The sequence below is a fragment of the Stenotrophomonas sp. NPDC078853 genome, assembly GCF_044901215.1.
GTDB lineage: Bacteria > Pseudomonadota > Gammaproteobacteria > Xanthomonadales > Xanthomonadaceae > Stenotrophomonas > Stenotrophomonas lacuserhaii.
The window spans coordinates 1-57413 of record NZ_JBJDOQ010000023.1 but is presented as its reverse complement, the minus strand read 5'-3'; the positions used below and the strand labels follow the sequence as shown (position 1 = coordinate 57413).

Sequence of the window (57413 nt, the reverse complement as noted above, 5' to 3'; positions counted from 1 at the left end):
GTGCTGCCGGCGGACTGGTTTGCCGATCTGCTGCGCGGTGCCAGCGAGCGCGGCCTGCCGCAGCGGGCGCGGATGCTGGTGTCCGGCTATTTCGGCAGCGTCGACAACGGCGCGGCGTTCGCGGATTGGCTCGATCAGACCCTGCTGACGTGCCCGCAACTGCGTTACTGCCTGGATCCGGTGATCGGCGATACCCACACCGGTCCCTACGTCGAACCCGGCCTGGAAAAAGTGTTTGCCGAGCGCCTGTTGCCGCACGCCTGGCTGGTCACGCCCAATGCGTTCGAACTGGGCCGCCTGACCGGCATGCCCGCGCTGGCGCAGGACGACGCCATTGCCGCCGCCCGCGTGCTGCTGGGCCGGGGGCCGACGTGGGTGTTGGCGCACAGCGTTTCCGGGGACGGGGGCGAACTGGTGACGCTGGCGGTGAGCGCGTCCGGCATCTGGCGCTGGACCTCGCCGCTGTTGCCGGTGGACGTGGCCGGCACCGGCGATGTGCTGATGGCCTTGATCGTGGCGTTCCTGCTGCGCGGCGAGGACATGCAGCAGGCGATAAGCCGCGCCGTGTCGGGCACCCATGCGGCACTGGAAGCGACGCTGGCCAACGGCCACGAAGAGTTCGACGTGCATGCCGCCGCACCCGCAGCGCTGGCGCAGCCGCACCGGTTCGCCGTGGAGCAGCTGGAATGAGCGCGTCGCCACAGGTGATCGGCATCGTCGGCAGCGCGGGCGCCTACGGCCGCTGGCTGACCCGGTTCTTCGAAGAACACATGCAGCTGCAGGTGATCGGCCATGATCCTGCCGACGCCGCCTCGCACACGCCAGGGCAGTTGCTGGAACAGGCCGACGTGCTGTTGTTCTCGGCGCCGATCCGGCATACGCCCGCGCTGATTGCCGAGTACGTGCAGGCATCGGCGGGTCGCGAAGCGGGTCGATTGTGGCTGGACGTCACCTCGGTGAAAGAGGCCCCGGTGCAGGCGATGCTGGCCTCGCAGGCGGACGTCGTGGGCCTGCATCCAATGACCGCGCCGCCCAAATCGCCGACGTTGAAGGGCAGGGTGATGGTGGTCTGCGAAGCCCGCGTGCAGCGCTGGCAGCCGTGGCTCAATGAACTGTGCGCGGCCCTGCAGGCCGAGTGCGTGCGTGCCACCCCGGCCCACCACGACAAGGTGATGGCGCTGGTGCAGGCGATGGTGCATGCGGGGCACCTGGCGCAGGCCGGCGTGTTGCGCGGCTACGCGGCCGAACTTGGCGATCTTTCCGCGCTGCTGCCGTATCGCTCCGCGTCCTTCGAGCTGGATACGGCGATCATCTCGCGGATACTGTCGTTGAACCCGGCGATCTACGAGGATATCCAGTTCGGTAATCCGCACGTGGCGCCGATGCTGGAGCGCTTGATCGGCCAGCTGCAGCAGTTGCAGGTGCAGGTGCATCAGGGCGACGACGCGGCACGCGCGGGGTTTCGCCAGCAGATGTTGCAGGCCAATCGTGATGCGTTCGGCGAACAGGTGCTTGCCGATGGCAACTACACCTTTGAACGCGTGGGTTACCTGCTGGCCGACCTGACCGAACGCCAGTCGTTGTCGGTACACCTGCCCGAAGATCGTGCCGGATCGCTGCGCGCGTTGCTGCACGTGTTCGAGCAGCACCAGGTCAGCCTGGCCTCGATCCATTCTTCGCGCACGCCCGGTGGCGAAGTCCATTTCCGAATCGGTTTCGTGCCCGGCAGCAGCGACATGGCGATCGCCGCGGCGGCGGCCGAAGTGGACGACAGCGGGATCGGCCGGGTACTGGCACGCTGACGGTTTCATCCACAGGCGGTGTGGATGGTTGTCGCACAAACATGTGGATAACAGGCCGCAGCCCTTGCGGCCAAACGCTGTCAAGATGGGTGGCGAAAATTACGCCACCAGGTGTCGAGGTTTTCTGACAGGCGGGCATTGGTAGCGCCGACCCATGGTCGGCGGAATGTTCCCGGCGACGGCCCGCTGCGCTCGCCGACCATGGGTCGGCGCTACCGCTTTTCTTTTTTCATTGCGCGGCGAGCGGCCACCGGAACCTGTCAGGGCGACGGGCGGGCGGGGTTGGCAGGACGCTGAGCCGCATGGATGCGGCGACGCAGCCTACACGGACGTACTTGCGGCGTGTCCTGCCAACCCCGCCCACCCGTCGCCAAGCACGATGCCTGCTTCTGGCAGCCCGCCGCGAGGGGGTCACACCCGTTCGACCGCTCAGATGCTCAACCGGACATCGCCGCCGGGCGTCACGAACTCTCGCCCGCTGCGCACCAGCACACGCCCATCCTCCAGTTCGTAACGTGGCTCGGCGCGCTGGTCCTGCGCGGATGCATCTTCCGGCTTGAACTCGATGATGATGCGGCTTTCGCCATTGGAATCGGTCGCGGGAAACTGACGGAACGACATCGTCTACCTCCTTCACTCCACGGGTCTGCGGGGCAAGCGTGCGCCGCCGCTTGTTATCCGCGCGTGGTCAGTCGATGAACTGCAGGCGAGCCAGTTCCGCGTACAGGCCGCCTTCGGCCAGCAGCTGTTCGTGGGTGCCCTGGGCGATGATGCGGCCGTGGTCCATCACCACGATGCGGTCGGCCTTGAGGATGGTCGCCAGGCGATGCGCGATCACCAGCGTGGTGCGGCCTGCCATCAGGCGTTCGAGCGCCTGCTGCACGGCCCGTTCGCTCTGCGCGTCCAGCGCGCTGGTCGCTTCGTCCAGCAACAGGATAGGGGCATCCTTCAACAGGGCGCGGGCGATGGCGATGCGCTGCTGCTGGCCACCGGACAGGCGTGCGCCACGCTCGCCCAGCTCGCTGTCATACCCTTCCGGCAGCGCACGCAGGAACTCGTCGGCTTCGGCGGCGCGGGCAGCGGCTTCCACCTCGGCATCGCTGGCGTCCAGCCGTCCATAGCGGATGTTGTCGCGCGCGCTGGCGGCGAACAGGGTGGGCTGCTGCGGCACCAGCGCCAGCTGCGCGCGCAGCGCCGCTGGATCCATCGCGCGCAGGTCGATGCCGTCCACGCTCAACGCACCGGAGCGCGGATCGTGGAAACGCAGCAGCAGCTGCAGCACGGTGCTCTTGCCGGCACCGGAAGGGCCCACCAGCGCGACCGTTTCGCCGTGCCGCACGTGCAGGCTGAAATGCTCCAGCGCGGCAGTGTCAGGGCGCTGCGGGTAGTGGAACACCACGTCGTCGAAACGGATCTCGCCGCGCATTGGAACCGGCAACACCGCCGGCGAGGCCGGCGCGCGGATCTCAATGTCTTCCTGCAGCAGTTCACTGATGCGCCCCATGCCGCCGGACGCGCGCTGCAGTTCGTTCCACACTTCGGCCAGCGCCCCCACCGAGCCGCCACCGATCAGCGCGTACAGCACGAACTGGCCGAGCGTACCGGCAGACAGTCGACCGGCGATCACGTCGTGCGCGCCCAGCCAGAGCACGCCGACGATGGCGCCGAACACCAGCAGGATGGCACTGGCGGTGACCAGCGACTGCGCGCGGATGCGTCGCCGGGCAGCACCGATCGCGTCTTTCAGCGCATGGTCGAAGCGGCCGCGTTCGTAGGGCTCGCGTGCGTGTGACTGTACGGTGCGGACTGCGCCCAGGGTTTCAGCGGCCAGGCTGTTGGCGTCGGCGATGCGGTCCTGGCTGTCGCGCGAAATCCCGCGCAGGCGGCGCGCACCCAGCACGATCGGCAGTACCGCCAGCGGAATCCCGAGCAGTGCCCAGGCGGCCAGCCGCGGGCTGGTCACGAACAGCATCACCAGGCTGCCGACCACGGTGACGCTGCTGCGCAGGGCCACCGACATGGTGGAGCCGATCACGCTGCGCAGCAGTTCGCTGTCGGCGGTCAGGCGCGAGACCAGTTCACCACTGCGATTGCGGTCATGGAAGCCGGCGCCGAGCGTGATCAGGTGGCCGTACAGCTGCGCGCGCAGGTCGGCGACGACCTTTTCGCCGAGCAGCGAGACGAAGAAGAAACGCGCGGCGGTCGCCAGCGCCATCACCACCGCCACCCCCATCAGCAAGGCGAAGGCGCGGTTGATCTGGCCGCCTCCGGTGAAGCCATGGTCGATCATCTGCTTGACCGCCGGTGGCAGGCTGAGCGTGGCCGCCGAGGACACCGCCAACGCCACCAGCCAGGCACTGAACAACCCCACGTGGCGGCGCACGAAAGGCCACAGCGTACCCAGGCTGCCAAGGCGCTTGAGGGCGGGGCGGGACGCGTCGGTGTCAGTCATCAGGGGGGGGCTCGGAAGGAGAGTGCAGGCGTACCCGGTTACGGGTGGCGTCGCGCAGGCGCGTTTTCAATGCATCGCACTGGTCGGCCGGCAGTTCGAGCCGCATGCTGGCGCCATCGGCGGTGAAGGTTTCTTCCTGCTTGACCGCCAGGTGAGCGGCGAGGGCGGCGTGCAGTGCGCCCAGGTCCTCGAACGGCGCGTGGATCTGCAGGTGTGCCAGCGCCACCAGCGGCTCACGCGGCGCGGTCCGCAGGCACTCGGCGGCGGTACCGCCGTAGGCGCGCACCAGCCCGCCGGCGCCCAGCTTGATGCCGCCATACCAGCGGGTGACCACCACCATGACCCGGTCGAAACCCTGGCCGTCGATGGCCGCCAGGATCGGGCGACCGGCGGTGCCTGATGGCTCGCCGTCATCGCTGGAACGGTACTCATTGCCATGCCGGTAGGCCCAGCAGTTGTGCGTGGCATCGGCCACGGCGACCTGCCCCAGGAACTCCAGGGCGTGGCCGGCATCACGGATCGGCGCGGCGTGGGCCAGGAAACGACTGTGCTTGATCTCCAGGCAGTGGTCGACGGCAGCGGCGAGGGTATCGAGCATCCCTGCGATCTTACCGTGCGCACGCCACGCACGTGCCGACCAGGGTGCGGAGTCAATCGGCGAGCAGCGGCTGCAGGTCGCGCGGCAGCCGGGTTTCCGGATACTGGGCGAGATACCGCTCCAGGCTGGCCCGCGCCATATCCACGTCACCGGCGTCGCGACGATGGCGGATCTTCTGCAGCCACTGCCGCCGCGTGAGCCGTGCATCGGCCTCCACTTCCTGGTGCACCGCCGCTGCACTCAGTGGTGCCGATGCCGTCGCAGCAGCTACCTCGGCGGTGTCCTGCGCGGCGGTGTCCTTCGGCGTGCGTGCGGGCTTGGCGAACGCCTCCGCGGCAGGCGCGGGTGCGGCCATCACCGCCGCTGCAGGTGCGGCTGGCGGCGCCGGCCGCGATGGGGCCATGCGCGCCGATTCCGCTGCGCGTGCGCGGAACGCCTGCGGCACGGGCGCAGCGTCCACCTGGGTGGGCGCGGTTGCCTGCTCCGGTGCCTCCGGTGCCTGCGCCTGCACGGGCGGCCTCGGCGCTGGCTTCGGTTGCGCGCGCTGCGTGGCGGCATTGCCAGGCGTTGCAGGTGCTGTGTCTGCGATGGGTCGTGGCGCAGGTGGATCAGCTTCCGGGCGGGGAGCGGGCGTGGCCAGCTCCTGCAGCGATGGGGCCGGCGGCGGCTCCCGCTGCGGCTGCATCTGCCAGGCCAGGCCGACGGCGAAAACCACCGACGCGGCGATGCCCGCCACCGTCGGCCAACGCGCACGACGATGCTGCCGACGCTGGGCCTGCGCCGGTGCGTCGTCCGCGCCCACGGGCTCGGCATCCTGCCCGGCGGGCGCGGACTGCACCGATGCCCGCGCGGCGGCAAGCACGGCGGCATCCACGGCGGGCGGAGGTGCCTTGTCCAGCCGGCCACCCAGCAGCCGGGCCAGTTCGCGCTCTTCAGGGGTGAGGGGATCGCGGCTGTTCATGGGGCCAATCCTGCACGCAGTTTGTCCATCGCATAGCGCAGGCGCGACTTCACCGTTTCCCGGCCGACGCCGGTGACCTCGGCGATCTCCTCCAGGCTGAGTTCCTGCTCCAGTCGAAGCAGCAGCACCTCGCGTTGCTCCGCCGGCAGCGCATCCATCGCCTGCTGCACCCGGCGCCGTTGTTCGAAGCCGCTCAGTTCGGTTTCCGGGGTGTGGCCGTCGACCACCGCTTCCACCCGTGCTTCGGCGTCAGCCGGTGCGGGTGGCCGGTGGCGCGCCGCGCGCCAATGATCGTTCAGGCGGTTATGCGCGATGCGGAACAGCCAGGTGCTGAAGGCGGCGTCCGGTTGCCAACCGGCGCGGGCGGCGATCACCCGCTGCCACACGTCCTGGAACATTTCCTCGGCCAGGCCGGGGTCGCGCAGCTGGCGCAGCAGGAACCCGTGCAGGCGCCTGCGGTGGCGCTCGTACAGCGCCTGGAAGGCGGGCAGGTCGCCGCCGGCCCAGGCCAGCATCAAGGCTTCATCGGTTGGCAGGGCGGCGGTATCCACGGGGGACAGGGTAAGGCCTGCCCGCGGCGGCGCATAGCCGCTCATCAGGGGGCGCAGGGAGGTGGCCGGGGGAGCAGGAATGGGCATGTCCGGAGCGTCAACGCGCGCAGGGGCGGAACGGGGTTGCGGCGCGACAAATTCAGGTCGCGGAAAGCGCTATGCTCCGCGCACAGGGGAGGTGTCGGGAGTTCCCGCGCCATGGGGTCGTCATGTTGTCCAGTCAGATCGTTGCACCCACGATGGAAACACCGGGCAATGCGGTGGTGACCAGCGGCTTGCTGGAGGCCCTGTGTGGCCTGTTGCCGGGCCACGCCTGTCTGTGGGTGGACTGGGACGATCCGCTGCTAGGGCAGGGGAGCCAATGCCATCGGCCGCAGGCGATGCCGTCATTGCGCGCGGCCGGGCCGCAGCAGGCGCAGCACGAGCAATGGCAGCACGACGGTGCGCGCATCGGGCTGCGTGTCGAAGGCGCAGCGGTGCCCGCGGGCTGGTGGTCGGTCGCCCGCGAAGCGCTTCAACTGGGGCTGCAGCAGGCCCGCCAGGCCGGCCAGATCCACGCCCTTGAAGATGCCAAGCGGCTGCAGCAGGCGCTGTATGAGATCGCCGATCTGTCCGGGGCCGAGCTGGAAATGGCCGAGATGCTGCGGCATGTCCATCGCGTCCTCAACACGCTGATGTACGCGCACAACTGTTTCATCGTCGAATATGACGATATCCGGCAGACCATCCGCTTCCTGTACTTCGCCGACCAGATCGATGATTTCATCGCCGATCCTTCGCGTGCTTATGCCGAAAGCGAGCTACCCGGGAGCCTGACCTTCGCACTGTTGCAGCATGGGCACCCGCTCAGTGGCCCCTCGCGCCAGTTGCTGGCCAGCGTGGGCCAGGACGGGCAGCACTGGCGTGGGCCGGAAAGCCTGGATTGGCTGGGCGTGCCGATGCTGCGCGAAGGCCGCGTGTGCGGGGCGATCGTGGTGCAGAGCTACGACCAGCATGACCGCTATGGCGAGGCGGACCGCGCGCTGCTCGGCTTCGTCGCCCAGCACGTGCGCACGGCGATGGACCGGCGCCAGGCGCAGGTGCAGCTGGAGCGGCAGGTGGAACGACGCACGCTGGAGCTGCAGCGCGCCAACCGCAGCCTGCAGGATGAGGTCTTCGAACGTCGCCGTGCCGAAAAGCTGCAGGCCGCGCTGTATGGCATCGCCGAACTGGCGATGCAGGCCGAAAGCCTGTCGCAGTTCCATGCGCAGGTCCATGGCATCGTCGGCACCCTGCTGGATGCGCGCAATTTCTACATCGCCCTGGTCAACGAGGCGGGCGATGGGCTGGAATTCGTCTACTCGGTCGACGAATACACGGTCACGCGCGCGCCGCGCGCCTTCAGCCAGGGGCTGACCGAACACGTAGTGCGCGAGCGGCGACCGCTGCTGGCCGCACGCGCGGACATCGACGCGATGATCGAGGCCGGCAAGGTGCGCGAGTCGGGCGTGCGCTCGCAGTGCTGGCTTGGCGTGCCCCTGCTCCGCGATGACGAAGTGGTCGGGGTGATCGTGGTGCAGAGCTACAGCCCGGACGTGGCCTTCACCGCGCACGACCAGCGCCTGTTGACCTTCGTGGCGCAGAACATCGGCGCAGGACTGGCGCGGCAGCGCGACCAGGAGCGGCTGCGGCTGGCCCATGCCGGACTGGAACAACGCGTGGAGGAACGCACCCGCGAACTGGGCGAAGTGAATGAGAAGCTGCTGGGGCAGATCGCCGAACGGCTGCGCGCCGAGCAGCGGTTGACCCACCAGGCCATGCACGATGGCCTGACCGGCCTGCCCAATCGCATCCACCTGCTGGATCGCCTGGAAGATGCGCTGCTGCGCGCACGCAAGGGCGAGGGCGGGGAGTTCGCGGTGCTGTTCCTGGACCTGGACCGCTTCAAGCTGGTCAACGACAGCATTGGCCATGCCGCCGGTGACCAGATGCTGGTCGAGGTGGCCAAGCGCATCGTCTCGATGCTGGGTCCGGACAACGTGGTGGCACGGCTGGGCGGGGATGAGTTCGCCATCCTGCTGCAGTGCCCACACGGCTTGGCGCAGGCGTTGGAGTTCTCCCAGCGCATGCTGCTGGCGCTGCAGGAGTCGATGTGGGTGGCCGGGCGCGAGCTGTTCCCTTCGGGCAGCCTGGGCATCGCACTGTGGAATGCGCGTTACCAGCGCGGCGAAGAGCTGCTGCGGGATGCAGATGCGGCGATGTACCGCGCCAAGGCGCAGGGCCACGACCGCTGCGCGATCTTCGACGAGGACATGCGCGAGCAGGCGATGCGCAGCCTGGACCTGGAATCGGACCTGCGCCGGGCGATCATCAACCAGGACTTCCTGCCGTACTACCAGCCCATCGTGCGGCTCACCGATGGCGTGGTGGTAGGCCATGAGGCGCTGTTGCGCTGGCAGCACGAGACCCGCGGGATGCTGTTGCCGGGCGCGTTCCTGGACCTCGGCGAGGGCAGTGGCCTGATCGAGCAGGTGGACTGGCTGATCTACGAGCAGGTAATCGCCGGCCTGTCGCGCGGCGGCACCGGCTATGTATCGGTCAACGTATCACCGCGGCATTTCCGCTCGGCCGAGTTCAGCAACCGGTTGTTCGGTTTGATCGAAGCCTTCGACGCCGACCCGCACCGGCTGCGCCTGGAGATCACCGAAGTGGCCCTGCTCGATGAGGGTCCGCGCACCCTGCGCGTGCTGCAGGCGCTGCGCGAACGCGGCATCCTGGTGCAGCTGGATGATTTCGGCACGGGCTTCTCGGCGCTGTCCTACCTGCACCGATTCCCGATTTCCACGTTGAAGATCGATCAGAGCTTCATCGCCGGGCTCAACGGCCCGGAAGCGCAGAGCACGCTGGCGCTGGTGGAAGGCGTGGTGTCACTGGCGCGCACGCTCGGCATCAACACCATCGCCGAGGGCATAGAAACCGAAAGCCAGCGCCAGATCCTGCTGGACCTGGGCTGCGACTACGGCCAGGGCTACCTGCTGGGCCGTCCGGCACCGCGTTAGACCAGGGCGTTGCGGCGCTTCTCGTCGATCCACTTGGAGGCCTGCGCGGGCTCGTAGCTGCGCATCCAGTCCAGCATCGCCCCAATGTCCGAACCGTACCAGAGGTCGGCGCGCTGGGCTGGATGCAGGAAGCGCTCTTCGACCATGCGGTCGATCATCCCGATCAGCGGGGCGTAGAATCCGTCCACGTCCAGGAAGGCGCACGGCTTGTTGCCGATGCCGAGCTGGCGCCAGGTCAGCATCTCGAAGATTTCTTCCATGGTGCCGAAGCCACCGGGCAGTGCGACGAAAGCGTCGGAGAGCTCGAACATGCGCGACTTGCGTTCGTGCATGGAACCGACCACTTCCAGCGTGGTCAGGCCGCGGTGCGCGACTTCCCAGTCCGCCAGCTGCTGCGGGATCACGCCGGTGACTTCGCCGCCTGCTTCCAGCGCGGCATTGGCCACCGTGCCCATCAGGCCGACGTTGCCGCCGCCGTAGACCAGGCGCAGGCCGTCACGGGCGATGCGGTCACCCAGCGCGATCGCGCGTTCGGTATAGATCGGCTTGCTGCCTGCGTTGGAGCCGCAGTAAACACAGAGGGACTTCATCGGGATTCCTTGAAACGAAAGCGCCCCGCCGGGGGCGGGGTGCGGGTTGGGGGTTCGTGCGCATTTTACCTGCTGGTACCGGATGCTGCCCGGTGCCAGCGGAGGCGGGGTTCAGGCGGCCTGGGCCTGCTCGCGGCGCGGGCCTTCGCGCAGGGCACGGCCGACCATGCCGACCAGCAGTTCCAGCTCGCTGCTGTCCATGCCGAAGTGCGGGGTGAAGCGCAGCGAGCGCTCACCGCCGTGGATCACATTGACGCCCTGGCGGCGCAGCCATTCTTCGGTGGAACCGGCGCCGTAGCACTTGAACTGCGGAGCCAGTTCGCAGGAGAACAGCAGGCCGGTGCCCTGCACCTTGGTGATCAGCCCGCCCAGTTCGTCCTTGAGCTTTTCCAGCCGGCGCAGTGCCTCCCGGCCACGCTCGGCGATGTTGCCGCGCACTTCCGGGGTGAGCTGGGCCAGCGTGGCGCAGGCAACGTCCAGCGCACGCGGATTGCTGGTCATGGTGTTGCCGTAGATGCCCTTGCGATACAGCTGCGCGGTGCGTTCGTTCACTGCCAGCACCGACAGCGGGTACTGGGCGGCATTCAGCGCCTTTGAGTACGTTTCCATGTCCGGCGCATCCAGGCCTTCGAAGCCGGGGTAATCCACCACCGACAGCACACCGTGGGCGCGCAGGCCGGCCTGGATGGAGTCGATCAGCAGCAGACTGCCGTGGGAGCGGGTCAGTTCGCGGGCCAGCGCATAGAACGCCGGCGGTACCGAGCGGCCCGGATCGCCTTCGCCCATCACCGGCTCCAGGAACACCGCTTCGATGAACCAGTTGCTGCGCGTTGCCTCGTCGAACACCGCGCGCAGGGCGGCTTCGTCATACGGGGCGATGGCGATCACCGAGTCTTCGTTGCGATAGCTGGCCAGGTGCTGCTGGTAGGTGCGCCGGCTGGAATCGGAGTACAGGGCAGGGCGGTCGGTGCGGCCGTGGAAGCTGCCCTTGATCACCACCCGCTTGACCGCGGCACCGGCATGCGGGGCGCCCGGATCGGTCTGCAGTTTGCTGTTCACATCGGCGATGCGCGCGGCCAGGCCGACCGCTTCCGAACCGGAATTGAGGCACATGAAACGGGTGAACGGACAACCGCCACGGCGATGGCCGATCTCCGCCCGCAGCGCCTTGACGAAGCGCTGCTGGGACAGGCTCGGTGTCATGATGTTGGCCATCACCTGCGGCTGCGACATCGCCTCCAGCACCGCATCGGGGGTGTGGCCGAAGCCGAGCATGCCGTAGCCGCCGGCGTCGTACAGCACCGCGCCCTTGAGCGTGACCACCCACGGGCCGCGTGCGGTCAAGGCGACATACGGCGTCACCGCATCGTCGGCATAGAAGTTGATGAAGCCGTCCTGCATGGCGTCGATCTGGGCCTGTTCGTCCAGCGCCAGCAGCTCGCCCAGCTCACCCTGGAGGCGGGAAAATTCGGCTGCGGCGGCATCCGCCGCTGCCACCAGCGCGGGGTGGGAGGCGGCAAGACGCTCCAGCGTGGCGTCATCCAGGCCGGTGGTCAGGCGGGTGCCGGGCTGGGCGCGGAGGGGGGCGAGGCGTTCGATGAAGCTCATTGCAGATCTCCTGAAACGATAGGTCGCACGGCCCCGTAAAAGCACAACGCGCGGCAAGCGCGCGCGTCGGGTCATGGCTCGTGCATTCGGACTTCCGTTTCGATGCTAGCACGCGGTTTTTTGCGCGATAACCCCGTCCGTTCGCTGCTGCATGGCAGCATTTTCGCGGGCGTTTGCCGCCAACTACGTTGTCCATCGGTGGCCGGTCGTACAATGCGCGCCATTGCCGACCTGTTGCTGTGTGTTCCCTTGAAGAAGTCCGATTTCCATTACGACCTTCCCGCTGAACTGATTGCCCAGGCGCCGCTGCCGGAGCGCTCGGCCAGCCGCCTGCTGCTGGTGCCGCCGGCGCCAGGCGCACTGCAGGATGCGCATGTGCGCGACCTGTCCGCGCTGCTGCGCGAAGGTGATCTGCTGGTGTTCAACGATACCCGGGTGATCCCGGCGCGGCTGTTCGGCCAGAAAGCGACCGGCGGCCGGGTGGAGATCCTGATCGAACGCCTGCTGGGCGCGCAGCAGGCAAGGGCGCAGGTGGGGGCCAGCAAGACCCCCAAGCCGGGCAGCAGGATCGCCCTGGACGCCGGTGGCGAAGTAGAAGTGCTGGGCCGCGATGGCGAGTTCTACGTGCTGCAGTTCCATGTGCCCGAAGCGCTGGAGCAGTGGTTGCTGCATGCCGGGCGGCTGCCGTTGCCGCCGTATATCCAGCGCGAGCCTGGGCTGGACGATCGCGAGCGCTACCAGACCGTGTTTGCCCGCGAGATCGGTGCGGTTGCCGCGCCGACCGCCGGCCTGCATTTCGATGATGCGCTGCTGGCCGCGCTGCAGGCCAAGGGCGTGGGCTTTGGCCATGTCACCCTGCATGTGGGCGCAGGCACCTTCCAGCCGGTCCGCGCGGACGATCTGAAAGACCATGTGATGCACCGCGAATGGCTGAACGTCGGCGCCGAGCTGGTGCAGCAGGTGCGGCGCACGCGCGAGGCCGGTGGCCGGGTGATCGGGGTGGGGACCACGGTGGTGCGGGCGCTGGAAAGCGCGATGCGCGATGGCGAGCTGCTGCCGTTCGCCGGGGAGACCCAGATCTTCATCACCCCCGGCTACCGGATCCGCAGCGTGGATGCGATGGTGACCAATTTCCATCTGCCGGAGAGCACGCTGTTGATGATGATTTCCGCGTTCGCGGGCAAGGAGCGGGTGTTCGAAGCGTACCGGCATGCGATCGAGCAGCGCTACCGCTTCTTCAGCTACGGCGATGCGATGTTGTTGTTCCCGCAGGGCTGAGCGGTTTTCTGCTGGTCTGCGTGACTCCCTGATCCGGGCCGAGCCAGCGGATGGGGGCAGGCAGGACACGCCGTGAACCCATCCATGGGGGCTGCTTTCCGCCCATCCGGGGCTCCAAGCGTCCTGCCTGCCCCCATCCGCTGGCTCCTGACACGTTCATGCGCGCGGCCGGCAAGGAGCGCCCGTGCGGTGGGTGGGGGATGAAAAGCGGCCGGCCTGCGGCCGGCCACCGCGGCGGGCGCGGAATCCGGAAGGCGTGGGTGGGGCAGGTTGCACGGGACCCTGTGAGGCAGGAGCCGAACGGGAGCCCCCATGGACGGGTTCACGGCGTGTCCCGTGCAGCCTGCCCCGCCCGCGCCCCTGGCAGACATCCAGGGCGCCACGCCTTTCGCGGTAAACCGAAAAGTGCGAGACAATACAAAGCTATCTGTCCCGAACAACCGCACCATGTCCCGACTGCAGTTCCAGCTCCAGACCACTGATGGCCGTGCCCGCCGTGGCCGCCTGACCTTCCCGCGCGGAACCGTGGAAACCCCCGCGTTCATGCCGGTTGGTACCTATGGCTCGGTCAAGGGCATCTTCCCCGACCAGGTGCGCGCCCTGGGCGCGGAAATCATCCTGGGCAATACCTTCCACCTGTACCTGCGCCCGGGCCTGGATGTCATCGCCGACCACGGCGGCCTGCACGGCTTCGCGCGCTGGGATGGCCCGATCCTGACCGACTCCGGCGGATTCCAGGTGTTCTCGCTGGCACATCGCCGCAAGATCACCGAACAGGGCGTGACCTTCGCCTCGCCCACCGACGGCGCCCGGGTTTTCCTCGGTCCGGAGGAAAGCATGAAGATCCAGAAGGTGCTGGATTCGGACGTGGTGATGATCTTCGACGAATGCACGCCGTACCCGGCCACCGAAGACGTCGCGCGCCGCTCGATGGAGCTCAGCCTGCGCTGGGCCCAGCGTTCGCGCGATGCCCACGATGGCCTGGGCAACGATGCCGCGCTGTTCGGCATCGTCCAGGGCGGAGTGCATACCGACCTGCGCAGCCGCTCTGCCGAGGCCCTGCAGCAGATCGGTTTCGACGGCTACGCCATCGGCGGGCTGGCCGTGGGCGAACCCGAGCATGAACGCAACGCCATGCTGGACCACCTGGATCCGGTGCTGCCGGCAGACCGCCCGCGCTACCTGATGGGCGTGGGCCGGCCGGAAGACCTGGTGGAAGGCGTGGCCCGCGGCGTGGACATGTTCGACTGCGTGATGCCCACGCGCAACGCGCGCAACGGCCACTATTTCACCTCCTTCGGCACCGTCCGCATCCGCAACGCCCGCTACGAGCGCGACATGGACCCGATCGAACCGGGCTGCGGCTGCTTCGCCTGCAGCGGCGGTTATACCCGCTCCTACCTGCGCCACCTGGACCGCTGCAATGAAATGCTGGCGCCGATGCTGGGCACCCTCCACAACCTGTTCTATTACGAGAAGCTGATGGCCGACATGCGCGCCGCCATCGCCGCGGGAACCTTCGAGGCCTTCCGTGGGTCTTTCTACGCAGCCCGGGGGGCTGCCGTCCCGCCGCTTTGAGCGGCCGCCCCCTGCCGAAGGGCCCAAGGACGAATCCCTGGGCCCGTGGCATACTTCACGGCTGACACCGATCTGCGGTCGCGCCCGGCCACTCGTGGCACCGGAGCGCCGCCCAACCAAAGGACTCCACGATGAACCTGCTTGCTTTCCTGATTCCCGCCGCCCACGCCCAGGCTGCCGGCGGCCAACCGCAGGGCTTCACCATGACCACCCTGCTGTTCCCGGTCATCCTGATCGCCATCATGTACTTCCTGATGATCCGCCCGCAGATGAAGCGGCAGAAGGAACACAAGGCCATGCTGGAGAAGATCAAGCGCGGCGACGAAGTGCTGACCAACGGTGGCATCGCCGGCGTGGTCACCGACATCGGCGACAACTTCGTCACCCTGGAAGTGGCTGACAACGTGCGCATCCGCGTGCAGAAGGGCGCTGTCGGCAACGTGCTGCCGGCCGGTACCCTGAAGTCGGCTGTCTGATCCACTCCCTTTTCTGAAGCACAACCGCGGCGCCGGGGATGGCGCCGCGCGGGAACCTCGCAATGCTCGAATTTCCACGCTGGAAGTACTTCGTCATCCTGATCGTCCTTGCGATCAGTACGTTGTATGCGCTGCCCAACATCTACCAGAAGGATCCGGCCATCCAGATCACCGCCAACCGCGGCGGCCTGGTGGATTCAGCGCTGCGTGACCGCGTGCTGGCCGACCTCAAGCAGGCCGGTGTCACCCCGATGGCGGCCGAGGTGGAAGGCGACAGCCTGATCGTCCGCCTGTCCGACATCCAGGCGCAGACCGCCGCCAACGACGTGCTCAAGCAGAGCGTCGGCGAGGATTACGTGGTGGCGCTGAACCTGGCCTCCACCGTGCCGGACTGGCTGTCGAACCTGGGCGCGCGGCCGATGACGCTGGGCCTGGATCTGCAGGGCGGCGTGCATTTCGTGCTGCAGGTGGACCAGAAGGCCGCGCTGGACAAGCGCCTGGACAGCTACACCGAAGACGTGCGTACCACCCTGCGGGATGCGCGTATTCCGTACCAGTCGGTCGAGCGCCGCGCGGACAACACCATCGTCGCCAACCTGAGCCCGAGCGCAGGCGAGGGCGCTGGACTGCGTGCCCGTGATGCGCTGTTCAAGTCGCAGCCGACGCTGGGCTTTGAAGTCACCGGCAACCGGGTGATCGTCAGCCTGCCCGACGCCGAACTGGCCGCCATCGCCAACGGTGCCATCGAGCAGAACGTCAATACGCTGCGCAACCGCGTCAACCAGCTCGGCGTGGCCGAGCCGATCATCCAGCGCCAGGGTGCCGACCGCGTGGTCGTGCAGCTGCCTGGCGTGCAGGACACCGCCGAAGCCAAGCGCATGATCGGTGCCACCGCCACCCTGGAATACCGCGCGGTCATCGAAGGCAACGCGCAGGACGCCGTCGCCACCGGCCGCATTCCGCCCGAAGCCAAGGTCTACCAGCTGCGCGACAACCGCGGCCCGGTGTTGCTGGCCAAGCGCGTGATCGTCACCGGTGACCAGATGGTCGCAGCCCAGGCCACTACCGACCAGAACGGTTCGGCGGCGGTCAGCGTGACGCTGAACAATGTCGGCGGACAGCGCATGTTCGACTTCACCAGCGCCAACGTGAACAAGCCGATGGCGGTGGTCTACACCGAGCGCATCCCCAGCGTTGAAACCGTGGATGGCAAGGAAGTGCGCAGCTTCCGGGTCAAGGAAGAGGTCATTTCGGTGGCCAACATCAACGGCGTGTTCGGCAAGAACTTCCAGACCACCGGCCTGGAGAAGCGTGAGTCCGAAGACCTGGCCAAGCTGCTCAAATCCGGCTCGCTCGCCGCGCCGATGGACTTCGTGGAAGAGAAGATCGTCGGCCCCAGCCTGGGTGCGGAGAACGTGCAGCGCGGTGTCACCGCGGTGGGCTTCGCCTTCCTGTTCACGCTGGTGTTCTTCACCGTCTACTACCGCATGTTCGGCGTCATCACCTCGGTGGCGATGCTGTTCAACCTGCTGATCGTGGTCGCGGTGATGTCGCTGTTCGGTGCCACCATGACCCTGCCGGGCTTTGCCGGCCTGGCGTTGTCGATCGGCCTGTCGGTGGATGCGAACGTGCTGATCAACGAGCGTATCCGCGAAGAGCTGCGTGCGGGCATGCCCGCCAAGGCCGCCATCGTGGCCGGTTACGAAAAAGCATCGGGCACCATCCTCGACGCGAACCTGACCGGCATGCTGGCCGGCGTGGCGCTGTATGCGTTCGGTACCGGTCCGTTGAAGGGTTTCGCCGTGACCATGATCGTCGGCATCCTCGCCTCGATGTTCACCGCCATCACCGTTTCCCGCGCCCTTGCGGTGCTGTTGTACGGCAGCCGCAAGAAGCTCAAGACCCTGGCCATCTGACGGGAAAAGGATCGATACCATGAAATTGTTTCCGCTCCACCTGATCCCGAACGACACCAAGTTCGACTTCATGCGCACCCGATGGATCGCCATCGGCATCGCCGCGCTGGTGTTCATCGCCGCGCTGGGCAGCATCATCGGCAAGGGCTTCAACTACGCATTGGATTTCACCGGCGGGACCGTGGTGGAAGTGCGCTTTGACCGCCCGGCCGATGTAGACGCGGTGCGCGGGCACCTGGAGACCGCCGGATATGGTGGCGCCCAGGTCCAGAGCTTCGGCAGCGGCAGCGACCTGCTGATCCGCCTGCAGCCACAGGCCCAGGCCGAAGGCGAGAGCGTCGGCGATGCCAACAACCGCACGGCCGAGGCGGTGCGCTCGGCGGTATCGCTGGAAGGCAATGCAGCGACCGTGCTGTCTTCGGAGTTTGTCGGTCCGCAGGTCGGCAAGGAGCTGGCCCTGAACGGCCTGTACGCCGCGCTGTTCGTGCTGGTCGGCTTCCTGATCTACATCGGTTTCCGCTTCGAGTGGAAGTTCGCGGTGGTGGCCATCATTACCACCCTGTTCGACGTGCTGGTGGTGGCCGGCTACTTCTCCTTCAGCGGCCGCGAGTTCGACCTGACCGTGCTGGCCGGCCTGCTGTCGGTGATGGGCTTCTCCATCAACGACACCATCGTGGTGTTCGACCGAGTCCGCGAGAACTTCCGCAGCCTGCGCGTCGAGCCGCTGGAAGTCATGAACCGTTCGATCAACCAGACCCTGTCGCGCACCATCATCACCTCGCTGGTGTTCTTCCTGTCGGTGCTGGCGCTGTACATCTACGGTGGCGGTTCGCTGGAAGGGCTGGCCCTGAGCCAGATGATCGGCGCGGTGATCGGCACCCTGTCCTCGATCTTCATCGCCTGCCCACTGCTGACCATGGGCGTGCTGGCGGTGACCAAGCAGGACCTGCTGCCCAAGGCCAAGGACGAAGAAGCCCTGGCCCGCCGCCCATAAAAAAGGCAGCCGGAAAGACCGGAAAAGCCGCACGAAAGTGCGGCTTTTTCTTTGCTTTTTTCCTCCCCGCACACGCCACGGGGCACGAGGAATCTGTCAGGAGAGGGAGCTGCCGGGGCGGGGTGGGACGCTGAGCCGCATGGATGCGGCGACGCAGCCTACAAGGACGTACTTGCGGCGTGTCCCATCCCGCCCCGGCAGCTCCCTCGGAACCATGCGCTGCATACGCCCCCGTCGGTTGTGCATATTCCCCCCGCACACTACGATTCCAGCGTTTCGTGCACGCGCGCCAGCGCGACCGCACCTGTCCCACACCGAGGTATCCATGGTCATCAAACCGCGCGTCCGCGGCTTCATCTGCGTCACCACCCATCCCACCGGCTGCGATGCGGCGGTCAAGCAGCAGATCGACTACATCAGCAGCCGGCCGAAGATCGTCAACGGTCCCAAGCGCGTGCTGGTGATCGGCGCCTCCACCGGCTACGGCCTGGCTGCGCGCATCACCGCCGCTTTCGGCAGCGACGCCGCCACCCTGGGCGTGTTCTTCGAAAAGCCCGGCAGCGAGACCAAGCCCGGCAGCGCCGGCTGGTACAACTCGGCCGCGTTCCACAAGTACGCCGGCCAGGCCGGACTGTATGCCAAGAGCGTGAACGGCGATGCGTTCTCCGATGAAGTGAAGGACCAGGTCATCGCGCTGATCAAGGCCGACCTCGGCCAGGTCGACCAGGTGGTCTACAGCCTGGCGTCACCGCGCCGCAAGCATCCGAAGACCGGCGAAGTGATCAACTCCACGCTCAAGCCGATCGGCGCGCCGATCACCCTGCGCGGCCTGGACACCGACAAGGTCAAGCTGACCGAAACCCACCTGGAGCCGGCCACCGACGAAGAGATCGCCGGCACCGTGGCGGTGATGGGTGGGGAAGACTGGCAGATGTGGATCGACGCGCTGGCTGCAGCCGGCGTGCTGGCCGACGGCTGCACCACCACCGCCTTCACCTACGTCGGTGAAGAGATCACCCAGGCGATCTACTGGAACGGCAGCATCGGTGCGGCCAAGAAGGACCTGGACCAGAAGGTGCTGGGCCTGCGCGAAAAGCTGGCCGCGATCGGCGGCGATGCCCGCGTATCGGTACTGAAGGCAGTGGTCACCCAGGCCAGTTCGGCGATCCCGACCATGCCGCTGTACCTGTCGCTGCTGTTCAAGGTGATGAAGGAAAAGGGCACCCACGAGGGCTGCATCGAGCAGCTCGACGTGCTGTACGACATCCTCTACGGCGGCAAGGCCGAGGGCAAGGCGGCGGAGCGCTTGCGCCATGACCTGACCGATGCCGAGGGCCGCCACGTGGAGCTGATCGACGATGCCGGCCGCCTGCGCGCGGACTACAAGGAAATGGCGCCGGGCGTGCAGGCCGAAGTGCTTGCATTGTGGCCGCAGGTGACCGATGAGAACCTGTATGAGATCAGCGATCTGGAAGGCTACAAGGCCGATTTCCTGCGCCTGTTCGGCTTCGGCGTGGAGGGCGTGGACTATGACGCCGACGTGGATCCGGACGTGAAGATCGACAACCTGGTCGACATGACCTGAAGTCGGGCAGGTGACGACTTTTGGTCGTCACCTGCAACGGTGTGACGACCAACGGTCGTCACCCACCGGAAGCCAACGGTCGTCACCCACCTGAAGCCACCGGTCACCCACCCGGGGCCGGATGCCTCAGCCGAAATCGAAGTCCATCCGCGGCGTAGCCTCGCCGACGAACTCACCCTGCACGTAATCCACCCCTGCGCTGAATAACAGGGTCATCGAGTTGGCATCGGTGACGAACTCGGCGACGGTGGCGATGTTGGCTGCCTGTGCGCGTTCGGTGATTTCCTTGATCTTGTCGAAGTTCTCGCGCGTGCTCGCCGCGTCGCGGGTGAAGCCGCGATCCAGCTTCAGGAACTGCGGCTGGAAATGCGCCAGCAGCTGGAACGAATCCAGCCCCGAACCGAACTGCTCCAGCCCGATCCGGCAGCCCAGCGGGGCGACCGCCTGCAGGAACTGCTGGGCGTTGCGCAGGTGGGTGAAGACCTTGGATTCCGGGGCATGCAGCCACAGCCGGTCACCGGGCACGCCATGCGCCTGCAGTTCCTGCTTCAGCGTGCTGATCAACAACGGATCGGCGAAGGATTCCGGGGTGATCTTCACCAGCATGTGGGTGGCATGGCCGGCACGCTGGCGTTCGCCCAGGATGGCGATGGCGCGCCGCACCACCCAGCGGTTGATGTCGGCCAGCAGGCCGTGTTCCTCGGCGATGGCAAGGAAGGCGACCGGGCTCATCAGCTCGCCGTTGTGGTCCAGCCGCAGGTAGGCCTCGTACAGTTCGCGTGATTCCCCCTGCAGGTTCAGCACCGGCTGGTAATGCAGCTGGAAGCCATCGCCTTCCACGGCTTCGCGGATGCGCGCGACCCAGCGTGCGATCCGCTCTTCCTCCACCCGGTCGGTGGCGGCCGGGTCGAAGATGCGCACGCTGTTGCCCAGCTCGGCCGCGGCCTGCAGGCACGTGGTGGCGCGCGCCAGCACTTGGCCGATGCTGGCGATCTTCTCGCCGACCTGCACGCCGCCGATGCTGACGGTGACGGTGGCCGAGCGCTCACCGATGCTGAACACATGCGCGGCGTAGGCGCTGCGGATGCGTTCGGCCAAGGCTGCGGTATCGGCAAAGGCACCGTCGAGCAGCACCGCGAAGCTGTGCTCGCCGAAGCGGGCCAGCTGCGCCTGGCTGCCGACCGTATCGTTGAGCAACGCGGCCATGGAGGCGATCAGCGCATCGGCTGAATCCAGCCCGATGTCCGGCAGCAGACGGGCGTAATGGTCCGGCTCGACCAGCAGCAGGCCGGAACGGCCTTCGCCGCGGCTGGCCTGGGCTACAGCGTTTTCCACCTGCACCATGAAGGTGGGACGGTTGAGCAGGCCGGTGACCTGGTCGCGCTGGCGCAGCTCCTCCACTTCGCGGGCCAGCTCCGGGTCCAGTTCCAGCCGGCGGCGGAACACCACCTGCAGGCACGATTCGCCTTCGTAGCTCGCACTGGTGAACTCCATGGTAGCCGCGAACGCATTGCCATCCTGGTGGCGGGCATCGATCTGGTACTGCGGCGGCGGCGCCTCGCCCTTGCTCAGGCCCTTCAGCAGCTGCTTGAAACCTTCCACGTGCTGGGCGGCCACCATGTCCAGCAGCGAAATGCCTTCCACGTCGTCGAAGCTTTCAAACCCGAACATCTCCAGGTAGGCATCGTTGGCGCGGATGTGCATGCCCTCGTGGATATAGGCGATGGGGTCGCGCGAAGAAGCGATCAGCGCGTCACAGCGGCGTTCGGTCTCGCGCATCTGCGCCTCGATCCGGCGCAGGCCGCGACGTGCCTGCAGGTCGATCCACTGGTCGCGCACCACCGCCAGCAGGTGTTCCGGCCGCGGCCGCAGCGCGAGTGCGCGCAGGCCGTGCGCGCTGGCTTCGACCAGCGCGTCCTCTTCGATGTGGTCCACCAGCAGGATCAGCGGCACGTCCTTGCCGCTGGCGGCTATCTGCTGGGAGACCTGCGGCAGGCTGATCGACTGCTGCGGCGCGGCCAGCACCAGGTCGATCGGCTGCGTCGCCAGCACCTGCCCCAGTTCGCCCACGTCCTGCGGCCGCGAAGGCCGCACCGCGATGCCACTGTTGCGCAGCGCGCTGACGATCGCTTCAGCGTTCTCGCCGCTGTCATCCACGATCACCAGGCGCAGCGTGATGTCATTCGAGTTCTGCATTCAAAGGCTCCCCAAGCTGCCCATTAGATACACGATGCGCGCCCGCAGGTCCATGCGCAGGCCCTACGCCACGCTGCCGGCGGCATGGCCGCTGGCCCACGCCCATTGGAAGTTGTAGCCGCCCAGCCAACCGCTGACGTCGAGTACCTCGCCGATGAAATACAGGCCGGCCACCTTGCGCGATTCGAAGCTGGAGGAGGACACCTGCGCGGTGTCCACCCCGCCCAGGGTGACTTCGGCGGTGCGGTAGCCCTCGGTGCCACTGGCCACCAGCGGGAAGCCGGCGAGCAGGGCGCCGGCCTGGCGCAGTTGTGGCTCATCGATCTGCTTGACCGGACGGTCCGGCAGCCAGTGCTCGCACAGGCGCTGCGCCAGGCGCTTGGGCAGCACCTCGGCCAGCACGGTGCGCAGGGCCGCGTCCGGGCGCTCACGTTTCATCGCGCGCAGCCACTGCTCGGCGTCCTGGCCCGGCAGCAGGTCCAGTTCCAGCGCATCACCAGGTTGCCAGAAAGACGAAATCTGCAGGATCGCCGGGCCGCTGATGCCGCGGTGGGTGATCAGCAGCGAGTTGCGGAAGGCCATGCCGTTGCTGCGCGCTTCCACCGGCAGCGCCACGCCGGACAGGTCCGCCAGACGTTGCTGGTGGGTGCCGCTGAGGGTCAGCGGCACCAGTCCGGCGCGCGTCGGCAGTACGTCGTGGCCAAACTGCCTGGCGATCTCATAGCCGAAGCCGGTGGCGCCCAGGCTGGGGATGGACAGCCCGCCAGTAGCCACCACCAGCGAGGCGGCGAAGAACGTCCCGTGGGTGGTCTGCACGTGGAAGCCGTCGCTGCCGCGTTCGATCCGCTGCACCGCGCAGTCGGTGCGGACCTGCACGCCGGCCTCCACGCATTCATCCACCAGCATCTTGACGATCTGCTTGGACGACACGTCGCAGAACAGCTGGCCGAGTTCCTTCTCGTGGTAGGCGATGCGGTGCCGCTCGACCATCTCGATGAAGTCCGCAGGCGTGTAGCGGGCCAAGGCGGATTTGCAGAAATGCGGGTTGGCCGACACGAAGTTGGCCGGGGTGGTGCCGGTGTTGGTGAAGTTGCAGCGGCCGCCGCCGGACATCAGGATCTTCTTGCCGACCTTGTTGGCATGGTCGATCACCTGTACCACGCGGCCGCGCTGTCCGGCGGTGAGCGCACACATCAGCCCGGCCGCGCCCGCGCCGATCACCAGCACATCGCACCGCGTTGCCGCCACGCCGCTCACTCCTTGGCGCGCTTGCGCCAGACCGGGATGACATCCAGCTGCATCTGGTCGTTGATCAGCTGTACTTCGGCATCCTGGATCAGCACGCTCCAGCGCATGGCACGCTGGATCTGCTGGCTCCACTGCTCGACGAAGGCGCCGGGCAGGTCGAGCACGGACAGGTTGCTGAAGCGCTCCAGCGCCTTGCCCTGTTTCTGCCACCACACATCCGAGGCATGCCCGGCGTAGGTCACCACCTGCACCTGGCGGCTGCGGTTGCAGGCCTTGCGCACGCGCGATTCGTCCGGGTGGCCCAGGTCGATCCAGCGCAGGATGTCACCGGTGTAGTCCTGTTCCCAAAGATCCGGTTCGTCGTCGGTGCTCAGCCCGCGGCCGAACTCCAGCCGGTCCTCGGCATTGAGCGCGAAAGCCAGCAGACGCACCATCAAGCGCTCGTCGGTCTCCGACGGGTGCTGGGCGAGGGTGAGGTTGTGGGTCGCGTAGTAGCCGCGATCCATGTCGCTGATCTGCAACTCGGCCTTGCGGATGGTGGCGGTGAGGGCCATGAGGCTTCCGTGGACAAAGAGCACCATGATAATGGGTGCGCCATGACCCCGTCCGATCCGATCCTTCCCGTCGTTGCCGCCAGTCGTCTCCAACTGCCCCCGGGCAACTGGAAGAGCCTGCTGGACGGGCTGTGCGCCCGTTTTGCGCGGATCAGCCGCGCCCAGTGGCAGGATCGTTTCGCGCGCGGGCGGGTGCAGGATGCGCAGGGCAGGGCACTGCTCCCGGGCCAACCGTGGCAGGTGGGGCTGGAAATCCGCTACTTCCGTGAAGTCGAAGATGAACCGGTCATCCCCTTCGCCGAGCGCATCGTGCACCACGACGCCCACCTGCTGGTGGCGGACAAGCCGCATTTCCTGCCGGTTGTGCCGGCCGGCGGCCACGTCCAGCAGACCCTGTTGGCGCGGTTGATGGCCGCCACCGGCAATACCGACCTGGTGCCGCTGCACCGGCTGGACCGCCTGACCGCCGGGCTGGTGCTGTTCTCCACCCGCCCTGAAAGCCGGGATGCCTACCAGCGGCTGTTCCGGGAGCGGCGGATCGCCAAGGTCTACGAGGCGCTGGCTCCTGCGCTGCCCGGGCGGTGCTTCCCGCTGCAGCGCCGCAGCCGGCTGCAGAAGGGCGAGCCGTTCCATTGCATGCGCGAAGAGGAGGGCGAGCCCAACAGCGAGACCCTCATCGACGTGCTTGACCGCACGGGGCCGGCCTGGCGCTATCGGCTGCAGCCGGTGACCGGGCGCAAGCACCAGCTGCGCGTGCACATGGCGGCCCTGGGGGCGCCGATCCTTGGCGATGACCTGTATCCGGCCTACGCGCCTCAGCCGCCGGGTGACTATTGCCGTCCCCTGCAACTGCTGGCCTGCGGTCTGTCGTTCAGCGATCCCATCGACGGGGAACCGCGCCGCTTCACCAGCAGCTTTACGCTGCGTGGACCGGGCATGGAGTAGGCGGAAAGCTGAATTGGGAGCTTCGCCGGACCCCGATCCGGCCTCGCGCCTTGGCACAGCTGCGCCGGGGTGGTAGACCATGAACGCAGTGCCTATCGCTTTTTGGAGCAAACACGCGTATCGTCCGTCTCACTGTGTTTGCTAGGGTCACCGTAAATCGTGGCCTGGTGCAGTTGATCTCACGATCTGCTCCATCGATCCGCTTTGCCAACGCCTGCAACTCAGTCTCGGCCCCGATATCCGGTGGCTGCGATTTATTTCACATTGTTTCAGGAGTTTCAAAGATGTCTGATCGTCAGAGCGGTACCGTCAAGTGGTTCAACGATGCCAAGGGCTTCGGCTTCATCACCCCGGAAAGCGGCCCGGACCTGTTCGTGCACTTCCGTGCCATCCAGGGCAACGGCTTCAAGTCGCTGCAGGAAGGCCAGAAGGTGACCTTCGTCGCCGTGCAGGGCCAGAAGGGCATGCAGGCTGACCAGGTGCAGGCGGTCTGATCCGCTTGCTGCCGTAAGGTAGCCAAAGACGCCGGAAGCGAAAGCTTCCGGCGTTTTTTTTTGCCCGCGGCGCGGTCGCGTTGCGGTCGCGTTGCGGTGGTGGGTGACGACCGTTGGTCGTCACGCTTTCCCCAATCCCCCCTCTCTACCCTGTACCTACCTGACTACACGGATCGCCCGCATGCTCACCGTCCACCACCTCGACAACTCCCGCTCGCTGCGCGTGCTGTGGATGCTGGAAGAACTCGGGCTGGCCTACGAGCTGAAGCAGTACGCGCGCGATCCGAAGACCATGCTGGCGCCGCCGGAACTGCGGCAGGTGCACGGGCTGGGCAAGGCCCCGGTGCTGCAGGACGGCACGCGGGTGCTGGCCGAATCCGGTGCCATCCTGGATTACCTGGCCGACAGCTACGACAGTGAGCGTGTGTTGTCGCCTGCGCCGCTGCCGGCCGGTTCGGACGAGCGCATGGCCTACCGTTACTGGCTGCATTACGCCGAAGGCTCGGCCATGCCGCCGATGCTGCTGACCCTGGTGATGTCCAGGATCCGCAACGCGCCGATGCCGTTCTTCGCAAAACCCATCGCGCGCGCGATCGCCGACAAGGCCGAGAAAGGCTTCGTCGGGCCGCAGCGCCGCCTGCACCTGGACTGGATGGAACAGCGCCTGGTGGAAACCCCGTGGTTTGCCGGCAAGCGCTTCACCGCCGCCGATATCCAGATGAGCTTCCCGATCCAGGCCGCCGCCAGCCGCGGCGACGGGCTGGCCGACAAGCCGGCACTGCGCGGCTTCCTGCAGCGTATAGAACAGCGCCCGGGCTACCAGCGCGCGGTGGCCCGCGGTGGCAGCCTGCAGGCGCTCAGCGGGCGCTGAGTGCGTCTTGCCGCTGCGTCCGGCCGCCCCCATGTCGGGGGCATGGATACTGCTGACACCCTTCGTTTCGACAACCGCCTGATCCAGCGCCTGCCCGGCGATCCGGAGCCGTCCAACCAACGCCGCGAAGTGCGCGGTGCGGCCTGGTCGGCGGTCATGCCGACCCCGGTCGCGGCGCCTTCCACGTTGGCGGTATGGCCTGAAGTGGCCAACCTGCTGGGACTGCCGGCCGAGTTCGTCGGTAGTACGGACTTCGCCGAGGTGTTCGCCGGCAACGCGCTGCTGGAAGGCATGCAGCCTTGGGCCGCCAACTATGGCGGACATCAGTTCGGCCGCTGGGCCGGCCAACTGGGCGATGGACGGGCGATCTCGCTGGGCGAACTGGTCACTGCCGACGGTCGCCACTGGGAGCTGCAGCTGAAGGGCGCCGGACCGACGCCCTATTCGCGTGGCGCCGATGGGCGTGCGGTGCTGCGTTCGTCGGTCCGTGAATTCCTGTGCAGCGAGGCGATGCACCATCTGGGCGTGCCGACCACGCGCGCGCTGTCGCTGGTCGGCAGCGGCGAGGGCGTGCTGCGCGACATGTTCTACGACGGTCATCCTGAGATCGAACCCGGTGCCATCGTGTGCCGCGTGGCGCCGTCGTTCCTGCGCTTCGGCAGCTTCGAGCTGCCCGCGTCACGCGGCGAGCAGGCGCTGCTGCAACAGATGGCGGAAACCTGCATCGCGCGGGACTTCCCCGAGCTGCAGGGCAGTGGCGAATCGCTGCTGGGCGACTGGTTCGCCCAGATCGCCGTGCGCAGTGCGGAAATGGTGGCGCACTGGATGCGCGTGGGCTTCGTCCACGGCGTGATGAACACCGACAACATGTCCGTGCTCGGTCTCACCATCGACTACGGCCCGTACGGCTGGATGGAAGATTACGATCCGGAGTGGACGCCCAACACCACCGACGCGCAGGGACGCCGTTACCGCTTCGGCACCCAGCCACAGGTGGTGTTCTGGAACCTGACCCGGCTGGCGCAGGCGCTGGCACCGCTGTTCGCCGACGTGCAGCCGCTGCAGACCGGACTGGAGGCCTTCCAGACCACGCTGGCCGCCTGCACCCGCCGCGACGTGGCCGCCAAGCTGGGCCTGTCGGCAGCCGATGAGGCCGACCTGCAGCTGCACCAGCGCTGGCAACAGCTGATGCAGGACGGGGCGATGGACATGACCCTGGCCTACCGCGCGCTGATCCGGCTGGACGTGGCTGCGCCGGATGCGGGGGTGCTCGATGGCGTGTTCTATGACCCCGCACGCCAGGCGGCCGTGCGCGAGCCGCTGCTGCAATGGCTGCGTGACTACGCTGCGCGCCTGCATGCCGATCCGCTCGAGGCATCCGGACGCATCGCGCGGATGAAGCGCGCCAACCCGCTGTACGTGCTGCGCAACTGGCTGGCCCAGGAGGCCATCGAACGCGCCAGCCAAGGCGACATGGGGGGCGTGCAGGCGCTGCAGGAGGTGTTGCGTGATCCGTATACCGAACGTGCCGGTCTGGAGCACTACGCCGGCAAGCGACCGGCGTGGGCCGATCACAAGGCAGGTTGTTCGATGCTGTCCTGCAGTTCCTGAGCGGCCGGCCATCGGGTCCACCGACAGCAGCCCGCCGACCGGCCTGTTACCCTATGCCGCCCTATAACGCTGGCCTTGCAATGACCGACGCACACGTCGAACCGCAGTGGGCATCGCGCCTGCGCGACATCGCTGATTTCCCCAAGCCGGGCATCCTGTTCAAGGACATCATGCCGCTGCTCGCCGATGGCGATGATTTCCGTGCGGCGATCCAGGCCATGAGCGCGCGCTGGCGAGACCTGCGGCTGGATGCCGTGGTCGGCATCGAGTCGCGTGGCTTCATCCTGGGCGCGGCGATGGCGCTGGAGCTCGGTGTGGGCTTCGTACCGGTGCGCAAGCCGGGCAAGCTGCCGGGCAAGGTGCTGCGCGAGGAATACACGCTGGAATACCGCAGCGACTGCATCGAAGTGCATGCCGACGCCCTGCCGGCCGGTGCCCGCGTGGCGATCATCGATGACGTGCTGGCGACCGGCGGCACGCTGGTGGCGGCGCTGTCGCTGGTGCGTCGACTGGGCGTGGACGTGGTCGGTGCCGGCGTGCTGGTGGAGCTGGATGGGCTGGGCGGCCGTGGCCGCTGGGAAGCCGGCCTGCCGTTGCATACCGAACTGGTTTATTGAGGTCCACGGCCGCCGAGCATGGCTCGGCGCTACCGCCCGGGCTCCGGCAGTGACGACCGCTGGTCGTCCTGCTCCTGGCTTTGCCCCTGGTGGGTGACGACCGTTGGTCGTCACCGCTGCCGGCTTACATCACGCGGGTACGGAACCTGCGGCCCTTGATCTTGCCTTCTTCCAGCTTGGCCACGGCCCGGTTGGCGTGCTCGCGGGCGATGGCCACGTACGAACGCGTGGGGTAGATCGCGATCTTGCCGATGTGCTTGCCGGCCAGGCCGGCATCGCCGGTCAGCGCGCCCAGGATGTCACCGGGACGCAGCTTGTCGGTCTTGCCGCCATCGATGCGCAGGGTGCGCATGGCGGCCTGCGGAAGTTCGGCCGGGCGCGAGGTTGCCAGCGGCGTCTTCTGCCAGTCCAGCGGCTTGCCACGCTGCGCCTCCAGCGCCTCGGCGCGGGACTTCTCACGGCCGGCCACCAGGCTGATCGCCATGCCACTGGCGCCGGCACGACCGGTACGGCCAACGCGGTGCTGATAGGTTTCGATATCGGTCGGCAGTTCGTAGTTGATCACCATCGCCAGGTCTTCCACGTCCAGCCCGCGCGCGGCCACGTCGCTGGCCACCAGCACGTTGCAGCTGCGGTTGGCAAAGCGCACCAGCACTTCTTCGCGGTCGCGCTGTTCCATGTCGCCGTGCAGGGCGAGCGAGGAGAAGCCGAACTGCTGCAGCGAATTGGCGACTTCGTCGACATCCTTGCGGGTGTTGCAGAACACCACCGCCGATTCCGGCGTGTACTTCAGCAGCAACCCGGCCAGCGCCTTCTGCCGGTGCGCCGGCTCCACTTCGCAGAACAGGTGGCGGATGGAGGGAGCATCGTCGGCACCGTCCACGGTCACTTCCACCGGATCGCGCAGCACGTCGCGGCCGATCGCGCGGATCGCATCGGGGAAGGTGGCTGAGAACAGCAGCGTCTGGCGGTCCTTGTGGGTGCGCCCGGCGATTTCGCGGATAGGCTCTTCAAAGCCCATGTCCAGCATGCGGTCGCCTTCGTCCAGCACCAGCGTGCGCACCGCGCCGAGGTTCAGCGCGCGCTTGCGGGCCAGTTCCTGCACGCGGCCGGGGGTGCCGACCACCACGTGCGGGTGGTGGGCTTCCAGCGAGGCCAGCTGCGGCGCCAGCGGCGAACCGCCGGTCAGCACCAGCAGCTTCATGTTCGGGATGCCGGTGGCCAGCTTGCGGATCTGCTTGCCGACCTGGTCGGCCAGCTCGCGGGTGGGGCACAGCACCAGCGCCTGCACCCGCTGGGTGGCCGGATCCAGTGCCTGCAGCAGGCCCAGCCCGAAGGCGGCGGTCTTGCCGCTGCCGGTGGGGGCCTGGGCGATGACATCGCGGCGGTCGAGGATGGCCGGCAGGCTGCGTGCCTGGATGGCGGTGAGGGTCGTGTAGCCGAGCGCTTCCAGGCCAGGCTGAAGGGCCGGGCTCAGCGGCAGGGTCGAGAATTCATTCATGGCGCATTGTACGGGGTTAACCCCTTACAATACCCGCATGCCTCTGATTACCTTGCAGAACGTCGACTTCAGCGTCGGCGGCCCGTTGTTGCTGGAAAAAGCCGAACTGTCGATCGAGCCGGGCGAGCGTATCGCCCTGATCGGCCGCAACGGCGCCGGCAAATCCACTTTGCTCAAGCTGCTGTCCGGCGACCACAAGCCCGATGATGGCGAAGTCCGCGTGCAGCAGGGCGTCCGCGTGACCCGGCTGGAACAGGAGGTGCCGCACGGCGCCGCCGGCAGCGTGTTCGACGTGGTCGCCGAAGGCCTGGGCGAACTGGGCCAGTGGCTGGCCGAGTTCCACCACCTGAGCGTCGCCGAAGAGTTCGACGGCGATGCACTGGGCGCGGTGCAGGCCAAGATCGACGCCGCCAACGGCTGGGGCCTGGACCAGCGCGTCAGCGAAACCCTGACCAAGCTGGACCTGGATGGCGATGCCGAATTCGCACGCCTGTCCGGCGGCATGAAGCGGCGCGTGCTGCTGGGCCGCGCGCTGGTGTCCAGCCCGGACCTGTTGCTGCTGGACGAACCGACCAACCACCTGGACATCGAAGCCATCGATTGGCTGGAAATGTTCCTGAAGAACTGGAACGGCAGCGTGGTGTTCGTCACCCATGACCGTCGCTTCCTGCGCGCGCTGGCCACCCGCATCGTGGAAATCGATCGTGGCCAGGTCACCAGCTGGCCGGGCGACTGGGCCAACTACGAGCGCCGCCGCGAAGAACGGCTGAACGCACAGGCCCAGGAAAACGCCCGTTTCGACAAGATGCTGGCGCAGGAAGAAGTGTGGATCCGCCAGGGCATCAAGGCCCGCCGGACCCGCGATGAAGGCCGCGTGCGCCGCCTTGAAGCGATGCGCAACGAGCGCTCGTCGCGCCGCGAAATCAGCGGCAACGTCAGGATGGAAGCAGCCCAGGCTGCCAATTCCGGCAAGAAGGTCATCGACATCAAGGACGTGTCGTTCTCCTTCGGCGAGCGCTGCATGGTGCGTGATTTCTCCGCCACCATCCTGCGTGGCGACCGCATCGGCCTGATCGGTCCCAACGGCAGCGGCAAGACCACGCTGCTGAAGCTGCTGCTGGGCGATCTGGCACCGGACCGCGGTGAAGTGCGCGCCGGTACCAACCTGGAAATCGCCTATTTCGACCAGTACCGCTCGGTGCTGCGCGAAGACTGGACCGCCATCGAGAACGTGGCCGAAGGCCGCGATTTCATCGAATTCAACGGCAAGCGCAAGCACGTGCACGCCTATCTGCAGGACTTCCTGTTCACCCCCGAACGTGCGCGCGCGCCGATCACCCGCCTGTCCGGCGGTGAGCGCAACCGCCTGCTGCTGGCCAAGCTGTTCGCGCAGCCGTCCAACCTGCTGGTGATGGACGAACCGACCAACGACCTGGACGTGGAAACGCTGGAGCTGCTGGAAGAGCTGCTCGGTGATTACACCGGCACGTTGCTGCTGGTCAGCCATGACCGTGACTTCCTCGACAACGTGGTGACCTCCACGCTGGTGATGGAAGGCGAAGGCGTGGTCGGCGACTACGTGGGCGGCTACAGCGACTGGCAGCGCCATGCGGCCTTCGTGGCCGCGCAGCAGGCCAACGCGCCGGTGGTGGCGAGCCGCCCGGCCGCTGCTGCCGCACCGGTGGCCGCCGCCGAACCGACGCCGGCCAAGCGCAAGCTCAGTTACAAGGACGCGCGCGAGCTGGAACAGCTGCCGCTTAAGATCGAAACGCTGGAAAAGGACGTCGAAGGGCTGACTGCCGCGATGAACGATCCGGCGTTCTACCAGCGCAGCGCGCCGGACATGGCCGCGCACAACCAGAAGCTGGCCAAGGTGCAGGCCGAGCTGGATGCCGCCTACGCGCGCTGGCAGGAACTGGACGCCTGAACCGGCGCCACGCGCGCGCAGGGTAGTGACGGCCGCTGGCCGTCAGTGCTTTGCCTGGGGGGGTGACGACCGTTGGCCGTCAACGTCCCTGCCGCTGCGCTCGCCGACCATGGGCCGGCGCTACCCGGGTCGCTCCGTTGCCTGGGTGGGTGACGACCGTTGGTCGTCAACGGACCTGCCGCTGTGCTCGCCGACCATGGGTCGGCGCTACCCGGGTCGCTCCGTTGCCTGGGTGGGTGACGACCGTTGGTCGTCACGCGTTTTCAGCGGGGCTTATTTGACCCCGTGCAGGTCACGCAGCTGGGTCGGGCGTGAAGCGAAATAGGCGGCCAGGTCGGCGATTTCCTGGTCGCTGATGCCGGTCGCCTGCGGGGTCATCAGCGCGTGCTGGCGATCGCCGGAGCGATACGCCTGCAGCGCGTGCGCCAGGTAATCACTGTATTGCCCTCCCAGCTTGGGGTAGGTCGGGTCGATAGGCGCATTGCCATCGGCACCGTGGCAGTCGATGCAGCTCTGCCCGGTGGCCTTGCCCTTGACCTGCGCACGCGCCTCACCGGCGGCGGGGCGACCGGCCGGCAATCCGGCAGACGATGAAGGAGCGGGAAGATCGCCACTGGCCTGGCCCGGCTGGTCGGGCGACTGCGTGCTGCTGTCTTCGTGCGACGGCGAGCAGGCGGCCATCAGGACGGCGACGGACAAGGCGATGGCATGACGCGTGAACTGCGCGGCTTTCGACATGTAGGCGTGCCTTACTTGACGGTGGACAGGTAAACAGCGAGATCGGCGATCTCCTGTTCGCTGAAACTCATCGACTGCGCCTGCATGGTCGGATGACGACGCTTGCCATGGCGGTACTCGGTGAGGGCCTGCAGCAGGTACTGCTCGCTCTGCCCGCCGATCTTCGGCACGCGGTAGCTGGGATAGGCGTTCTTGTAACCGGTGATGCCGTGGCAGCCCTGGCAGGTGTATGCCAGGACCCGGCCGTTGTCGAAATTGCCGGTGAGGGCGGCGGCCGGCGCCGGTGCCTGCGGGGCCGGAAGCGGCGCTGGAGCGGCAGGGGCGGACGGAGGTGAAGCGGGTGCAGGAGCGGCCACGGCGGCCCCGAAGGGCAGGAGGACGGCCAGAGCAAGACAAGCGGCGAGCGGCTGCGGGCGCATGATGTCGTTTCCGGGCTACGGGTCTGGTCGTTCCGGCGTGGGGTACGGAACGGCCCGAGTATAGCGGCTCGTTTCATGTTGCTGAAATGGGGGCAGCCCGACCGGCGGCGTGAAGTCACCGTGACCTTTGGGATATGGTGTACCCGTGAGGTGGTGCATTACTTTGCTACCACACCTGTTCACGCATCCCCAGGGACCCGACGATGTCACGCCATGCCTTCCTGCCCGCCGGCCGCAGCGGAATCTGTGCCGCCGCGCTGCTCATCTCCACCACGCTGCTGATGTCCGGCTGCGCGGGTGGCCCCAACAACGAAGCCAAGGCTGCGGACGGCAAGGATGGCAAGTCCGAAGAAAAGAAGGTGGAGGCGGTACCGGTGGAGGTGGCGGTGGCCAGCCATCGCGGCGTGGCCGCCAGCTACACCGGCACCGCCGCACTGGAGCCGCGCGCCGAATCGCAGGTGGTGGCCAAGAGCTCCGGCGTGGCGCTGGCGGTACTGGTGGAAGAAGGCCAGCAGGTGCGTGCCGGACAGCCGCTGGTGCGCCTGGACCCGGACCGCGCGCGGCTGGCGGTGGCGCAGAGTGAAGCGGTGATGCGCAAGCTGGAAAACAACTACCAGCGCGCCAACCGCCTGGTGGGCCAGCAGATGGTCAGCGCCGCAGACGTGGACCAGTTGCGTTACGACGTGGAGAACGCCCGCGCGCAGTACCGGCTGGCCGCGCTGGAACTCTCCTACACCACGGTCACCGCACCGATCTCCGGGGTGATCGCTTCGCGTTCGATCAAGACCGGCAACTTCGTGCAGATCAACACCCCGATCTTCCGCATCGTCGACAATTCGCGGCTGGAAGCAACACTCAACGTGCCCGAGCGCGAGCTGGCCACGCTGCGTGCCGGCCAGCCGGTCACCCTGCTGGCCGACGCACTGCCCGGCAAAAGCTTCACCGGCCAGGTCGACCGCATCTCGCCGGTCGTGGATTCCGGCAGCGGCACGTTCCGCGTGGTGAGCACCTTCGACGGTGGCGCGCAGTCGCTGCAGCCGGGCATGTTCGGCCGCATCCGCATCGATTACGACCAGCGCGCCGATGCGCTGGTGGTGCCGCGCCTGGCGCTGCTGGACGACGGTGACCCGGCCGTGTTCCGCGTGCGCGCCGGCAAGGTCGCGCGCGTACCGGTGACGCTGGGCTACGCCGAGGGCGCCTGGGTGGAAGTGCGCGAGGGCCTTGCCGCAGGCGACCAGGTGGTCACCGCCGGCAAGGTCGCACTGCGCGATGGCACCGCGGTGCAGGTGATCGTCCCGGCCGATCCCAAGCAGGTGGCCAAGGCCACGCCGGCTGCCAAGGCAGGGAGCGCCCCATGACATCGGCCGGTGACGACAACGGTCGCGACCCGCACCCGGGTCACGGCCCCGGCAGCATGGGCGGAGGCCTGGTGGAGTTCGCCACGCGCCGCCGCGTGACCATCGCCATGTGCACGGTCACCCTGATCCTGTTCGGGCTGATTGCCCTGAACAGCCTGAAGGTCAACCTGCTGCCGGACCTGAGCTATCCCACCCTGACCGTGCGCACCGAGTACACCGGCGCGGCACCGTCTGAAATCGAAACCCTGATCTCCGAGCCGGTGGAAGAGGCGGTCGGGGTGGTCAAGAACCTGCGCAAGCTGAAGTCGATTTCGCGCACCGGCCAGAGCGATGTAGTGCTGGAGTTCGCCTGGGGCACCAACATGGACCAGGCCAGCCTGGAGGTGCGCGACAAGATGGAAGCGCTGAACCTGCCGCTGGAGGCCAAGGCCCCGGTGCTGCTGCGCTTCAATCCGTCCACCGAACCGATCATGCGCCTGGTGATTTCCAGCAAGGACGCGCCGGCCACCGACGCCGAGGCGATCCGTGAACTCACCGGCCTGCGCCGCTATGCCGACGAAGACCTGAAGAAGAAGCTGGAGCCGGTCACCGGCGTGGCCGCAGTGAAGGTCGGCGGTGGCCTGGAAGATGAAATCCAGGTGGACATCGACCAGCAGAAGCTGGCGCAGCTGAACCTGCCGATCGACACCGTCATCCAGCGCCTGAAAGAGGAGAACATCAACATCTCCGGCGGGCGCCTGGAAGAGGGTTCGCAGCGTTTCCTGGTGCGCACCGTCAACCAGTTCACCGACCTGGAAGAGATCCGCAACCTGTTGATCACCACCCAGTCCTCCAACGGCAGCGCAGCCGATTCGGCGATGGCGCAGATGTTCGCCATTGCCGCGGCAACCGGCTCGGACGCGGCGATGTCGGCCGCATCGGCGGCGCAGAGTGCATCGGGCGGAAATTCCAGCGTGGTGGCCAATGGCGTGCCGGTGCGGCTGAAGGACGTCGCCAGCGTGCGCCAGGGGTACAAGGAACGCGAGGCGATCATCCGGTTGGGCGGCAAGGAGGCGGTCGAGCTGGCGATCTACAAGGAGGGCGACGCGAACACCGTAGCCACCGCCGAGGCCCTGCGCGCGCGGCTGGAGCAGATCAAGACCACCTTCCCGTCCGATGCCGAGCTCACCACCGTCGAAGACCAGTCGCGCTTCATCGAGCACGCGATCAGCGACGTCAAGAAGGATGCGGTGATCGGTGGCCTGCTGGCCATCCTGATCATCTTCCTGTTCCTGCGCGATGGCTGGAGCACCTTCGTCATCAGCCTGTCGCTGCCGGTGTCGATCATCGCCACGTTCTTCTTCATGGGCCAGCTGGGCCTGAGCTTGAACGTGATGTCGCTGGGCGGCCTGGCACTGGCCACCGGCCTGGTGGTGGATGATTCCATCGTGGTGCTGGAAAGCATCGCCAAGGCGCGCGAACGCGGGCTGGGCGTGTTGCAGGCAGCCATCTCGGGTACGCGGGAAGTGAGCATGGCGGTGGTGGCGTCCACCCTGACCACCATCGCGGTGTTCCTGCCGCTGGTGTTCGTCGATGGTATCGCCGGCCAACTGTTCCGTGACCAGGCACTGACCGTGGCGATCGCCATCGCGATCTCGCTGCTGGTGTCGATGACCCTGATTCCGATGCTGAGTTCGTTGAAGGGGCGCCCGCCGCTGGCCTTCCCGGAAGAACCGGCTGGCGAAGCCTGGCATCCGCAGAACCGCTGGTTGAAGCCGGTGGCCGGTGGCCGTCGCGGCTTCGTGGCGGGCATCCGCTGGAGCTTCTTCGGCGCGGCCTGGCTGGTGGTGCGGGTGTGGCGCGGCATCGTGGCGGTAGTCGGCCCGGTGATGCGCAAGGCCAGCGACATGGCGATGAAGCCCTACGGCGGCGCCGAACGCGGCTACCTGCGCCTGCTGCCCAGCGCACTGGCTCATCCGGGCAAAGTGCTGGGGCTGGCGGCACTGGCCTTCGTGGCGACCATGGCACTGGTGCCGATGCTCGGCGCAGACCTGATCCCGCAGCTGGCGCAGGACCGCTTCGAGATGACCGTGAAGCTGCCGGCCGGCACGCCGCTGAAGCAGACCGATGCGCTGGTGCGCGAACTGCAGCTGGCGCATGGCGACGGCAAGCAGGCGGCCGGTGAAGGCATCGCCTCGCTGTACGGTGTCAGTGGCGCGGGCACCCGGCTGGATGCCAGCCCGACCGAAAGCGGGGAGAACATCGGCAAGCTGACCGTGGTGATGGAAGGAGGCGGTGATGCACGCAGCGAAGCGGCCATCACCGAACGCCTGCGCGGCACCATGGCCTCGCATCCGGGCGTGCAGGTGGACTTCGCACGACCGGCCTTGTTCAGCTTCTCCACGCCGCTGGAAATCGAGCTGCGCGGGCAGGACATGGCCTCGCTGGAGCAGGCCGGGCAGCGGCTGGCGGCGATGCTGCGCAACAACGCGCACTACGCCGACGTTAAATCCACGGTGGAAGAAGGCTTCCCGGAGATCCAGATCCGCTTCGACCAGGAACGCGCCGGTGCGCTGGGCCTGACCACCCGCCAGATCGCCGATGTGGTGGTCAAGAAAGTGCGCGGCGACGTGGCCACCCGCTACAGCTTCCGCGACCGCAAGATCGACGTGCTGGTGCGTGCCCAGCAGGGCGACCGGGCCAGCGTGGACAGCATCCGCCGGCTGATCGTCAATCCCGGCAGCACCCGCCCGGTGACCCTGGATGCGGTGGCCGAAGTGGTCGCTACCACCGGCCCCAGCGAGATCCATCGTGCCGACCAGACGCGGGTGGCGGCGGTATCGGCCAACCTGCGCGACATCGACCTGGGCGGTGCCATGCGCGAAGTGCAGGCGATGGTGGCCGAACAACCATTGGGCGCTGCGGTGGGCATGCACATCGGCGGACAGGGCGAAGAACTCGCCGAGTCGGCGCGATCGCTGATCTTCGCCTTCGGGCTGGCGATCTTCCTGGTCTACCTGGTGATGGCCTCGCAGTTCGAATCACTGCTGCATCCGTTCGTGATCCTGTTCACCATCCCGCTGGCCCTGGTCGGGGCGGTGCTGGCACTGCTGCTGAGCGGCAAGCCGATCTCGGTGGTGGTGTTCATCGGCTTGATCCTGCTGGTGGGGCTGGTGACCAAGAACGCGATCATCCTGATCGACAAGGTCAACCAGCTGCGCGAGGCCGGCGTGGCCAAGCACGAGGCGCTGGTGGAGGGCGCACGTTCGCGCTTGAGGCCGATCATCATGACCACGCTGTGCACGCTGTTCGGCTTCCTGCCGCTGGCGGTGGCGATGGGCGAGGGCGCCGAAGTGCGCGCGCCGATGGCGATCACCGTGATTGGCGGCCTGCTGGTATCCACCCTGCTGACGCTGCTGGTGATCCCGGTGGTGTATGACCTGATGGACCGCAAGGGCGATGCCTACTACCGTGAGCGCGGGCGCAAGCTGGCCCACGACGCGGGCTTCGATGCGCCCAAGGCCGGGCAGGGCCGGGAGGAGCCGGCATGAGCATCGCCGAGTTCTCCATCCGTCGCCCGGTCACCACCATCATGTGTTTCGTGTCACTGGTGGTGGTGGGCCTGATCGCCTCGTTCCGGCTGCCGCTGGAGGCGCTGCCGGACATCACTGCACCCTTCCTGTTCGTGCAGATTCCGTACACCGGTTCCACCCCGGAAGAGGTGGAACGCACCTTGATCCGCCCGGTGGAAGAAAGCCTGGCGACGATGACCGGGATCAAACGGATGCGCTCGTCGGCCACCTCCGAAGGGGCCAACATCTTCATCGAGTTCAGTGACTGGGACCGCGACATCGCCATCGCCGCATCCGATGCACGCGAGCGCATCGATGCCATCCGCACCGACCTGCCCGACGACCTGCAGCGCTACAACGTGTTCAAGTGGTCCAGCAGTGACGAGCCGGTGCTGAAGGTACGCCTGGCCAGCGATACCGACCTGACCGGCGCGTACGACATGCTGGACCGTGAGTTCAAGCGGCGCATCGAACGCATCCCCGGGGTGGCGCGGGTCAACATCTCCGGCGCACCGCCGAACGAGGTCGAGATCGCCATCGACCCCAACCGGCTGAACGCGCACGGTCTGAGCATCAACGAACTCAGCGAGCGCCTGCGCACGCTGAATTTCTCGCTGTCGGCCGGGCAGATCGACGACAACGGCCAGCGCGTGCGCGTGCAGCCGGTGGGCGAGATCACCGACCTGCAGGAGATGCGCGACCTGGTGATCAACGCCAAGGGACTGCGGCTGGGCGACATCGCCGAGGTGCGCCTGAAGCCGACCCGCATGAGCTATGGGCGTCGCCTTGACGGCAATCCGGCGATCGGCCTGGACATCTTCAAGGAGCGCAGCGCCAACCTGGTGGAAGTCTCGCGCGCTGCGCTGGCCGAAGTGGAAGCGATCCGCGCGCAGCCGAGCATGCGCGATGTGCAGATCAAGGTCATCGACAACCAGGGCAAGACGGTGACGTCCTCGCTGCTGGAACTGGCCGAAGCCGGTGCGGTCGGCCTGATCCTGTCGGTGACGGTGCTGTTCTTCTTCCTGCGCCACTGGCCGTCCACGCTGATGGTGACCCTGGCCATCCCGATCTGCTTCATCATCACCCTGGGCTTCATGTACTTCGTCGGGGTGACGCTGAACATCCTGACCATGATGGGCCTGCTGCTGGCGGTGGGCATGCTGGTGGACAACGCCGTGGTGGTGGTGGAGAGCATCTACCAGGAACGCGAGCGGATGCCCGACCAGCCGCGGCTGGCCTCGATCATCGGCACCCGCAACGTGGCCATCGCACTCAGCGCCGGCACCCTGTGCCACTGCATCGTGTTCATCCCGAACCTGTTCGGTGAGACCAACAACATCAGCATCTTCATGTCGCAGATCGCGATCACCATCTCGGTGTCCCTGCTGGCGTCCTGGCTGGTGGCGGTGAGCCTGATCCCGATGCTGTCCGCGCGCATGGACACCCCGAAGCTGCTGCATTCGAAGACCGGCGTCATCGCGCGCCTGCAGGGCCGCTATGCCGTGCTGCTGGACTGGACCCTGCGCCACCGTGGCTGGAGCCTGCTGGGCATCCTGCTGGTGGTGCTGGTCAGCCTGGTGCCGATGAAGCTGACCAAGGTGGACATGTTCGGCGGCGAAGGCGGCAAGGACGTGTTCATCGGCTACATGTGGAAGAGTGCCTACACCTACCGGCAGATGTCCGACGAAGTGAAGCGCGTGGAAGACTGGCTGGACGCCAACCGCGAGCGCCTGCACATCGCGCAGGTGTATTCCTGGTACAGCGAAGACGAGGGCAGTTCCACCATCGTGACCCTCGACGAGGCGCACGCCGGCGGCCTCAAGGCGATCCAGGAAGAACTGCGCAAGGGCCTGCCGAAATCCGCGCGTGCCGATTACTTCGTTGGCAACCAGGGCGGCGATTCCGGTGGCAGCAACAGCGGCGTGCAGGTGCAGCTGGTCGGCGACTCCAGTTCGATGCTGCAGGAGATCGGCGAGGAAGTCCTGCCGCTGCTGGCGCAGCGCAAGGAACTGCGCGACGTGCGCATCGACAACGGCGAGAAGGGCAGCGAACTGGCGATCAAGGTCGACCGTGAGCGCGCGGCCGCGTTCGGCTTCAATGCCGAACAGGTGGCCAGTTTCGTCGGGCTGGCGCTGCGGGGCGCGCCGATGCGCGAGTTCCGCCGCGGCGACAACGAAGTCCCGGTGTGGGTACGTTTCGCCGGCGCCGAACAGAGTGCGCCGGAGGACCTGGATGGCTTCAGCGTGCGCACCGGCGATGGCCGCACCGTCCCGCTGCTGAGCCTGGTTTCGGTGGAGATCCTGTCCTCGGCCACGCAGATCGGCCGCACCAACCGGCAGACCACGCTGACCATCAAGGCCAACCTGGCTGACAAGGTCACCGCCCCGGATGGGCGCAAGGCGATCGAGGCGGTGCTCAAACCGATGAACTTCCCGGCCGGCTACAGCTTCAGTTTCGACGGTGGCGACTTCGGCAACGATGACGAAGCGATGCAGCAGATGCTGTTCAACCTTGTGATCGCGCTGCTGATGATCTACGTGGTGATGGCCGCGGTGTTCGAATCGCTGCTGTTCCCGGCGGCGATCATGAGCGGGGTGCTGTTCTCGATCTTCGGCGTGTTCTGGTTGTTCTGGCTGACCGGCACCTCGTTCGGCATCATGTCCTTCATCGGCATCCTGGTGCTGATGGGCGTGGTGGTGAACAACGGCATCGTGATGATCGAGCACATCAACAACCTGCGCCGGCGTGGCATGGCCCGCACCCAGGCGCTGGTGGAAGGCTCACGCGAACGACTGCGCCCGATCATGATGACGATGGGCACGGCGATCCTGGCGATGGTGCCGATCTCGCTGACCGACACGCAGATGTTCGGCGATGGCCCGCCGTACTACCCGATGGCGCGCGCGATTGCCGGCGGCCTGGCGTTCTCCACGGTGGTCAGCCTGCTGTTCCTGCCGACCATCTACGCGGTGCTGGATGATGCACGCAGTGCGGCGACGCGGCTGATCCGCAGGGCCCGCGGCCGGGGTGTGGACGCCCCGGTGGTGGGGGCCTGAACCGCTGAATCGGTAGCGCCGAGCCATGCTCGGCGGGATGTCCGGGCGAGAAGCCCGCTGCGCTCGCCGACCATGGGTCGGCGCTACCACTACGGTGGTCAGCCTGCTCTTCCTGCCGACCGTCTACGCGGTACCGTCCGCAAGGCCCGCGGCCGGGGTGTGGACGCGCCGGTGGTGGGGGCCTGAACCGCGGAATCGGTAGCACCGAGCCATGCTCGGCGGGATGTCCGGGCGGGACGCCCGCTGCGCTCGCCGACCATGGGTCGGCGCTACCACCGCGGTGGTCAGCCTGCTGTTCCTGCCGACCGTCTACGCGGTGCTGTCCGCAAGGCCCGCGGTCGGGATGTGGACGCCCGGGTGGTGGGGGCCTGGACCGCGGAATCGGTAGCGCCGAGCCATGCTCGGCGGGATGTCCGGGCGGGTTGCCCGCTGCGCTCGCCGAGCATGGGCCGGCGCTACCGCATCTTCATCCGGCGACCTTGCCCCACACCTGGAAGCCGGTCAGCCACAGGCCCAGCATGCTGCCGAGGTTGGTCAGCATGAAGGTCAGCACCACGCGGGTGACGCGGTTGCGGTACCAGCCCTTCAGGCTCTGCGCATCGTCGCGCAGCTTGAGGAAATCCTCGTAGGCCGGCTTGCGCAGGCGCGCTTCCACCAGCGCGGCGAAGGCGCCGGTGGGAATGCTCAGGCGGAACGGCTTGAACGGGGCCACCACGATCGCGGTGAGGATGCTCAACGGGTGGCTGCCGGCCAACAGGCAGCCCAGGCCCGCCAGGCCGCCGGTGTACATCGCCCAGGTGAGCAGCAGTTCGCCACCCACCCCCAACCCGCCGCGGTAGAAGCCCACGCCGATGCCGGTCGCCACGATCGCCAGGATGGCCAGCGTGAACCACGGAATGTTGCGTTTCTTTGCCACTTCTTCCAGCTGCGCACGCAGCGGCACCGGCGGCTCATTGTCGGTTTCCAGATACGTGGCCAGGCCGGCCAGATGGCCAGCGCCGACCACCGCCAGCACTTCGCGCTGGGCGGGCTCGGTGCCCTGCAGCGCACGTTCCTCGCGCAGGCGGGTGGCCATGTAGCGGTCGCGCTCGCCGATGATGGCGTCATACAGCGCGGGGCTTTCCTTGGCGAACTCGCCGAAGCTGGACTCCAGCATGTCGCCCTGCTTGAGCTTTTCGATTTCGTCCGTGCCGACCTCGTCGGAGGAGAACAGACCGGCGGCCAGGCCGGTCATCAGCTTGATCTTGCCGAAGAAGCCCAGCTGCGCCGAAGCGCGCTTGAAGGTCAGCCCGACCTCGCGGTCTATCAGGTGCACCGGCAGGCCCTGCTCCCGGGCCAGCAGCACCGCGCGCTTCAGTTCGGCGCCCGGTTCGATGCCCAGCTGTTCGGCCAGGCGCCGCTGGTAGGCCGACAGCGCAAGGTTGGCGGCGAACAACGCCACGCGACCCTTGCGGATCACCTCCACCAGGTCCAGCTTGGCCAGCGTGTCCGGCTCGGTCAGCGCCTGCAGGCGCTGCGGATCCAGTTCCACCGCGACCGCATCGAAGCGGCCGCTGTGGATGGCCTTCTCCACCGCTTCCACGCTGGCGTGCGACACGTGCGCGGTGCCCAGAAGGGTATAGCGCACGCCATCGCGTTCGACGATGCGCACCGGTTGGCCGGCGAACAGCGCATCGTCTGCAGTCCCGTCGATGGACAGGGGGAGAGTGTCAGTCATGCATTTACTCGTTTGTTGGGGCGCTGTCGGCGCCGTCGCCCAGTGCACGCTGCATCTGCACGGTGTCCAGCCAGCGGCCGTGCTTGCGGCCCAGGCCCTGGAACACGCCGACCAGATGGAAGCCGAAGCGCTCGTGCAGCTTGATGGAGGCGGTATTGGTGGGTTCGCCGATGACCGCGACCATCTGCCGGTAGCCGCGCGCGGTGCAGGCATCGATCAGCGCCTGCAGCAGCGTGGTCCCGACGCGCTGGCCCTGGAAGCGCGCATCGACGTAGACCGAATTTTCCACCGTCCACTGGTAGGCCACGCGGGTGCGGTAGGTATTGGCGTAGGCATAGCCGGCGACCTCGCCGTCGACTTCGGCGACGAGGTACGGGAAGCCGCGGGCGACGATGTCCTGCATCCGCCGCAGCATCTCTGCCGCGTCCGGGATGTCGTACTCGTAGGTGTTGACGAAGTCGGTCACTTCCACCGCGTAGATCGCGGTGATCGCGGTGATGTCAGCCTCGCTGGCATCACGGATAAGCACGGCCATGGGCGCAGGTTCCGGCAGGGAATCAGTCGATGTAGCGCTTCAGCAGGTCGCCGTAGGCGTCGATGCGGCGGTCGCGCAGGAACGGCCAGATGCGCCGCACGTGTTCGCTGCGCTGCAGGTCGACCTCGCAGACCAGGACGGATTCTTCGCCACCGGCCTCGGCGATGAATTCGCCCTGCGGACCCAGCACGTGGCTGTTGCCCCAGAACTGGATGCCCGATGCGCCCATCGGCGAGGGCTCGTGGCCGACGCGGTTGCAGCTCAGCACCGGCACGCCATTGGCCACGGCATGGCCGCGGTGGCTGAGTATCCAGGCATCGCGCTGGCGGTTCTTTTCATCCTGCTGGTCGTCCGGATCCCAGCCGATGGCAGTGGGGTAGAGCAGCAGTTCGGCGCCGGCCAGCGCCATCAGGCGCGCCGCTTCCGGATACCACTGGTCCCAGCAGACCAGCACGCCGAGGCGGCCGACGGAGGTGTCGATCGGGGTGAAGCCGAGGTCGCCCGGGGTGAAATAGAACTTTTCGTAGAAGCCCGGGTCATCCGGGATATGCATCTTGCGGTACTTGCCGAGCAGGCTGCCGTCCTTTTCGAACACCACGGCGGTGTTGTGGTACAGGCCGGCGGCACGGCGTTCGAACAGAGAGGCGACGATGACCACGCCATGCTGTTTGGCCAGCTTGCCGATGCGATCGGTGCTGGGGCCGGGGATCGGCTCGGCCAGGTCGAATTCGTCGACGTTCTCGTGCTGGCAGAAGTACGCGCCGTTATGCAGTTCCTGCAGCAGGATCAGCTTGGCACCCTGTGCGGCCGCTTCAGCGACGCGGGATTCGATCACGCCGAGGTTGGCGGCGGCATCACCGTGGTTGCGCTCCTGGATCAGGGCGACGGTAAGGGGCTGGCGGGGGCTCATCCGGAAGCGTTCCTGCGGGGGAAAACACGCATGTTAACGCGGATGGCGGAGGGTGGCGTGGCGGTGGCTGAATGATCGGTTTTTCTGGCCTGCGGCCGGCAGAAGCGCGAGCGGAAGCGCAAGCAACGGCGATAGCAACAGCACTGCTGCATTGGACCAGGCGGGGCCGGAGGGCTGCTGGGAACCGCCGTGAATACGTCCCTGTAGGCTCGCCATCCGCATCCATGCGGATGAGCGTTCCCTGCAGCCCCTCCCGCCCCACCTCCGACGGGTCCACGGCGGCCAAGGGGCCTTCGGTAGCGCCGACCCATGGTCGGCGGATGGTGAGGGGAATGGGGTCTGAGGACTCCGCCGACCATGGGTCGGCGCTACCGCTTTTCCTTTCTCTTACGTGGCTGGCGGCCTACGGAACATGTCCGAGGGTCGGGCGGTGGGGCTGGGCGGGGGCGTTGAGCGCCATGGATGGCGCGAAACGAGGCCCGCAGGAGCGGCTCCTGCCGTCCCCCGACCAGCCCCACCGGCCGACCCACCCCAAGATGGGAGCTTTCCAGCCAGCCACGAAGGGCTCAGCCGTTTGCGGCCAGCAACCCCGCCGGCAGCTGCATCGTGATGCAGTGCAGGCTCCCGTTCTGCCAGATCAGCGACCGGCATGGCACCTGCACGATCTCCCGGTCCGGGAACGCTGCGGCCAGCACGTCGCGCGCCGCGTCGTCGGCCACATCGCCGTAGGCCGGCATCAGCACCGCGCCATTGACGATCAGGAAGTTCGCGTAAGACGCCGCCAGGCGACGCCCTTCGTCCAGTACCGGCTGCGGCCAAGGCAGCGGGAACAGGCGATACGGCTGGCCATCGGCGGTGCGCAGCGCGGCCAGCTCAGCACCCATCGCCTGCAGCTCTGCATGGTGTGAATCAGATGCATCGTCGCAGGCCTGGTAGACGATGCTGTCGGCCGAGGCGAAGCGCGCCAGCGTGTCGATGTGCGCGTCGGTGTCATCACCTTCCAGGTAGCCGTGGTCCAGCCACAGCACGCGGTCCTGCTGCAGCCATTCGGCCAGATCGGCGGACAGGCTGGCGCGGTCGCGGTCCGGGTGACGCTCGTGCAGGCACTTCCAGGTGGTCAGCAGGGTGCCCTGGCCATCGGTTTCGATGCCACCGCCCTCAAGCGCGAAGGCAATGCTGCGCACCGGTGCGTCGTTGAACACGCGCGCGGCATCCAGCACGCCGACCAGCTGGTCGTCCAGGGTGGCGTCGAACTTGCCGCCCCAGCCGGTGAAGCGGAAATCCAGCAGCTGGAAGCCGCCGTCCCTGCGCTGCAGGGTGATCGGGCCGGAGTCGCGCAGCCAGGTGTCATCGTAGGCGGCGGTGACGAACAGCACGCGGTCCATGTCGATGCGGTTGGAGCGCAGCCGCATCTCGGCGTAGGTCTCCACGTCATCGTCGGCCACGCAGATCAGCACCGGCTGGAAGCGGGTGATCGCCGCCACCAGGGCGATGTAGGTCTCTTCCACCTGGCCCAGGCGATCGGCCCAGTCGGTGTCGGCGGTCGGCCAGGCAATCAGGATGCCGCTCTGGGCTTCCCATTCGGCAGGAAAACGAAGGGTCTGGTTCATGGTCTCGCTTGGATGCGCCCGCGCAGGCGCGGGCCGGGTTCGTCAGCGGATCGGTGGCTTGGGACCGATCTCGTTGGGGGCCGCCTTGTTGGCCACCACGTCGATCACCTTCTGCCTTTCGAAGTAGACGGTGAACTGCGGGTAGACCCAGCGGTTGATGGTCGGCCACTGGCGCTTCTGGCCGCCGCGGGCATCGAGCTGTTCAGCGGGTGAGCCGAACTGGCTCTGCACCTGCTGCATGCTCTGTCCACGCACGGGCAGGGCGCCGGCCGGTTTGTCGGCGGCACGGTCGATCAGCAGGGTGTCGGCCAGCGCCGGGGTGGCGGCGGCCAGCATGGCCAGAACGGCCAGGGACATCAGGTAACGCTTCATCTCGAGCTACTCCCCAGTGGTCAAGAACGGCGATTACAGCACAAACAAAGCAGAAAGCCGCCCGGAGGCGGCTTTCTGCATCAAACCGGCCCCGCGAAGGAACCGTGGACGGCCGTCAGGCCGGCCGACTCAGCGCTGGCGCGCCTTGAAACGCGGGTTCGACTTGCAGATGACGAAGATCTTGCCACGACGACGCACGACCTTGCAGTCACGGTGACGGGCCTTCGCCGACTTCAGGGAGGACAGGACTTTCATGGCATACCTCGGCGTACACGTTGAGTGTAAAAGTAAGTGTTCAGATGGAGCGCGGCCGCGATATGCCAGAGACAATACTGCGTTGACGCTCGTTCAAGCCCGCCATTCTACCGGGCTTTTCTCCATCGTTTCAAGTGGTTGCACAGAGCAATCGTGGCAGGCGCTCAGGCTGGGGCTAGAATGGGGCCTTCACACCCGCTGGAAACCCCATGTCCGCACTCGTTCCCGTCCTCACCATCGACGGCCCTTCCGGGGCTGGCAAGGGTACCATCAGCCGCATCGTAGCCCGCCGGCTGGGCTGGCATTACCTCGATTCGGGTGCGCTGTACCGGGCCGTGGGCGTGGCGGCAAGCTGGGCCGACATCGATACCTCAGACGCCTCCGCGCTGGTGCGCTGCACCTTTGATACCAAGGTCCAGTTCGTGGAGCAGGGCGAGGCGATGCGGGTGCTGGTCAACGGCACCGACGCCACCGACGAGCTGCGGCTGGAGACCACCGGGGCGCTGGCCTCGGCCATTGCCGCCATTCCGGAGGTGCGCAGCGCACTGAAGGAACGCCAGCGCGCATTCAGGGTGGCGCCAGGCCTGGTCGCCGACGGCCGCGACATGGGCACGGTCATCTTCGCCGACGCCCCATTCAAGGTTTTCCTGACCGCCAGCGCAGAGGAGCGCGCCGAGCGCCGGCATAAGCAGTTGAATGACAAAGGGGTTTCTGTTAACTTTGATGACCTCCTGCGCGAGATCATGGCCCGCGACGCCCGTGATGCACAGCGCACTGTGGCGCCCCTGAAGCCGGCAGACGATGCCGTCCTCATCGATACCACTGGTATCGGCATCGATGATGTCGTTGCACGAGTGATGGATCTGCTTCCGGTTTCGGCTGCCTGATCCGTTCGTACAGGAGTACCGCCAGCGTTCGTGGCGGTTGTCGCCGCCGCGAGGCGATCCGTACTGCAAGGTAGTAAATGCTCCGCCGCGCAATGATGCGTGGCGGTTTAACCACTTCACACACGGCCTGCTTTTCCGGGGTCGACCAACAGGCGGGCAGACGGACTCCTTGATGGAAGCCGCTGACCCATGTGATCAACAGAGTAAATCTAATGACCGAATCTTTTGCCGAACTGTTTGAAGCCAGCCAGGCCAATCTGGCCAAGCTGAAGCCGGGCTCGATCGTCAGCGGTACCGTCGTGGAAGTCCGCGGCGATGTCGTGGTGATCAACGCCGGGCTGAAGTCCGAAGGCATCGTGCCGATCGAACAGTTCCGTAACGACGCTGGCGAGATCGATGTCGCCGAAGGCGATATCGTCAAGGTCGCCCTCGATTCCATCGAGAACGGCTTCGGTGAAACCGTCCTGTCGCGCGAGAAAGCCAAGCGCGCGATGGTGTGGGACGAGCTGGAAGAAGCGTTGGAAAAGAACGAAACCATCACCGGCCGCATCAGCGGCAAGGTCAAGGGTGGTTTCACCGTGGACATCAAGGATGTCCGCGCGTTCCTGCCGGGTTCCCTGGTCGATGTGCGCCCCGTGCGCGATCCGGCCTACCTGGAAGGCAAGGAGCTGGAGTTCAAGCTCATCAAGCTGGACCGCAAGCGTAACAACGTCGTGGTTTCGCGCCGCGCTGTCGTCGAAAGCGAGCACTCGGAAGAGCGCGAGCAGCTGATGGACAAGCTGCAGGAAGGCGCGATCCTGAAGGGTGTCGTCAAGAACCTGACCGACTACGGCGCGTTCGTGGACCTGGGCGGTATCGACGGCCTGCTGCACATCACCGACATGGCATGGAAGCGCGTGCGCCATCCGTCCGAAGTCGTGAACGTCGGCGACGAGCTGGACGTGCGCGTGCTGAAGTTCGACCGCGAGCGCAACCGCGTTTCGCTGGGCCTGAAGCAGCTGGGCGAAGATCCGTGGGATAACATCTCGCGTCGTTACCCGGCCAACAGCCGCGTCTTCGGCAAGGTCTCCAACGTGACCGATTACGGCGCGTTCGTCGAGATCGAGCCGGGCGTGGAAGGCCTGGTGCACGTGTCCGAGATGGATTGGACCAACAAGAACGTCAACCCGTCCAAGGTTGTGCAGGTGGGTGACGAAGTCGAAGTGATGGTGCTGGATTGTGACGAAGAGCGTCGCCGCATCTCGCTGGGCATGAAGCAGGTTGCCGCCAATCCGTGGGAAACCTTCGCTGCCACCCACAAGAAGGGTGACAAGGTGTCGGGCCAGATCAAGTCGATCACCGACTTCGGCATCTTCATCGGCCTGGACGGCGGCATCGACGGCCTGGTCCACCTGTCCGACATCAGCTGGGCAACCACTGGCGAAGACATCGTGCGCAACTTCAAGAAGGGCGACAACCTGGACGCCGTCGTCCTGGCCGTCGATCCGGAACGCGAGCGCATCAGCCTGGGCGTCAAGCAGCTGGAGCAGGACCCGTTCGGCCAGTTCATGGCCGTGAACCCGAAGGGTTCGAAGATCGAAGGTGTGGTCAAGGAAGTTGACGCCAAGGGCGCCATCATTGAACTGGCCGACGGCATCGAGGGCTATGTGGCTGCCCGCGATATCTCCGCCGACCGCGTCGACGATGCAACCCAGCACCTGAAGGTTGGCGACAAGATCGAAGCCAAGTTCGTGGGCATGGACCGCAAGGGCCGCACCCTGCAGCTGTCGATCAAGGCGAAGGACGATGCCGAAATGCGCGAAGTGCTGGAGGACTACCAGTCCGCCGCTTCGGGTGGCATGACCCAGCTCGGCGCGCTGCTGCGTGCACAGCTGGGCGGCAACAAGTCCGAGTAATCGGCCTTACGCTGTCGTAGTTTCCTGGACGGCCCGGACATTTGTCCGGGCCGTTTCAGGGTTGGAGCCCCCCAAGCAGAGCCTGCAATGACCAAATCCGAACTGATCGAAATCCTCGCGCGCCGGCAGGCGCACCTGAAGGCCGATGATGTCGATCTGGCGGTCAAGTCGTTGCTGGAAATGATGGGTGGTTCGTTGTCGGCCGGTGACCGGATCGAGATCCGTGGTTTCGGCAGTTTTTCCCTGCATTACCGCCCGCCGCGACTGGGCCGCAACCCCAAGACGGGGGAGTCGGTCGCCCTGCCGGGCAAGCATGTACCGCATTTCAAACCGGGCAAGGAGCTGCGCGAGCGCGTCAGCGACGTGGTTCCGCAGGACGCTGATCCTGCCTGACGGCAGTGACGTTGCGCGTGCGATCCCCCCGCCGGGTCGGATAAGCTACAGGCCGGGCATGACTGGAGCTGTCGCATGAAGGTTTTCCGTTTGCTGGTCCTGCTGGCCGTTCTGGTCCTTGGACTCATCATCGGCGCGGTCAACATGACCGAGATGTCGATCAATCTTGTATTTACCCAATTGCATACCTCGGTTGGCGTGGCGATGATCGCCGCATTGCTGGTCGGGGTCGTGGTCGGTGCCGGCCTGGTGCTGGTGAGCGTGGTCGTTCCGCTCTATGCCCAGCTGCGCCGCGCCAACAAGGCCGCCCTGGTGACCCCGGCGGCGACCCCCAATCCTCCTTTTGCCGGACGCTGATCACGCATGGAATTCGTTTCCCAGTATTTCTGGTTTTTTCTCTGCGTACCGCTGGCCGCCGTCGCCGGCTGGGTGATCGGCCGCCGCGGCGGGCAGCGGCACGGTGACAACCAGGTCAGCCGCCTGTCCAGCACCTATTTCCGTGGCCTGAACTACCTGCTCAACGAGCAGCCGGACAAGGCGATCGAGCTGTTCCTGCACATCGCCGAGCTGGACAAGGAAACCTTCGAGACCCAGGTCGCGCTGGGCCATCTGTTCCGCCGTCGTGGCGAGGTCGACCGCGCCATCCGCCTGCACCAGGGGCTGGTCAACCGTACCGACCTGAGTGATGCCCAGCGTGTACAGGCGCTGCTGGCGCTCGGCGAGGACTACATGAAGTCAGGCCTGCTGGACCGCGCCGAAACGGTGTTCAGCGAGCTGGCGCAGATCGACCAGCGCGCCCCGCAGGCGCTCAAGCACCTGATCGGCATCTACCAGGCCGAGCGCGACTGGGAAAAAGCGATCGACAACGCCCTGCGCTTCGAGGAAGTAACCGGCGAGCCGATGGGCAAACTGGTGGGACAGTTTGAATGTGAACTGGCCGAACGCCATCGTGGTGCCGGCAACGTCGAAGAGGCGAGGGCGGCCATCGCGCGCGCCTACCAGGCCGATGCGATGTCGGTGCGTGCCGGCATCATCGAAGGCAGGCTGGAAACCGACGCGGGCAATGCCGAAGCCGCCGTGCGTGCCTTCGAGCGCGCCGCACGCAATGATCCGGAATACCTGCCCGAAGTGCTGCAGCCGCTGATGCAGAACTACCGCAAGGTCGGTGACATGGGCGGCGCCCGCAGCTTCCTGTCGGAAATGACCGAGCACTACCGCGGCATCGCCCCGGTGCTGGCACTGACGCGCCTGATGGAAGAACAAGAGGGCATTTCGCCGGCCCGTGCCTATCTGGGCCGGCAGCTGAAGGACCGCCCTTCGGTACGTGGCGAGTCGGCGCTGATCGACCTCACCCTGGCCGAAGGCGCCGATCCCACTGCGACCCTGCATGACCTCAAGCACATCACCGACCAGTTGCTGGTGCGCAACCCGGCCTATCGCTGCACGCGTTGCGGCTTTGGTGCGCGCACCCATCACTGGCAATGCCCCAGCTGCAAGGAATGGGGAACGGTCAAGCCGCTGCTGAACTACGCGGTGCTGTAAGCGATGCGGGACATCCAACCGTGGCTGGCGCTGCTGGCGCTGGCGCTGGTGTCGGCCGTGCTGACCTGGCTGGCGCGTCGCTACGCACTGCGGCGGCAGCTGCTGGACCACCCGGGCGAGCGCCGCAGCCACCACGTGGCGACGCCGCGCGGCGGTGGGATCGCCATCGTGGTGACCGCGCTGGTCGGCCTCGCTGCGGGCGCGTTGCTGTACCCGGCCGCCGCGGCGCACTTGGCGATATTCGCCGCTGGCCTGGTGCTGGTGGCCGGAATAGGCTGGTGGGACGATCACCGCCCGCTGCCGGCCGTGCGCCGGCTGCTGGTCCACATGCTGGCGTCGGTCCTGCTGGCGGGGCTGGTCTGGCAGGCGACCGGCAATGCGCTGCAGGCCGTGCTGCTGTTCCTGGTGGCGACCGCGCTGGTGAACCTGTGGAACTTCATGGACGGCATCAACGGCATCGCCAGCGGCTATGCGCTTGTCGGTGCGCTGAGCCTGGCCGCGGTGATGCCGATGCCGTTCGCGCTGCTCGCGGTGGTGGTCGCGGCGGGTTGCCTTGGCTTCCTGCCGTTCAACTTTCCGCGCGCACGCATTTTCATGGGTGACGTCGGCAGCGGCGCGCTGGGGTACCTGATGGCGGCCTTGGCGGGGCTGGCCAGCGTGGCCACCAGCATTCACTGGTTGGCGCTGCTGATACCGTTGTCAGCCTTCATCGTGGACGCGGGCTTCACGCTGTCATCCCGCATGCTCTCGGGGCAGCGCTGGATGGAACCCCATACGCAGCATGTCTACCAGCGCGCGGTGAAGGCAGGCTGGAGCCACACACAGGTGACTGGCGTGTATATTCTGCTCGGCCTCGTCGGCGCGGCGGTACTGGCGCTCTCGGTTCGGCTGGCGCCGCTGCAACAGGCGGGCCTGGCATTGGCCTGGGGCGGGCTGTTGGCCTGTCTGTGGGCTGTCATGCGTGTTCGCCTGCGCAACTATTGAGGGTTTAACCTGGTCATGTCAGCTCGGTGGAATCGAATAATCGCGTTGGTGCCCCGCGCGGCCATCGTCGTCCATGACCTGTTCATGGTGTGGGCCTGCTGGCAGCTGCTGCATGCCGGCCGCTATTCCATCCTGCCCGAGGCGCCTGCGTTGCCGCTCTGGAATGTCGACACCTCGCTGGTGCTGGGCATCCAGGCGCTGGTGTTCTGGCGCGTCGGGCTGTATCGCGGGCTGTGGCGGTTCGCCAGCGTTGCCGACCTGATCAACATCTTCAAGGCCAGTTTCATCGGCCTGGTGGCGATCGTCCTGACCCTGATGTGGAAGCGCTTCGATGGCGTTCCGATGTCGGTGCTGGTCATCTACCCGTTCGCGCTGTCGGCCCTGCTGGGCGCTCCGCGCCTGCTGTACCGCGCCTGGAAGGATTACCAGGCCGTGCAGACCGATACCAGCGGCCGGCGCGTGCTGATCCTCGGTGCAGGCCAGGCTGCCGAGGCGCTGGTGCGTGACCTGCGCCGTTCAGGCGAGTTCGACCCGGTCGGCCTGCTGGACGACGCCCCGCACCTGCAGGGCGCCAAGTTGCAGGGCCTGCCGATCCTGGGCACGCTGGACGACACCGCCGCCGTGGCCCGCGAAACCTCCGCCAAGCTGATCGTCATCGCCATTCCCTCGCTGGATGCGGTCGGCATGCAGCGTGTGGTCGGCCTGTGCGAAAGCACCGGCGTGCCCTTCCGTACCGTGCCCAAGCTCAGCGACATCCTGCAGGGCCAGTCGCTACCGGGGCAGTTGAAGGAAGTGGCGATCGAAGACCTGCTCGGCCGCAAGCCGATCCAGCCGGACTGGTCGCTGATCCGCAATTGGCTGGGTGGCCGTACGGTGCTGGTCACCGGCGCGGGCGGCTCGATCGGTTCGGAGCTGTGCCGGCAGTGTGCCCGCCACGGGGCAGGGCGCATCGTCCTGCTGGAAATGAGCGAGCTGCTGCTGTTGACCATCGAAGCCGAGCTGCGCCGCAGCTTCCCGGATATCGAAGTGGAGGCGGTGCTGGGCGACTGTGGCGATCCGGCGGTGATCCGCCACGCGCTGTCGCTGCATCGCATCGAAGCGGCTTTCCACGCGGCCGCCTACAAGCAGGTGCCGGTGCTGGAGCGTCAGCTGCGCGAAGCGGTGCGCAACAACATCCTGGCCACCGAGAACGTCGCCCGGGCCTGCATGGAGGCCAGGGTCGAACATTTCGTGTTCATCTCCACCGACAAGGCCGTCGACCCGGTCAACTCGCTGGGCGCCAGCAAGCGCTATGCGGAGATGATCTGCCAGAGCCTGGACCAGAAGTCCACGCATACCCGTTTCGTGACCGTCCGCTTCGGCAACGTGCTGGCCTCGGCCGGCAGCGTCGTGCCGGTGTTCCGCGACCAGATCATGAAGGGCGGGCCGGTGACGGTGACCGACCCGGAAGTCACCCGCTATTTCATGACCATTCCCGAGGCCTGCCAGCTGATCCTGCAGGCGGCCGCGTCGGCCTCGCACGGCGCCATCTACACCTTGGACATGGGCGAGCCGGTGCCGATCCGGGTGCTGGCCGAACAGATGATCCGGCTTGCCGGCAAGCAGCCGTACAAGGACATCGCGATCATCTATACCGGCCTGCGCCCCGGCGAGAAGCTGCACGAGACGCTGTTCTATTCCGATGAGGATTACCGGCCCACTTCGCACCCGAAAGTGCTGGAAGCCGGTGTGCGCACGTTCTCGCGCGATCTGGTGCTGGGCAACGTACCGAAGCTGCGCGATGCCATCGCGACCTACGATATCGACGCGATCCAGCAGATTCTGTTCGCGACGATGCCGGAGTTCGATCCGCTTCAACAGGATGCTTACATCCCATCCGCTAACGTAGTGCCCTTCCCCGCGCGTGAGGCCAACAGGTAATCGATGAGCAAGCGAATCAGAAAGGCAGTTTTTCCAGTGGCAGGGCTAGGGACGCGCTTTTTGCCGGCAACCAAGACGGTTCCGAAGGAAATGCTGCCGATCATTGATCGCCCGCTCATCCAGTACGCGGTCGACGAGGCCATCGAAGCCGGCTGTGACACCCTGATCTTCATCACCAACCGCTACAAGCACGCCGTTGCCGACTATTTCGACAAGGCCTACGAGCTGGAACAGAAGCTCGAGCGCGCCGGCAAGACCGAACAGCTTGAGCTGGTCCGCCACGTGCTGCCCAACGGTGTGCGCGCGGTATTCGTGACCCAGGCCGAAGCGCTGGGTCTCGGCCATGCCGTGTTGTGTGCGAAGGAGATCATCGGCGATGAGCCCTTCGCGGTGCTGCTGCCGGATGACCTGATCTACAACCGTGGCGACAGCGCGCTCAAGCAGATGGCCGACCTGAATGAGGCCACGGGCGCCAGCGTCATCGCGGTGGAAGACGTGCCGCACGAGCAGACCGCCAGCTACGGCATCGTGGCAACCGAAACGTTCGACGGCAGCCATGGCCGGATCTCGGCGATCGTGGAAAAGCCCAAGCCGGAAGACGCGCCGAGCGACCTGGCCGTGGTCGGCCGCTATGTCCTGAGCCCGAAGATCTTCGAGCTGCTCGAATCGACCGGTACCGGTGCTGGCGGCGAGATCCAGCTGACCGACGCGATTGCCGAACTGCTCAAGACCGAGCCGGTGGACGCCTATCGTTTTGAAGGCCGTCGCTTCGATTGCGGCACGCACCTGGGCCTGGTGGAAGCCACCATCCGGTTCGCATTGAACAGCAAGAAGCTGGCCAAGCCGGCGCGGCAGAAGCTGCAGGAAATGCTTGCCGAAGAGGATTGATCCGGCGAACGGCTGGGCCCCTCGTGGCTGGCTCTGAAGCCGCTGCTGGGGGTGGGCCGGGCGGTGGGGCTGGTCGGGGGACGGCAAGAGCTGCGTCCATGCGGGCCTCGTTTCGCGCCATCCATGGCGCTCAACGCCCCCGCCCAGCCCCACCGCCCGCCCCAAGACAGGTTCCGTGGCCGCCAGCCACGTAAAAAATAATAGAAAAGCGGTAGCGCCGACCCATGGTCGGCGAAAACCATCAGACCCTCATCTCCCCACCATCCGCCGACCATGGGTCGGCGCTACCACGGCGCGTCCATGGCCCCCATGGACCCGTCAGAGGGTGGGGCGGGGTGGGTTCGCGGGAACGCTCATCCGCATGGATGCGGATGGCGAGCCTCCATGGACGGATTCACGGCGATTCCCGTGAACCCACCCCGCCCCGCCAAACACACAGCCCTGCAGCAGTTGCCGTTGCTCTGGCTCTGGCGCTGGCTAATGCAGGGTGCCGGGGCGCAGCCCCGGCAACCACAACCCCTTACAGGGATTCGAAGATGCCCGCCGCGCCCATGCCGGTGCCGATGCACATCGTCACCATGCCGTACTTCTGCTGGCGACGACGCAGGCCATGCAGCAGGGTCGCGGTACGGATCGCACCGGTCGCGCCCAGCGGGTGACCCAGCGCGATCGCCCCGCCCAGCGGATTGACCTTGGACGGATCCAGGCCGCAATCGCGGATCACCGCCAGCGACTGCGCGGCGAAAGCTTCGTTGAGCTCGATCCAGTCCAGCTGGTCCTGGCTCAGGCCGGCCTGCTTGAGGGCCTTGGGAATCGCGGCGATCGGGCCGATGCCCATCACTTCCGGGCGTACACCGGCCACGGAGAAACTGACGAAACGCGCCAACGGGGTCAGGCCGTAATCCTTGATCGCCTGCTCCGAGGCCAGCAGTACCGCACCGGCGCCATCGCTCATCTGCGAGGAGTTGCCGGCCGTCACCGTGCCACCGAACTGGCCGTTGCGGAACACCGGGCGCAGCTTGGCCAAGCCTTCGGCGGACGAATCCGGGCGCGGGCCTTCATCGGTGTCCACCACCTTGTCGCGGGTGATGATGCGGCGGCCGTCAGCCAGGTCCGGCTGGCGGGTGCGCACGTCGTAAGGACTGATCTCGTCCTTGAACTCGCCGTTCTGGATCGCCGCGATGGCCTTCTGGTGCGAGGCGAGGGCAAAGGCATCCTGCTCCTCGCGCGACACCTTCCATTCCTCGGCGACCTTCTCGGCGGTGATGCCCATGCCATAGGCGATGGCGACGTGATCGTTGTCGAACACGCTCGGTGCCATCGCGATCTTGTTGCCCATCATCGGCACCATCGACATCGACTCGGTGCCACCGGCCAGCATCAGGTCCGAATTGCCCAGGCGGATCTGGTCGGCGGCCATCGCCACCGCCTGCAGGCCGGAGGAGCAGAAGCGGTTGACGGTCTGCGCAGCGATGGTGTCCGGCAGGCCGGCCAGCAGCACGCCGATGCGGGCCACGTTCATGCCCTGCTCGGCCTCGGGCATGGCGCAGCCGATGATCGCATCGTCGATGCGGTTGACGTCGATGCCCGGCGCCTGCGCGACCACGGAGCGGAGTACATGGGCCAGCATGTCATCGGGGCGGGTATTGCGGAACACGCCCTTGGGCGCCTTGCCCACCGGCGTACGGGTGGCGGCGACGATGTAGGCGTCCTGGATTTGCTTGGTCATTGCAGTGATCTCTCGAAATTTTTAGCAGGAGTGCCGACCAACGGTCGGCACCCACCGGAAGCAGGGAGGGGCGATCAATTGCGCAGCGGCTTGCCGGTCTTCAGCATGTGCGCGATGCGGGCCTGGGTCTTCTCCTGCTGGGCCAGTTCGACGAAGTGCTTGCGCTCCAGGGTCAGCAGCCACTCTTCGTCCACCAGCGTGCCGCGATCCACTTCGCCACCGCACAGCACGGTAGCAATGCGCACGGCGATCTCGTAGTCGTACGGGCTGATGAAGCGGCCTTCCAGCATGTTGACCAGCATCATCTTGAAGGTGGCGATACCGACGTCGCCGGCGACCTGGATGCGGCGCGCCGGCATCGGCGGGCGATAGCCGCCTTCGGCCAGTGCGCGCACCTCGGCCTTGGCGATGTACAGCGCCTCGTGGCTGTTGAACACCACTTTGTCGGTGGCCCGCATCAGGCCCAGTTCCTTGGCGTTGACGGCCGAGTTGGACACCTTGGCCATCGCCACGGTTTCGAAGGTCTTCTTCAGTTCGGCGAACACATCACCGCCCGGACCGGCTGCCTGCGAAGCACGCACCGCCAGTTCCTTCAGGCCACCGCCGGCGGGCAGCAGGCCCACGCCGGCCTCGACCAGGCCGATGTAGCTTTCCAGCGACGCCACGCTCTTGGCGCTGTGCATCTGGAACTCGCAGCCACCCCCCAGTGCCAGGCCGCGCACGGCGGTCACCACCGGCACCAGCGAGTACTTGATCGCCTGGCTGGTGCGCTGGAAGTTGTGCACCATCTCTTCGAACTGCTCGACCTTGCCGGCCTGCAGCAGGCCCAGTGCGCCGGCCAGGTCGGCACCGGCGGAGAAGGGTTCCTTCTGCTGCCAGATCACCAGGCCCTGGAAGCCCTGCTCGGCGCGCTTGATCGCTTCCTGCAGGCCGTCAAGCACGTGGTCGGAAACGGTGTTCATCTTGGTCTTGAAGCTGACCACCGCGATGCCGTCGCCGTCGTGCCACATGCGCACGCCGTCGTTTTCGAACACGGTTTCGCCCGGGGCGAACGTCTCGCCCAGCAGCGGATCGGGGAAGCGCTGGCGCTGGTACACCGGCAACGCCGAGCGCGGCAGCTTGGCATTGCGCGACGGGCTGTAGCTGCCCTCGGCGGCGTGCACGCCATCGCGGCCGTCGAACACCCAGTCCGGCAGCGGCGCGCTGCTCATGCTCTTGCCCGCCACGATGTCATCGGCGATCCACTGCGCGACCTGCTTCCAG

The 57413-nt window shown here is 66.8% G+C and carries 47 protein-coding genes (1 of these 47 running past the window's edge); 26 read left to right on the top strand and 21 right to left on the bottom strand.

The genetic code is table 11. The annotated features are described in order from the left end of the window. Both pdxY and ACI2JH_RS18185 read left to right on the top strand, forming a co-directional pair. Positions 1-690 carry the 3' portion of a pyridoxal kinase gene (gene pdxY / locus ACI2JH_RS18190; protein ID WP_404736863.1) on the top strand. The gene continues 219 nt to the left of window position 1, outside the view, so the window shows 690 of its 909 coding nt (coding positions 220-909); its start codon lies beyond the left edge, outside the window; the stop codon is at positions 688-690. After that, positions 687-1802, top strand: a complete 1116-nt coding sequence (locus ACI2JH_RS18185) for a prephenate dehydrogenase (protein WP_404736862.1) — start codon at positions 687-689, stop codon at positions 1800-1802. Before pdxY ends, ACI2JH_RS18185 begins: the two co-directional genes overlap by 4 nt. 429 nt (positions 1803-2231) lie before the next feature. Here the strand turns inward: ACI2JH_RS18185 and ACI2JH_RS18180 are convergent, their stop codons facing one another. The 5 genes from ACI2JH_RS18180 to ACI2JH_RS18160 form a co-directional block, all read right to left on the bottom strand. Further along, positions 2232-2423: a hypothetical protein gene (locus ACI2JH_RS18180; RefSeq protein ID WP_319277496.1), complete on the bottom strand. Its 192-nt coding sequence runs from the start codon at positions 2421-2423 to the stop codon at positions 2232-2234. Positions 2424-2490: 67 nt separating this feature from the next. Further along, positions 2491-4254, bottom strand: a complete 1764-nt coding sequence (locus ACI2JH_RS18175) for an ABC transporter transmembrane domain-containing protein (protein WP_404736861.1) — start codon at positions 4252-4254, stop codon at positions 2491-2493. Continuing rightward, positions 4247-4852 (bottom strand): IMPACT family protein, encoded by a 606-nt coding sequence (locus ACI2JH_RS18170; RefSeq protein ID WP_404736860.1) that lies wholly within the window; start codon positions 4850-4852, stop codon positions 4247-4249. Before ACI2JH_RS18170 ends, ACI2JH_RS18175 begins: the two co-directional genes overlap by 8 nt. Before the next feature lie 52 nt (positions 4853-4904). Beyond that, positions 4905-5813, bottom strand: coding sequence for a hypothetical protein (locus ACI2JH_RS18165; protein WP_404736859.1), 909 nt, complete (start codon positions 5811-5813; stop codon positions 4905-4907). Then, positions 5810-6451, bottom strand: a complete 642-nt coding sequence (locus ACI2JH_RS18160) for an RNA polymerase sigma factor (RefSeq protein ID WP_404736858.1) — start codon at positions 6449-6451, stop codon at positions 5810-5812. The genes ACI2JH_RS18165 and ACI2JH_RS18160 overlap by 4 nt, the downstream gene beginning before the upstream one ends. A 122-nt stretch (positions 6452-6573) precedes the next feature. Here ACI2JH_RS18160 and ACI2JH_RS18155 point away from each other — a divergent pair, with 122 nt between their 5' ends. Then, entirely contained in the window at positions 6574-9402 is a 2829-nt protein-coding gene (locus ACI2JH_RS18155) for an EAL domain-containing protein (protein ID WP_404736857.1), read from the top strand. Here ACI2JH_RS18155 and ACI2JH_RS18150 read toward each other — a convergent pair. Together ACI2JH_RS18150 and ACI2JH_RS18145 are read right to left on the bottom strand one after the other, a co-directional pair. Continuing rightward, positions 9399-9992 (bottom strand): TIGR00730 family Rossman fold protein, encoded by a 594-nt coding sequence (locus ACI2JH_RS18150; protein ID WP_101099739.1) that lies wholly within the window; start codon positions 9990-9992, stop codon positions 9399-9401. The genes ACI2JH_RS18155 and ACI2JH_RS18150 overlap by 4 nt on opposite strands. Before the next feature lie 111 nt (positions 9993-10103). After that, a complete protein-coding gene (locus ACI2JH_RS18145; RefSeq protein ID WP_404736856.1) occupies positions 10104-11600 on the bottom strand; it encodes an aminotransferase class III-fold pyridoxal phosphate-dependent enzyme in 1497 nt (498 codons plus the stop codon). A gap of 213 nt (positions 11601-11813) precedes the next feature. Here ACI2JH_RS18145 and queA point away from each other — a divergent pair, with 213 nt between their 5' ends. The 6 genes from queA to fabV all read left to right on the top strand — a co-directional run bounded on the left by queA (position 11814) and on the right by fabV (position 19427). After that, positions 11814-12878 carry a tRNA preQ1(34) S-adenosylmethionine ribosyltransferase-isomerase QueA gene (gene queA, locus ACI2JH_RS18140; RefSeq protein ID WP_404736855.1) on the top strand — a complete coding sequence of 355 codons (1065 nt, stop codon included), beginning with the start codon at positions 11814-11816 and terminating at the stop codon, positions 12876-12878. Between the two features lie 447 nt (positions 12879-13325). Further along, positions 13326-14456 carry a tRNA guanosine(34) transglycosylase Tgt gene (tgt, locus tag ACI2JH_RS18135; protein WP_182655619.1) on the top strand — a complete coding sequence of 377 codons (1131 nt, stop codon included), beginning with the start codon at positions 13326-13328 and terminating at the stop codon, positions 14454-14456. Positions 14457-14587: 131 nt separating this feature from the next. After that, entirely contained in the window at positions 14588-14932 is a 345-nt protein-coding gene (gene yajC / locus ACI2JH_RS18130) for a preprotein translocase subunit YajC (RefSeq protein WP_042615071.1), read from the top strand. A gap of 62 nt (positions 14933-14994) precedes the next feature. Then, entirely contained in the window at positions 14995-16848 is a 1854-nt protein-coding gene (gene secD, locus ACI2JH_RS18125; protein WP_191768969.1) for a protein translocase subunit SecD, read from the top strand. 19 nt (positions 16849-16867) lie between these two features. Next, positions 16868-17842, top strand: coding sequence for a protein translocase subunit SecF (secF, locus tag ACI2JH_RS18120; protein WP_101099745.1), 975 nt, complete (start codon positions 16868-16870; stop codon positions 17840-17842). Positions 17843-18167: 325 nt separating this feature from the next. After that, entirely contained in the window at positions 18168-19427 is a 1260-nt protein-coding gene (gene fabV, locus ACI2JH_RS18115) for an enoyl-ACP reductase FabV (protein WP_404736854.1), read from the top strand. 126 nt (positions 19428-19553) lie between these two features. Here fabV and ACI2JH_RS18110 read toward each other — a convergent pair whose 3' ends face one another. From ACI2JH_RS18110 to ACI2JH_RS18100, 3 genes are all read right to left on the bottom strand, one after another. Continuing rightward, on the bottom strand, positions 19554-21623 hold the full coding sequence (locus ACI2JH_RS18110) for an EAL domain-containing protein (RefSeq protein ID WP_182655623.1): 2070 nt from the start codon (positions 21621-21623) through the stop codon (positions 19554-19556). A 63-nt stretch (positions 21624-21686) separates the two neighbouring features. Then, positions 21687-22871: an NAD(P)/FAD-dependent oxidoreductase gene (locus ACI2JH_RS18105; protein ID WP_404736853.1), complete on the bottom strand. Its 1185-nt coding sequence runs from the start codon at positions 22869-22871 to the stop codon at positions 21687-21689. 5 nt (positions 22872-22876) lie between these two features. Next, positions 22877-23425, bottom strand: a complete 549-nt coding sequence (locus ACI2JH_RS18100) for a YaeQ family protein (protein ID WP_042615066.1) — start codon at positions 23423-23425, stop codon at positions 22877-22879. 42 nt (positions 23426-23467) lie between these two features. Here ACI2JH_RS18100 and ACI2JH_RS18095 point away from each other — a divergent pair, with 42 nt between their 5' ends. From ACI2JH_RS18095 to ACI2JH_RS18075, 5 genes are all read left to right on the top strand, one after another. Continuing rightward, complete coding sequence (locus ACI2JH_RS18095; RefSeq protein ID WP_101099748.1) at positions 23468-24370, top strand: pseudouridine synthase; 903 nt, start codon at positions 23468-23470, stop codon at positions 24368-24370. A 284-nt stretch (positions 24371-24654) separates the two neighbouring features. Next, positions 24655-24864: a cold-shock protein gene (locus ACI2JH_RS18090; protein WP_042615064.1), complete on the top strand. Its 210-nt coding sequence runs from the start codon at positions 24655-24657 to the stop codon at positions 24862-24864. A gap of 181 nt (positions 24865-25045) precedes the next feature. Next, positions 25046-25735, top strand: a complete 690-nt coding sequence (locus ACI2JH_RS18085) for a glutathione S-transferase (protein ID WP_101099749.1) — start codon at positions 25046-25048, stop codon at positions 25733-25735. 42 nt (positions 25736-25777) lie between these two features. Continuing rightward, complete coding sequence (locus tag ACI2JH_RS18080) at positions 25778-27346, top strand: YdiU family protein (protein ID WP_404736852.1); 1569 nt, start codon at positions 25778-25780, stop codon at positions 27344-27346. An 80-nt stretch (positions 27347-27426) separates the two neighbouring features. Then, complete coding sequence (locus tag ACI2JH_RS18075; protein WP_191768958.1) at positions 27427-27963, top strand: adenine phosphoribosyltransferase; 537 nt, start codon at positions 27427-27429, stop codon at positions 27961-27963. A 124-nt stretch (positions 27964-28087) separates the two neighbouring features. Here ACI2JH_RS18075 and dbpA read toward each other — a convergent pair whose 3' ends face one another. Further along, positions 28088-29464 (bottom strand): ATP-dependent RNA helicase DbpA, encoded by a 1377-nt coding sequence (dbpA, locus tag ACI2JH_RS18070; protein ID WP_042614920.1) that lies wholly within the window; start codon positions 29462-29464, stop codon positions 28088-28090. 37 nt (positions 29465-29501) lie between these two features. On the opposite strand from dbpA, the gene ACI2JH_RS18065 reads away from it, so the two are divergent. After that, on the top strand, positions 29502-31391 hold the full coding sequence (locus tag ACI2JH_RS18065) for an ATP-binding cassette domain-containing protein (RefSeq protein WP_182655628.1): 1890 nt from the start codon (positions 29502-29504) through the stop codon (positions 31389-31391). Between the two features lie 273 nt (positions 31392-31664). On the opposite strand, the gene ACI2JH_RS18060 is transcribed toward ACI2JH_RS18065, so the two are convergent. After that, on the bottom strand, positions 31665-32129 hold the full coding sequence (locus tag ACI2JH_RS18060) for a cytochrome c (protein ID WP_101099753.1): 465 nt from the start codon (positions 32127-32129) through the stop codon (positions 31665-31667). 11 nt (positions 32130-32140) lie between these two features. Further along, a complete protein-coding gene (locus tag ACI2JH_RS18055; RefSeq protein ID WP_042614923.1) occupies positions 32141-32548 on the bottom strand; it encodes a cytochrome c in 408 nt (135 codons plus the stop codon). Between the two features lie 203 nt (positions 32549-32751). Here ACI2JH_RS18055 and ACI2JH_RS18050 point away from each other — a divergent pair, with 203 nt between their 5' ends. From ACI2JH_RS18050 to ACI2JH_RS18040, 3 genes are read left to right on the top strand one after another with little or no spacing between them, the layout of a single operon-like run. Next, entirely contained in the window at positions 32752-33906 is a 1155-nt protein-coding gene (locus ACI2JH_RS18050; RefSeq protein ID WP_349999253.1) for an efflux RND transporter periplasmic adaptor subunit, read from the top strand. Then, the gene (locus ACI2JH_RS18045) at positions 33903-37436 is read left to right on the top strand and encodes an efflux RND transporter permease subunit (protein ID WP_404736851.1); all 3534 of its coding nucleotides are present in this window, start codon (positions 33903-33905) and stop codon (positions 37434-37436) included. Before ACI2JH_RS18050 ends, ACI2JH_RS18045 begins: the two co-directional genes overlap by 4 nt. Then, entirely contained in the window at positions 37433-40513 is a 3081-nt protein-coding gene (locus tag ACI2JH_RS18040) for an efflux RND transporter permease subunit (RefSeq protein WP_404736850.1), read from the top strand. Before ACI2JH_RS18045 ends, ACI2JH_RS18040 begins: the two co-directional genes overlap by 4 nt. 466 nt (positions 40514-40979) lie before the next feature. On the opposite strand, the gene ACI2JH_RS18035 is transcribed toward ACI2JH_RS18040, so the two are convergent. From ACI2JH_RS18035 to ykgO, 6 genes are all read right to left on the bottom strand, one after another. Beyond that, on the bottom strand, positions 40980-42230 hold the full coding sequence (locus ACI2JH_RS18035; protein WP_182655632.1) for a TraB/GumN family protein: 1251 nt from the start codon (positions 42228-42230) through the stop codon (positions 40980-40982). Between the two features lie 4 nt (positions 42231-42234). Further along, positions 42235-42765 (bottom strand): GNAT family N-acetyltransferase, encoded by a 531-nt coding sequence (locus tag ACI2JH_RS18030; protein WP_101099758.1) that lies wholly within the window; start codon positions 42763-42765, stop codon positions 42235-42237. A 22-nt stretch (positions 42766-42787) separates the two neighbouring features. Then, positions 42788-43675 (bottom strand): carbon-nitrogen hydrolase, encoded by an 888-nt coding sequence (locus ACI2JH_RS18025; protein ID WP_404736849.1) that lies wholly within the window; start codon positions 43673-43675, stop codon positions 42788-42790. A gap of 566 nt (positions 43676-44241) precedes the next feature. Beyond that, entirely contained in the window at positions 44242-45285 is a 1044-nt protein-coding gene (locus ACI2JH_RS18020; RefSeq protein WP_101098339.1) for an agmatine/peptidylarginine deiminase, read from the bottom strand. Positions 45286-45327: 42 nt separating this feature from the next. Further along, on the bottom strand, positions 45328-45657 hold the full coding sequence (locus tag ACI2JH_RS18015) for a hypothetical protein (protein WP_042615405.1): 330 nt from the start codon (positions 45655-45657) through the stop codon (positions 45328-45330). A 129-nt stretch (positions 45658-45786) separates the two neighbouring features. After that, positions 45787-45912: a type B 50S ribosomal protein L36 gene (gene ykgO, locus ACI2JH_RS18010; RefSeq protein WP_005409283.1), complete on the bottom strand. Its 126-nt coding sequence runs from the start codon at positions 45910-45912 to the stop codon at positions 45787-45789. A gap of 209 nt (positions 45913-46121) precedes the next feature. Between ykgO and cmk the strand changes: the two genes are divergently transcribed. The 8 genes from cmk to galU all read left to right on the top strand — a co-directional run bounded on the left by cmk (position 46122) and on the right by galU (position 54421). Next, positions 46122-46799, top strand: coding sequence for a (d)CMP kinase (gene cmk / locus ACI2JH_RS18005; RefSeq protein ID WP_182655636.1), 678 nt, complete (start codon positions 46122-46124; stop codon positions 46797-46799). A gap of 212 nt (positions 46800-47011) precedes the next feature. Then, positions 47012-48694 (top strand): 30S ribosomal protein S1, encoded by a 1683-nt coding sequence (gene rpsA, locus ACI2JH_RS18000; RefSeq protein WP_042615403.1) that lies wholly within the window; start codon positions 47012-47014, stop codon positions 48692-48694. An 87-nt stretch (positions 48695-48781) separates the two neighbouring features. Continuing rightward, a complete protein-coding gene (locus ACI2JH_RS17995) occupies positions 48782-49087 on the top strand; it encodes an integration host factor subunit beta (RefSeq protein ID WP_042615402.1) in 306 nt (101 codons plus the stop codon). Positions 49088-49162: 75 nt separating this feature from the next. Next, a complete protein-coding gene (locus tag ACI2JH_RS17990) occupies positions 49163-49444 on the top strand; it encodes a lipopolysaccharide assembly protein LapA domain-containing protein (protein WP_101098336.1) in 282 nt (93 codons plus the stop codon). A gap of 6 nt (positions 49445-49450) precedes the next feature. Further along, entirely contained in the window at positions 49451-50629 is a 1179-nt protein-coding gene (gene lapB, locus ACI2JH_RS17985; protein ID WP_042615400.1) for a lipopolysaccharide assembly protein LapB, read from the top strand. A 3-nt stretch (positions 50630-50632) separates the two neighbouring features. After that, the gene (locus ACI2JH_RS17980; protein ID WP_404736848.1) at positions 50633-51613 is read left to right on the top strand and encodes a glycosyltransferase family 4 protein; all 981 of its coding nucleotides are present in this window, start codon (positions 50633-50635) and stop codon (positions 51611-51613) included. A gap of 15 nt (positions 51614-51628) precedes the next feature. Continuing rightward, positions 51629-53533: a polysaccharide biosynthesis protein gene (locus ACI2JH_RS17975; protein ID WP_404736847.1), complete on the top strand. Its 1905-nt coding sequence runs from the start codon at positions 51629-51631 to the stop codon at positions 53531-53533. A 3-nt stretch (positions 53534-53536) separates the two neighbouring features. Continuing rightward, complete coding sequence (galU, locus tag ACI2JH_RS17970) at positions 53537-54421, top strand: UTP--glucose-1-phosphate uridylyltransferase GalU (RefSeq protein ID WP_101098333.1); 885 nt, start codon at positions 53537-53539, stop codon at positions 54419-54421. A gap of 520 nt (positions 54422-54941) precedes the next feature. Here galU and ACI2JH_RS17965 read toward each other — a convergent pair. After that, a complete protein-coding gene (locus ACI2JH_RS17965) occupies positions 54942-56150 on the bottom strand; it encodes an acetyl-CoA C-acyltransferase (protein WP_101099041.1) in 1209 nt (402 codons plus the stop codon). A gap of 74 nt (positions 56151-56224) precedes the next feature. After that, positions 56225-57413: enoyl-CoA hydratase/isomerase family protein (locus ACI2JH_RS17960; RefSeq protein ID WP_404736846.1), on the bottom strand; the 1189-nt coding region annotated here is incomplete at its 5' end.

Excerpts from the sequence above, each read along its gene's own strand:
- ACI2JH_RS18030 (WP_101099758.1), bottom strand. The coding sequence starts at position 42,765 with ATGGCCGTGCTTATCCGTGATGCCAGCGAGGCTGACATCACCGCGATC.
- ACI2JH_RS18155 (WP_404736857.1), top strand. The coding sequence starts at position 6,574 with ATGTTGTCCAGTCAGATCGTTGCACCCACGATGGAAACACCGGGCAAT.
- ACI2JH_RS18180 (WP_319277496.1), bottom strand. The coding sequence starts at position 2,423 with ATGTCGTTCCGTCAGTTTCCCGCGACCGATTCCAATGGCGAAAGCCGC.
- ACI2JH_RS18165 (WP_404736859.1), bottom strand. The coding sequence starts at position 5,813 with ATGAACAGCCGCGATCCCCTCACCCCTGAAGAGCGCGAACTGGCCCGG.
- tgt (WP_182655619.1), top strand. The coding sequence starts at position 13,326 with ATGTCCCGACTGCAGTTCCAGCTCCAGACCACTGATGGCCGTGCCCGC.
- ykgO (WP_005409283.1), bottom strand. The coding sequence starts at position 45,912 with ATGAAAGTCCTGTCCTCCCTGAAGTCGGCGAAGGCCCGTCACCGTGAC.
- ACI2JH_RS18160 (WP_404736858.1), bottom strand. The coding sequence starts at position 6,451 with ATGCCCATTCCTGCTCCCCCGGCCACCTCCCTGCGCCCCCTGATGAGC.
- ACI2JH_RS18080 (WP_404736852.1), top strand. The coding sequence starts at position 25,778 with ATGGATACTGCTGACACCCTTCGTTTCGACAACCGCCTGATCCAGCGC.
- ACI2JH_RS17995 (WP_042615402.1), top strand. The coding sequence starts at position 48,782 with ATGACCAAATCCGAACTGATCGAAATCCTCGCGCGCCGGCAGGCGCAC.
- ACI2JH_RS17975 (WP_404736847.1), top strand. The coding sequence starts at position 51,629 with ATGTCAGCTCGGTGGAATCGAATAATCGCGTTGGTGCCCCGCGCGGCC.
- ACI2JH_RS18025 (WP_404736849.1), bottom strand. The coding sequence starts at position 43,675 with ATGAGCCCCCGCCAGCCCCTTACCGTCGCCCTGATCCAGGAGCGCAAC.
- ACI2JH_RS18145 (WP_404736856.1), bottom strand. The coding sequence starts at position 11,600 with ATGAGCTTCATCGAACGCCTCGCCCCCCTCCGCGCCCAGCCCGGCACC.
- ACI2JH_RS18020 (WP_101098339.1), bottom strand. The coding sequence starts at position 45,285 with ATGAACCAGACCCTTCGTTTTCCTGCCGAATGGGAAGCCCAGAGCGGC.
- ACI2JH_RS18100 (WP_042615066.1), bottom strand. The coding sequence starts at position 23,425 with ATGGCCCTCACCGCCACCATCCGCAAGGCCGAGTTGCAGATCAGCGAC.
- fabV (WP_404736854.1), top strand. The coding sequence starts at position 18,168 with ATGGTCATCAAACCGCGCGTCCGCGGCTTCATCTGCGTCACCACCCAT.
- ACI2JH_RS17980 (WP_404736848.1), top strand. The coding sequence starts at position 50,633 with ATGCGGGACATCCAACCGTGGCTGGCGCTGCTGGCGCTGGCGCTGGTG.
- queA (WP_404736855.1), top strand. The coding sequence starts at position 11,814 with ATGCGCGCCATTGCCGACCTGTTGCTGTGTGTTCCCTTGAAGAAGTCC.
- cmk (WP_182655636.1), top strand. The coding sequence starts at position 46,122 with ATGTCCGCACTCGTTCCCGTCCTCACCATCGACGGCCCTTCCGGGGCT.
- ACI2JH_RS18060 (WP_101099753.1), bottom strand. The coding sequence starts at position 32,129 with ATGTCGAAAGCCGCGCAGTTCACGCGTCATGCCATCGCCTTGTCCGTC.
- galU (WP_101098333.1), top strand. The coding sequence starts at position 53,537 with ATGAGCAAGCGAATCAGAAAGGCAGTTTTTCCAGTGGCAGGGCTAGGG.
- rpsA (WP_042615403.1), top strand. The coding sequence starts at position 47,012 with ATGACCGAATCTTTTGCCGAACTGTTTGAAGCCAGCCAGGCCAATCTG.
- ACI2JH_RS18085 (WP_101099749.1), top strand. The coding sequence starts at position 25,046 with ATGCTCACCGTCCACCACCTCGACAACTCCCGCTCGCTGCGCGTGCTG.
- ACI2JH_RS17990 (WP_101098336.1), top strand. The coding sequence starts at position 49,163 with ATGAAGGTTTTCCGTTTGCTGGTCCTGCTGGCCGTTCTGGTCCTTGGA.
- dbpA (WP_042614920.1), bottom strand. The coding sequence starts at position 29,464 with ATGAATGAATTCTCGACCCTGCCGCTGAGCCCGGCCCTTCAGCCTGGC.
- lapB (WP_042615400.1), top strand. The coding sequence starts at position 49,451 with ATGGAATTCGTTTCCCAGTATTTCTGGTTTTTTCTCTGCGTACCGCTG.
- ACI2JH_RS18055 (WP_042614923.1), bottom strand. The coding sequence starts at position 32,548 with ATGCGCCCGCAGCCGCTCGCCGCTTGTCTTGCTCTGGCCGTCCTCCTG.
- ACI2JH_RS18045 (WP_404736851.1), top strand. The coding sequence starts at position 33,903 with ATGACATCGGCCGGTGACGACAACGGTCGCGACCCGCACCCGGGTCAC.
- ACI2JH_RS17965 (WP_101099041.1), bottom strand. The coding sequence starts at position 56,150 with ATGACCAAGCAAATCCAGGACGCCTACATCGTCGCCGCCACCCGTACG.
- ACI2JH_RS18185 (WP_404736862.1), top strand. The coding sequence starts at position 687 with ATGAGCGCGTCGCCACAGGTGATCGGCATCGTCGGCAGCGCGGGCGCC.
- secF (WP_101099745.1), top strand. The coding sequence starts at position 16,868 with ATGAAATTGTTTCCGCTCCACCTGATCCCGAACGACACCAAGTTCGAC.
- ACI2JH_RS18170 (WP_404736860.1), bottom strand. The coding sequence starts at position 4,852 with ATGCTCGATACCCTCGCCGCTGCCGTCGACCACTGCCTGGAGATCAAG.
- ACI2JH_RS18175 (WP_404736861.1), bottom strand. The coding sequence starts at position 4,254 with ATGACTGACACCGACGCGTCCCGCCCCGCCCTCAAGCGCCTTGGCAGC.
- ACI2JH_RS18090 (WP_042615064.1), top strand. The coding sequence starts at position 24,655 with ATGTCTGATCGTCAGAGCGGTACCGTCAAGTGGTTCAACGATGCCAAG.
- ACI2JH_RS18075 (WP_191768958.1), top strand. The coding sequence starts at position 27,427 with ATGACCGACGCACACGTCGAACCGCAGTGGGCATCGCGCCTGCGCGAC.
- secD (WP_191768969.1), top strand. The coding sequence starts at position 14,995 with ATGCTCGAATTTCCACGCTGGAAGTACTTCGTCATCCTGATCGTCCTT.
- ACI2JH_RS18035 (WP_182655632.1), bottom strand. The coding sequence starts at position 42,230 with ATGACTGACACTCTCCCCCTGTCCATCGACGGGACTGCAGACGATGCG.
- ACI2JH_RS18015 (WP_042615405.1), bottom strand. The coding sequence starts at position 45,657 with ATGAAGCGTTACCTGATGTCCCTGGCCGTTCTGGCCATGCTGGCCGCC.
- ACI2JH_RS18150 (WP_101099739.1), bottom strand. The coding sequence starts at position 9,992 with ATGAAGTCCCTCTGTGTTTACTGCGGCTCCAACGCAGGCAGCAAGCCG.
- ACI2JH_RS18040 (WP_404736850.1), top strand. The coding sequence starts at position 37,433 with ATGAGCATCGCCGAGTTCTCCATCCGTCGCCCGGTCACCACCATCATG.
- ACI2JH_RS18065 (WP_182655628.1), top strand. The coding sequence starts at position 29,502 with ATGCCTCTGATTACCTTGCAGAACGTCGACTTCAGCGTCGGCGGCCCG.
- yajC (WP_042615071.1), top strand. The coding sequence starts at position 14,588 with ATGAACCTGCTTGCTTTCCTGATTCCCGCCGCCCACGCCCAGGCTGCC.
- ACI2JH_RS18095 (WP_101099748.1), top strand. The coding sequence starts at position 23,468 with ATGACCCCGTCCGATCCGATCCTTCCCGTCGTTGCCGCCAGTCGTCTC.
- ACI2JH_RS18110 (WP_182655623.1), bottom strand. The coding sequence starts at position 21,623 with ATGCAGAACTCGAATGACATCACGCTGCGCCTGGTGATCGTGGATGAC.
- ACI2JH_RS18050 (WP_349999253.1), top strand. The coding sequence starts at position 32,752 with ATGTCACGCCATGCCTTCCTGCCCGCCGGCCGCAGCGGAATCTGTGCC.